The organism is Agarivorans sp. MS3-6, assembly GCF_054112545.1.
The window spans coordinates 2,318,015-2,375,685 of sequence record NZ_CM134202.1; the positions used below are offsets into that span (position 1 = coordinate 2,318,015).

The 57,671-nt window shown below is 42.4% G+C and carries 58 protein-coding genes (2 of these 58 running past the window's edge); 18 read left to right on the forward strand and 40 right to left on the reverse strand.

Going from position 1 to position 57,671, the window contains the following annotated elements; translation table 11 throughout:
• The 16 genes from ACVFI8_RS10640 to ACVFI8_RS10715 form a co-directional block, all read right to left on the reverse strand.
• Window positions 1–1,060: the 5' portion of an ATPase RavA domain-containing protein gene (locus tag ACVFI8_RS10640; RefSeq protein WP_248713567.1), read on the reverse strand. It extends 590 nt beyond the left edge of the window; the window shows 1,060 of its 1,650 coding nt (coding positions 1–1,060); it begins with the start codon at window positions 1,058–1,060; its stop codon lies beyond the left edge, outside the window.
• Between the two features lie 201 nt (window positions 1,061–1,261).
• The gene (locus tag ACVFI8_RS10645; RefSeq protein ID WP_248713568.1) at window positions 1,262–1,687 is read right to left on the reverse strand and encodes a F0F1 ATP synthase subunit epsilon; all 426 of its coding nucleotides are present in this window, start codon (window positions 1,685–1,687) and stop codon (window positions 1,262–1,264) included.
• Between the two features lie 31 nt (window positions 1,688–1,718).
• Complete coding sequence (gene atpD, locus ACVFI8_RS10650) at window positions 1,719–3,095, reverse strand: F0F1 ATP synthase subunit beta (protein WP_248713569.1); 1,377 nt, start codon at window positions 3,093–3,095, stop codon at window positions 1,719–1,721.
• Between the two features lie 36 nt (window positions 3,096–3,131).
• A complete protein-coding gene (atpG, locus tag ACVFI8_RS10655; RefSeq protein ID WP_248713570.1) occupies window positions 3,132–3,995 on the reverse strand; it encodes a F0F1 ATP synthase subunit gamma in 864 nt (287 codons plus the stop codon).
• 29 nt (window positions 3,996–4,024) lie between these two features.
• Window positions 4,025–5,566, reverse strand: a complete 1,542-nt coding sequence (gene atpA / locus ACVFI8_RS10660; RefSeq protein WP_248713571.1) for a F0F1 ATP synthase subunit alpha — start codon at window positions 5,564–5,566, stop codon at window positions 4,025–4,027.
• A 14-nt stretch (window positions 5,567–5,580) separates the two neighbouring features.
• Window positions 5,581–6,111, reverse strand: coding sequence for a F0F1 ATP synthase subunit delta (atpH, locus tag ACVFI8_RS10665; RefSeq protein WP_248713572.1), 531 nt, complete (start codon window positions 6,109–6,111; stop codon window positions 5,581–5,583).
• A gap of 19 nt (window positions 6,112–6,130) precedes the next feature.
• Window positions 6,131–6,604, reverse strand: a complete 474-nt coding sequence (gene atpF / locus ACVFI8_RS10670) for a F0F1 ATP synthase subunit B (protein WP_137673529.1) — start codon at window positions 6,602–6,604, stop codon at window positions 6,131–6,133.
• A 34-nt stretch (window positions 6,605–6,638) separates the two neighbouring features.
• Complete coding sequence (gene atpE / locus ACVFI8_RS10675) at window positions 6,639–6,893, reverse strand: F0F1 ATP synthase subunit C (RefSeq protein ID WP_137673530.1); 255 nt, start codon at window positions 6,891–6,893, stop codon at window positions 6,639–6,641.
• 52 nt (window positions 6,894–6,945) lie between these two features.
• A complete protein-coding gene (gene atpB / locus ACVFI8_RS10680) occupies window positions 6,946–7,761 on the reverse strand; it encodes a F0F1 ATP synthase subunit A (RefSeq protein ID WP_457873789.1) in 816 nt (271 codons plus the stop codon).
• Window positions 7,751–8,155: an ATP synthase subunit I gene (locus ACVFI8_RS10685; protein ID WP_248713574.1), complete on the reverse strand. Its 405-nt coding sequence runs from the start codon at window positions 8,153–8,155 to the stop codon at window positions 7,751–7,753. The genes atpB and ACVFI8_RS10685 overlap by 11 nt, the downstream gene beginning before the upstream one ends.
• A 261-nt stretch (window positions 8,156–8,416) precedes the next feature.
• On the reverse strand, window positions 8,417–9,337 hold the full coding sequence (locus tag ACVFI8_RS10690) for a ParB/RepB/Spo0J family partition protein (protein ID WP_248713575.1): 921 nt from the start codon (window positions 9,335–9,337) through the stop codon (window positions 8,417–8,419).
• Window positions 9,338–9,354: 17 nt separating this feature from the next.
• Complete coding sequence (locus tag ACVFI8_RS10695; protein WP_248713576.1) at window positions 9,355–10,146, reverse strand: ParA family protein; 792 nt, start codon at window positions 10,144–10,146, stop codon at window positions 9,355–9,357.
• Window positions 10,147–10,157: 11 nt separating this feature from the next.
• Window positions 10,158–10,784 carry a 16S rRNA (guanine(527)-N(7))-methyltransferase RsmG gene (gene rsmG / locus ACVFI8_RS10700; protein ID WP_248713577.1) on the reverse strand — a complete coding sequence of 209 codons (627 nt, stop codon included), beginning with the start codon at window positions 10,782–10,784 and terminating at the stop codon, window positions 10,158–10,160.
• A 9-nt stretch (window positions 10,785–10,793) separates the two neighbouring features.
• Window positions 10,794–12,683 (reverse strand): tRNA uridine-5-carboxymethylaminomethyl(34) synthesis enzyme MnmG, encoded by a 1,890-nt coding sequence (gene mnmG, locus ACVFI8_RS10705; protein ID WP_248713578.1) that lies wholly within the window; start codon window positions 12,681–12,683, stop codon window positions 10,794–10,796.
• Window positions 12,684–13,054: 371 nt separating this feature from the next.
• On the reverse strand, window positions 13,055–13,492 hold the full coding sequence (gene mioC / locus ACVFI8_RS10710; RefSeq protein WP_248713579.1) for an FMN-binding protein MioC: 438 nt from the start codon (window positions 13,490–13,492) through the stop codon (window positions 13,055–13,057).
• Between the two features lie 237 nt (window positions 13,493–13,729).
• The gene (locus ACVFI8_RS10715) at window positions 13,730–14,602 is read right to left on the reverse strand and encodes a LysR family transcriptional regulator (protein ID WP_457873790.1); all 873 of its coding nucleotides are present in this window, start codon (window positions 14,600–14,602) and stop codon (window positions 13,730–13,732) included.
• Window positions 14,603–14,757: 155 nt separating this feature from the next.
• Between ACVFI8_RS10715 and ACVFI8_RS10720 the strand changes: the two genes are divergently transcribed.
• The 3 genes from ACVFI8_RS10720 (at window position 14,758) to ACVFI8_RS10730 (ending at window position 17,579) form a co-directional block, all read left to right on the forward strand.
• Window positions 14,758–15,483, forward strand: a complete 726-nt coding sequence (locus tag ACVFI8_RS10720) for an oligogalacturonate-specific porin KdgM family protein (protein WP_457873791.1) — start codon at window positions 14,758–14,760, stop codon at window positions 15,481–15,483.
• A 294-nt stretch (window positions 15,484–15,777) separates the two neighbouring features.
• Complete coding sequence (locus tag ACVFI8_RS10725) at window positions 15,778–16,107, forward strand: DUF6172 family protein (protein ID WP_248713582.1); 330 nt, start codon at window positions 15,778–15,780, stop codon at window positions 16,105–16,107.
• A 200-nt stretch (window positions 16,108–16,307) separates the two neighbouring features.
• On the forward strand, window positions 16,308–17,579 hold the full coding sequence (locus ACVFI8_RS10730; protein ID WP_457873792.1) for a GGDEF domain-containing protein: 1,272 nt from the start codon (window positions 16,308–16,310) through the stop codon (window positions 17,577–17,579).
• Window positions 17,580–17,629: 50 nt separating this feature from the next.
• On the opposite strand, the gene ACVFI8_RS10735 is transcribed toward ACVFI8_RS10730, so the two are convergent.
• From ACVFI8_RS10735 to ACVFI8_RS10745, 3 genes are all read right to left on the reverse strand, one after another.
• Window positions 17,630–18,787, reverse strand: coding sequence for an endonuclease/exonuclease/phosphatase family protein (locus ACVFI8_RS10735; RefSeq protein ID WP_457873793.1), 1,158 nt, complete (start codon window positions 18,785–18,787; stop codon window positions 17,630–17,632).
• Between the two features lie 88 nt (window positions 18,788–18,875).
• On the reverse strand, window positions 18,876–20,438 hold the full coding sequence (locus tag ACVFI8_RS10740) for a M14 family zinc carboxypeptidase (RefSeq protein WP_457873794.1): 1,563 nt from the start codon (window positions 20,436–20,438) through the stop codon (window positions 18,876–18,878).
• 146 nt (window positions 20,439–20,584) lie between these two features.
• Window positions 20,585–21,415 (reverse strand): mechanosensitive ion channel family protein, encoded by an 831-nt coding sequence (locus tag ACVFI8_RS10745; RefSeq protein WP_457873795.1) that lies wholly within the window; start codon window positions 21,413–21,415, stop codon window positions 20,585–20,587.
• 243 nt (window positions 21,416–21,658) lie between these two features.
• Between ACVFI8_RS10745 and ACVFI8_RS10750 the strand changes: the two genes are divergently transcribed.
• The 4 genes from ACVFI8_RS10750 (at window position 21,659) to ACVFI8_RS10765 (ending at window position 24,926) form a co-directional block, all read left to right on the forward strand.
• Window positions 21,659–22,360, forward strand: a complete 702-nt coding sequence (locus ACVFI8_RS10750) for a PEP-CTERM sorting domain-containing protein (protein WP_457873796.1) — start codon at window positions 21,659–21,661, stop codon at window positions 22,358–22,360.
• A gap of 113 nt (window positions 22,361–22,473) precedes the next feature.
• Window positions 22,474–23,019: a phage tail protein gene (locus tag ACVFI8_RS10755; protein WP_248713588.1), complete on the forward strand. Its 546-nt coding sequence runs from the start codon at window positions 22,474–22,476 to the stop codon at window positions 23,017–23,019.
• Between the two features lie 376 nt (window positions 23,020–23,395).
• On the forward strand, window positions 23,396–23,683 hold the full coding sequence (locus ACVFI8_RS10760) for a putative quinol monooxygenase (protein ID WP_457873797.1): 288 nt from the start codon (window positions 23,396–23,398) through the stop codon (window positions 23,681–23,683).
• A 34-nt stretch (window positions 23,684–23,717) separates the two neighbouring features.
• The gene (locus ACVFI8_RS10765) at window positions 23,718–24,926 is read left to right on the forward strand and encodes a winged helix-turn-helix domain-containing protein (RefSeq protein WP_457873798.1); all 1,209 of its coding nucleotides are present in this window, start codon (window positions 23,718–23,720) and stop codon (window positions 24,924–24,926) included.
• Window positions 24,927–24,966: 40 nt separating this feature from the next.
• Here ACVFI8_RS10765 and ACVFI8_RS10770 read toward each other — a convergent pair whose 3' ends face one another.
• On the reverse strand, window positions 24,967–25,605 hold the full coding sequence (locus ACVFI8_RS10770; RefSeq protein ID WP_457873799.1) for an HAD family hydrolase: 639 nt from the start codon (window positions 25,603–25,605) through the stop codon (window positions 24,967–24,969).
• A gap of 483 nt (window positions 25,606–26,088) precedes the next feature.
• Between ACVFI8_RS10770 and ACVFI8_RS10775 the strand changes: the two genes are divergently transcribed.
• From ACVFI8_RS10775 to ACVFI8_RS10785, 3 genes are all read left to right on the forward strand, one after another.
• Window positions 26,089–27,981 (forward strand): PTS mannitol transporter subunit IICBA, encoded by a 1,893-nt coding sequence (locus tag ACVFI8_RS10775; protein ID WP_248713592.1) that lies wholly within the window; start codon window positions 26,089–26,091, stop codon window positions 27,979–27,981.
• Window positions 27,982–28,068: 87 nt separating this feature from the next.
• On the forward strand, window positions 28,069–29,217 hold the full coding sequence (locus ACVFI8_RS10780; RefSeq protein WP_248713593.1) for a mannitol-1-phosphate 5-dehydrogenase: 1,149 nt from the start codon (window positions 28,069–28,071) through the stop codon (window positions 29,215–29,217).
• Window positions 29,217–29,816 carry an MltR family transcriptional regulator gene (locus ACVFI8_RS10785; RefSeq protein ID WP_248713594.1) on the forward strand — a complete coding sequence of 200 codons (600 nt, stop codon included), beginning with the start codon at window positions 29,217–29,219 and terminating at the stop codon, window positions 29,814–29,816. Before ACVFI8_RS10780 ends, ACVFI8_RS10785 begins: the two co-directional genes overlap by 1 nt.
• A gap of 165 nt (window positions 29,817–29,981) precedes the next feature.
• Here ACVFI8_RS10785 and ACVFI8_RS10790 read toward each other — a convergent pair whose 3' ends face one another.
• The 9 genes from ACVFI8_RS10790 to ACVFI8_RS10830 form a co-directional block, all read right to left on the reverse strand.
• Complete coding sequence (locus tag ACVFI8_RS10790) at window positions 29,982–30,419, reverse strand: DUF411 domain-containing protein (protein ID WP_248713595.1); 438 nt, start codon at window positions 30,417–30,419, stop codon at window positions 29,982–29,984.
• Complete coding sequence (locus tag ACVFI8_RS10795) at window positions 30,416–30,976, reverse strand: c-type cytochrome (protein ID WP_457873800.1); 561 nt, start codon at window positions 30,974–30,976, stop codon at window positions 30,416–30,418. The genes ACVFI8_RS10790 and ACVFI8_RS10795 overlap by 4 nt, the downstream gene beginning before the upstream one ends.
• Window positions 30,977–31,103: 127 nt before the next feature.
• Window positions 31,104–31,490: a hypothetical protein gene (locus ACVFI8_RS10800; protein ID WP_457873801.1), complete on the reverse strand. Its 387-nt coding sequence runs from the start codon at window positions 31,488–31,490 to the stop codon at window positions 31,104–31,106.
• A gap of 91 nt (window positions 31,491–31,581) precedes the next feature.
• Entirely contained in the window at window positions 31,582–33,066 is a 1,485-nt protein-coding gene (locus ACVFI8_RS10805; protein WP_248713598.1) for a lipid-binding SYLF domain-containing protein, read from the reverse strand.
• Window positions 33,067–33,181: 115 nt separating this feature from the next.
• Window positions 33,182–33,601 (reverse strand): DUF2141 domain-containing protein, encoded by a 420-nt coding sequence (locus ACVFI8_RS10810; protein WP_457871313.1) that lies wholly within the window; start codon window positions 33,599–33,601, stop codon window positions 33,182–33,184.
• A gap of 189 nt (window positions 33,602–33,790) precedes the next feature.
• The gene (gene glmS / locus ACVFI8_RS10815; protein WP_248713600.1) at window positions 33,791–35,626 is read right to left on the reverse strand and encodes a glutamine--fructose-6-phosphate transaminase (isomerizing); all 1,836 of its coding nucleotides are present in this window, start codon (window positions 35,624–35,626) and stop codon (window positions 33,791–33,793) included.
• 22 nt (window positions 35,627–35,648) lie between these two features.
• On the reverse strand, window positions 35,649–36,413 hold the full coding sequence (locus ACVFI8_RS10820) for a DeoR/GlpR family DNA-binding transcription regulator (RefSeq protein ID WP_248713601.1): 765 nt from the start codon (window positions 36,411–36,413) through the stop codon (window positions 35,649–35,651).
• 79 nt (window positions 36,414–36,492) lie between these two features.
• Window positions 36,493–37,353, reverse strand: coding sequence for a sterol desaturase family protein (locus tag ACVFI8_RS10825; protein ID WP_457871315.1), 861 nt, complete (start codon window positions 37,351–37,353; stop codon window positions 36,493–36,495).
• 14 nt (window positions 37,354–37,367) lie between these two features.
• Window positions 37,368–38,444, reverse strand: coding sequence for a DUF2804 domain-containing protein (locus ACVFI8_RS10830; RefSeq protein ID WP_457871316.1), 1,077 nt, complete (start codon window positions 38,442–38,444; stop codon window positions 37,368–37,370).
• Between the two features lie 331 nt (window positions 38,445–38,775).
• On the opposite strand from ACVFI8_RS10830, the gene ACVFI8_RS10835 reads away from it, so the two are divergent.
• A complete protein-coding gene (locus ACVFI8_RS10835; RefSeq protein WP_248713604.1) occupies window positions 38,776–40,128 on the forward strand; it encodes an MFS transporter in 1,353 nt (450 codons plus the stop codon).
• A 129-nt stretch (window positions 40,129–40,257) separates the two neighbouring features.
• Entirely contained in the window at window positions 40,258–40,452 is a 195-nt protein-coding gene (locus ACVFI8_RS10840; protein WP_248713605.1) for a hypothetical protein, read from the forward strand.
• Window positions 40,453–40,526: 74 nt separating this feature from the next.
• On the opposite strand, the gene ACVFI8_RS10845 is transcribed toward ACVFI8_RS10840, so the two are convergent.
• From ACVFI8_RS10845 to ACVFI8_RS10865, 5 genes are all read right to left on the reverse strand, one after another.
• Complete coding sequence (locus ACVFI8_RS10845; protein ID WP_248713606.1) at window positions 40,527–41,024, reverse strand: YehS family protein; 498 nt, start codon at window positions 41,022–41,024, stop codon at window positions 40,527–40,529.
• A gap of 290 nt (window positions 41,025–41,314) precedes the next feature.
• Window positions 41,315–42,319 (reverse strand): cytochrome d ubiquinol oxidase subunit II, encoded by a 1,005-nt coding sequence (cydB, locus tag ACVFI8_RS10850; protein WP_248713607.1) that lies wholly within the window; start codon window positions 42,317–42,319, stop codon window positions 41,315–41,317.
• On the reverse strand, window positions 42,316–43,707 hold the full coding sequence (locus ACVFI8_RS10855; protein ID WP_248713608.1) for a cytochrome ubiquinol oxidase subunit I: 1,392 nt from the start codon (window positions 43,705–43,707) through the stop codon (window positions 42,316–42,318). Before ACVFI8_RS10855 ends, cydB begins: the two co-directional genes overlap by 4 nt.
• A 30-nt stretch (window positions 43,708–43,737) precedes the next feature.
• A complete protein-coding gene (locus ACVFI8_RS10860; RefSeq protein ID WP_248713609.1) occupies window positions 43,738–44,298 on the reverse strand; it encodes a GbsR/MarR family transcriptional regulator in 561 nt (186 codons plus the stop codon).
• A gap of 574 nt (window positions 44,299–44,872) precedes the next feature.
• Window positions 44,873–47,665, reverse strand: coding sequence for an AAA family ATPase (locus ACVFI8_RS10865; RefSeq protein ID WP_457871319.1), 2,793 nt, complete (start codon window positions 47,663–47,665; stop codon window positions 44,873–44,875).
• A 187-nt stretch (window positions 47,666–47,852) separates the two neighbouring features.
• Between ACVFI8_RS10865 and ACVFI8_RS10870 the strand changes: the two genes are divergently transcribed.
• The 3 genes from ACVFI8_RS10870 (at window position 47,853) to ACVFI8_RS10880 (ending at window position 52,709) form a co-directional block, all read left to right on the forward strand.
• Window positions 47,853–48,950 (forward strand): hypothetical protein, encoded by a 1,098-nt coding sequence (locus ACVFI8_RS10870; protein ID WP_248713611.1) that lies wholly within the window; start codon window positions 47,853–47,855, stop codon window positions 48,948–48,950.
• Entirely contained in the window at window positions 48,950–50,308 is a 1,359-nt protein-coding gene (locus ACVFI8_RS10875) for a hypothetical protein (RefSeq protein WP_248713612.1), read from the forward strand. The genes ACVFI8_RS10870 and ACVFI8_RS10875 overlap by 1 nt, the downstream gene beginning before the upstream one ends.
• 430 nt (window positions 50,309–50,738) lie before the next feature.
• A complete protein-coding gene (locus ACVFI8_RS10880; protein ID WP_457871322.1) occupies window positions 50,739–52,709 on the forward strand; it encodes an RNA-binding domain-containing protein in 1,971 nt (656 codons plus the stop codon).
• Between the two features lie 81 nt (window positions 52,710–52,790).
• Here the strand turns inward: ACVFI8_RS10880 and ACVFI8_RS10885 are convergent, their stop codons facing one another.
• Genes ACVFI8_RS10885 through ACVFI8_RS10905 form a run of 5 tightly spaced genes read right to left on the reverse strand, consistent with a single transcriptional unit; the run spans window position 52,791 to window position 55,040 of the window.
• Window positions 52,791–52,925 (reverse strand): hypothetical protein, encoded by a 135-nt coding sequence (locus tag ACVFI8_RS10885; protein ID WP_457871324.1) that lies wholly within the window; start codon window positions 52,923–52,925, stop codon window positions 52,791–52,793.
• Window position 52,926: 1 nt separating this feature from the next.
• A complete protein-coding gene (locus ACVFI8_RS10890; RefSeq protein WP_457871326.1) occupies window positions 52,927–53,367 on the reverse strand; it encodes a ParE family toxin-like protein in 441 nt (146 codons plus the stop codon).
• A 59-nt stretch (window positions 53,368–53,426) separates the two neighbouring features.
• A complete protein-coding gene (locus tag ACVFI8_RS10895) occupies window positions 53,427–54,104 on the reverse strand; it encodes a hypothetical protein (protein WP_457871328.1) in 678 nt (225 codons plus the stop codon).
• A complete protein-coding gene (locus tag ACVFI8_RS10900) occupies window positions 54,094–54,426 on the reverse strand; it encodes a hypothetical protein (protein ID WP_457871330.1) in 333 nt (110 codons plus the stop codon). The genes ACVFI8_RS10895 and ACVFI8_RS10900 overlap by 11 nt, the downstream gene beginning before the upstream one ends.
• A complete protein-coding gene (locus tag ACVFI8_RS10905) occupies window positions 54,423–55,040 on the reverse strand; it encodes a hypothetical protein (protein ID WP_457871332.1) in 618 nt (205 codons plus the stop codon). Before ACVFI8_RS10905 ends, ACVFI8_RS10900 begins: the two co-directional genes overlap by 4 nt.
• Window positions 55,041–55,352: 312 nt before the next feature.
• Between ACVFI8_RS10905 and ACVFI8_RS10910 the strand changes: the two genes are divergently transcribed.
• The 3 genes from ACVFI8_RS10910 (at window position 55,353) to ACVFI8_RS10920 (ending at window position 57,084) form a co-directional block, all read left to right on the forward strand.
• The gene (locus ACVFI8_RS10910) at window positions 55,353–55,904 is read left to right on the forward strand and encodes a recombinase family protein (RefSeq protein WP_457871334.1); all 552 of its coding nucleotides are present in this window, start codon (window positions 55,353–55,355) and stop codon (window positions 55,902–55,904) included.
• Between the two features lie 218 nt (window positions 55,905–56,122).
• Window positions 56,123–56,353, forward strand: coding sequence for a hypothetical protein (locus ACVFI8_RS10915; protein WP_457871336.1), 231 nt, complete (start codon window positions 56,123–56,125; stop codon window positions 56,351–56,353).
• Window positions 56,354–56,838: 485 nt separating this feature from the next.
• Window positions 56,839–57,084, forward strand: a complete 246-nt coding sequence (locus ACVFI8_RS10920) for a hypothetical protein (protein WP_457871338.1) — start codon at window positions 56,839–56,841, stop codon at window positions 57,082–57,084.
• A gap of 238 nt (window positions 57,085–57,322) precedes the next feature.
• On the opposite strand, the gene ACVFI8_RS10925 is transcribed toward ACVFI8_RS10920, so the two are convergent.
• Window positions 57,323–57,671: the 3' end of an HNH endonuclease gene (locus ACVFI8_RS10925; RefSeq protein ID WP_457871340.1), read on the reverse strand. 545 nt of this gene lie beyond the right edge of the window; 349 of the gene's 894 nt are visible here — the last part of the coding sequence; the start codon falls outside the window, past its right edge; it ends in the stop codon at window positions 57,323–57,325.

The window sequence follows — 57,671 nt, forward strand, 5'->3', positions numbered from 1 at the left end:
TAAATTGCACCTTGAGCTGTTGGCAAATATCGTCAACCGTTGCCGCATAATGGCGCTCAGCACCCTCAGCTAACTCTTTCAATTTCAGTTGGTCGAAAGCATGATTAATTGCATAATCGCGAATACAGGTTTGCACAAACTGTCGGTCGTCCAGGTTATGCCACAAGCAGTCTTGCAGTAACAATAAATCTAGCGGGTTTATCTCGGAGCGACCATTAAAAAATGCACTGGTTTGCAGCAGGTGTACCGATTTTTTCCAGCGCCTATCAGACACATATAAGTCTGCAATATTGCCATCTACATCGGCTAAGGGTGAGCCTTGTTCAATCAGACCTTTTATTAGGTACATTTTCTCAAATACACTATCGCTCATGCTGACTTGGCTAATTTGACTTTGCCATGTTTGGTATTCGATATCTTTAATCACTAGGTGTTCTGGAATATCTTGTAAGCTTTGGTTGTCTAACAGCAAGGCTCTAAAATTATCTTTATGTTGAATACGGTTAACAAATACCCGCAGTAACATACGGTCGTATAGTGCTTCTAATCCGCTATCTTCTTCAGGCAATTCGTTAGATGCCGAAATCAACAGGCGCATCGGTACCGATAGGTTCTCATTGCCATTTCGAAAAGTGCGTTCATTCACCACTGTCAGTAGCGTATTTAGAATAGCGGGGCCAGCTTTCCAAATCTCATCAAGAAATACGATATGCGCGGTTGGCAAATAACCTTCAGTTAAGCGCACGTATTTACCATTATCTTTTAGTTCTTGAATAGACAGCGGGCCAAACACTTCTTCTGGGGTAGAGAAGCGGGTCATTAAATAATCAAAAAAGCTTTGGCTTTCAAAGGCTTTCACTAAGCGTTTGGCAATCATACTTTTGGCAATGCCAGGCGGGCCGAGTAAAAAAACGCTTTCGCCCGCTAAGGCCGCTAATAAACATAACTTAAAGCTTTCTTCACGCTCGTAGATACCCGCAGACAAAGCTTTAACCAAGCCTTGAATACGCTCTGATAGTAGCGCTTTGTTTGCCTGATTTAATGGCGCAATAGTTGCCATATTCACCCTTTGCTTTGTGTGTCGTTAAATCAACGCTCAACGACTTAATAATTATCTCATTACACTAGTTAAGCATAATTAACTAACTGTATGTAGTAGACGAATGGTAGCGTTTTTAGTATTACTTTTTGTTGATAGCTCCATCACTTTTTAAAGACAAAAAAGGCGCTCTGGGAGCGCCTTTTTATTCTCAAACTAAACCTATCGGATGTTTTTTCCGAGAATTTCGATAACTTGAAGTTGCGCCATCGCTTTGGCTAATTCAACTTGAGCTTTCGCGAAATCAACATCGTTGCTCGGATTGCTAATGCTTTCCTCTGCAGCTTGTTTAGCTTGTTGGGCCTTGGCTTTATCGAGCTCGTTGCCTCGAATCGCGGTATCAGCCAGTACGGTTACATTTCCTGGTTGTACTTCCAAGAAACCACCCGAGATGTAAATCACCTCTTCGTGACCGTGCTGTTTTACCATGCGAACCATACCAGGCTTAATTGGGGTTAGCAGAGGGGCGTGACCATGTAACACCCCTAACTCACCCTCTTCACCGGTTACTCGTAAATGCTCAACGCGACCCGAGAATATTTTCTCTTCGGCGCTAACCACATCCAAGTGAACTGTCATCGCTGCCATTGTAGCCTCCTGTTACGCCTATTGGCGATACTTACATATTTTTGGCGCGCTCAAGCACGTCATCAATATCGCCTGCATACAAGAACGCTTGCTCTGGAATATCATCGTAATCGCCAGCCAATAGACCTTTAAAGCTACGAATAGTATCTTTAAGCGCAATAAGCTTACCTGGGTTACCAGTGAATACTTCGGCTACGTGATAATCTTGAGTTAAGAATTTCTCAATCTTACGCGCACGAGCTACGGTTTGTTTGTCTTCTTCAGACAATTCATCCATACCTAGAATCGCAATAATATCTTTCAATTCTTTATAGCGTTGCAATAAACCTTGTACGCCACGAGCTACTTCATAGTGCTCTTGACCAACAATCAATGGATCTAACTGACGAGAGTTTGAGTCCAATGGGTCAATCGCAGGGTATAAACCCATAGCCGCAATACTACGGTTTAGTGTCACCGTTGCATCCAAGTGAGCGAAGGTGGTTGCTGGAGATGGATCCGTCAAGTCATCCGCAGGTACATATACCGCTTGAATCGAAGTAATCGAGCCTAGCTTAGTAGATGTAATACGTTCTTGAAGAACACCCATTTCTTCAGCCAATGTTGGCTGGTAACCTACCGCTGAAGGCATACGGCCTAATAGTGCAGATACTTCAGTACCGGCCAAGGTGTAACGGTAAATGTTGTCAATAAACAACAGTACGTCTTTACCTTCGTCACGGAACTTCTCAGCCATAGTCAAACCGGTTAACGCTACGCGTAAACGGTTTCCTGGTGGCTCGTTCATCTGACCATAAACCATGGCTACTTTATCAAGTACCCCAGCTTCTTCCATCTCGTAGTAGAAGTCATTACCTTCACGAGTACGCTCACCAACACCAGCAAACACAGATAAACCTGAGTGTGCTTTAGCGATGTTGTTGATCAACTCCATCATGTTTACGGTTTTACCTACACCGGCACCACCGAACAGACCAATTTTACCACCCTTAGCGAATGGACAAATTAAGTCGATAACTTTTACGCCTGTTTCTAACAATTCGTTAGAGGTGGCTTGCTCTTCATAGGTAGGAGCAGGGCGGTGAATTTTATAGCGATCTTCAGTCGCAATATCACCTTTGTGATCAATACTATGACCTAGTACGTTCATAATGCGACCAAGGGTGGCTTCACCCACTGGTACTTTAATCGCGTCGCCAGTATCAACCACTTCTAGACCTCGACGTATGCCTTCCGATGCACCCATACAGATACAACGAACTACACCACCACCGATTTGCTGTTGAACTTCAAGAACTAAGTCTTCGCCTTGAACTTCTAGAGCATTGTATACCTTAGGTACACTGTCATGTGGAAATTCAACGTCCACAACAGCGCCAATTACTTGGACGATGTTACCGTTACTCATGTTGATTCCTCTAAATATTTTGCTTAATGCCTTGCCTTAAACGGCTGCAGCTCCCGCAGAAATTTCGCTCAATTCTTGAGTAATTGCTGCTTGACGCTCTTTGTTGTATATCAACTGAAGTTCGTCAATCAAATTACCCGCATTGTCGGTTGCCGCTTTCATTGCAACCATTCGTGCAGCTTGTTCACAAGCTAGGTTTTCTACCACACCTTGATAAACTTGAGATTCGATATAACGAACCAGTAAACCGTCGAGTATTTCTTCGGCACTTGGTTCGTATAAATAATCCCAACTGCGAGACGCAATTTCTGGGTCATCTGCTTTAGGCAGCGGCAATAACTGGTCCATTGTTGGTTCTTGTACCATGGTGTTAACAAAATGGTTATACACCACATAAATGCGATCCAATTTGCCTTCATCGTAGGCTTCAAGCATCACTTTTACGGTACCGATAAGCTCTTCAACGGTTGGGTCATCACCCAAACCCGAATTTTGAGCTACCACATTACCACCGTGGCTATTAAAAAAGGCTGTCGCTTTTCCGCCAATAACGGCTAAGTCGGCGTCTACACCTTTTTCTTTCCACTGCTGCATGTCTGTAACAACTTTTTTGAACAAATTAATGTTCAAGCCGCCACATAACCCGCGGTCAGTAGATACCACGATATAACCAACACGCTTGGTTTCTCTTTCTATAGCATACGGATGCTTATATTCGAGTTTACCAAGCGCGATATGACCAATTACTTTGCGCATAGCTACTGCGTAGGGGCGGCTGCTTTCCATGCTGTCCTGAGAACGACGCATTTTACTCGCTGCAACCATCTCCATCGCTTTGGTAATTTTTTGAGTGTTTTTAACACTACCCATTTTACCTTTAATTTCTTTAGCGCCGGCCATATCTATTCGCTCCTATTAGTCAGGTTTGATTACCAAGATTGCGTTGATTTAAAGCTTTCAATTAAGCCTTTAATCGAAGCATCAATCTCGTCGTTGTAATCGCCTTTCTCGTTTATAGACGCCAATAGATCGGCATACTCGTTGTTAGCGTAAGCTAGCAACGCGGTTTCAAAATCAACAATTTTGTTAATTTCTACGTCCGCTAAGAAACCTTTTTCCGCTGCGTATAAACCCAAGGCCTGTTCAGCAACTGATAATGGGCTGAATTGCTTCTGCTTCATTAACTCGGTTACTTTTTGGCCGTGGTCTAACTGCTTACGGGTTACATCGTCTAAGTCAGAGGCAAACTGAGCAAAGGCCGCTAATTCACGGTATTGCGCCAGTGCGGTACGAATACCACCAGACAGTTTCTTAATAATCTTAGTTTGCGCAGCACCACCAACACGCGATACCGAAATACCTGGGTCAACCGCCGGACGAGTACCAGAGTTAAACAACTGGCCTGTTAGGAAGATTTGACCATCGGTAATCGAAATTACGTTGGTAGGTACGAACGCTGATACGTCACCGGCTTGAGTTTCAATAATCGGCAATGCCGTTAATGAACCTGATTGGCCTTTAACTTCACCTTTAGTGAACTCTTCTACGTACTTTTCGTTAACTTGAGACGCGCGCTCTAGTAGACGAGAGTGAAGGTAGAAAACATCACCAGGGTAAGCTTCACGACCAGGTGGTCGACGTAGCAACAACGAAATTTGACGGTAAGCTACAGCTTGCTTAGATAAATCATCATAGATGATTAACGCATCTTCACCGCGGTCACGGTAGTATTCACCCATCGTACAACCCGCATAAGGCGCTAGGTATTGTAGTGCGGCTGAATCTGAAGCAGATGCTGCAACAATCGTGGTGTATTCCATTGCGCCATATTCTTCTAACTTACGAACTACGTTCGAAATAGTTGAAGCTTTTTGGCCAATAGCAACATACACACACTTAATGCCAGAACTTTTTTGGTTAATGATAGTATCAACAGCGATAGCTGTTTTACCGATCTGACGGTCACCAATAATCAACTCACGTTGACCACGGCCGATTGGAATCATAGAGTCAATCGCTTTAATCCCTGTTTGCACAGGTTTGTCTACCGATTTACGTTCCATTACGCCGGGTGCAATCACTTCGATTGGCGAGAAGCCATCGTTGTCAACCGCGCCTTTACCGTCAATAGGTTCGCCTAGTGTATTTAGTACACGTCCAAGTAGGCCACGACCTACAGGAACTTCCAAAATACGACCAGAACTTTTAACTTTGTCGCCCTCAGCCAAATCGGTGTAAGGGCCCATTACTACCGCACCTACAGAATCACGCTCTAGGTTTAATGCGATAGCATAACGACTACCAGGAAGCTCAATCATCTCGCCTTGCATTACATCAGCAAGACCATTAATTCGAATAATACCATCACTTACAGAAACGATAGTACCTTCGTTACGAGCTTCACTGACAACTTCAAACTGTTCAATTCTTTGCTTGATCAGTTCGCTTATTTCAGTGGAATTCAGTTGCATACTCTATTCCCCAATTACGCTTGCAGTGCGTCGGATAGTTTTGCCAATTGCCCTTTAACAGAGCCATCAATCACCAAATCACCAGCGTGAATAATCACACCAGCCATTAGTGAGGCATCAACACTACAGTTAAGCTTCACTTTGCGTGATAAACGCTGTTCCAAGGAAGCACTAATTTGCGCTTGCTGCGCCGCATCTAATTCTGTAGCAGAAACAACATCAGCTGTTATTTCTTTAGCCAATTCGGCCTTATACTCCAGAAACATTGCTAACACAGCAGGCAACGCATCTAAACGTGCATTCTCAGCCATTAACTTTATGAGGTTAAGGCCATGCTCGTTAAGCTGTTCAGCACATACTTTGGTAAATAAATCTACCAATGTACTCGCCGATTCCTTTTTCAGTTGCACAGAAATATGTTCGTTCGCAGCCACTTCGGCAACAAATGCTAACATTTCAGTCCACTCATCTAAGGCTTTATGCTCAACGGCAAAATCAAACGCAGCTTTAGCGTAGGGACGAGCAATGGTGGTTAAATCAGCCATAAGCTCTACCTTTTATCCCTTATTTCAGCTCAGCGACTAGCTTATCAACAATATGCTTGTTGGCTTCTTTGTCGATTGAACGCTCAAGAATTTTCTCAGCGCCAGCGATGGCTAAAGCAGCGACTTGTGCACGTAACTCTTCACGAGCACGATTACGTTCTGCTTCAACTTCAGCATTACCTTGAGCAAGAATTTTCTCACGCTCTAGATTAGCCAACTCTTTTGCTTCGTCGATGATTTGAATTTTGCGCTTATTAGCTTGCTCAACAATCACAGCAGCTTCCGATTTAGCATCTTTCATTTGCTCTGAAGCTTTAGCTTGAGCTAATTGAAGATCTTTACCGGCACGTTCAGCGTCAGCTAAACCATCCGCAATTTTCTTTTGACGAGCTTCAATCGCGTCGATTAATGGTGGCCATACGTATTTAACGCAGAACCAACAAAAAATCGCGAACGATATCGCTTGTCCAAACATGGTTGCATTGATATTCACAACGACACCTCCCTATTTGTTAGGTATCGAAGGATTAACCTAACAAGGCAACAAACGGGTTAGCGAATACGAAGAATAACGCGATACCCACAGCAATCATTGAGATCGCATCTAGTAGACCAGCAATAATAAACATTTTAGTTTGTAGTGCAGGGGCTAGCTCTGGTTGGCGGGCTGATGCTTCTAACAATTTACCACCTAACAGTGCAAAACCGATAGCAGTACCAAGAGCGGCCATGCTCAGCATGATTGCAACAGCGATAATAGTAAAACCAACAACAGTTTCCATGAAATTCTCCAAATAGTATTTATTAGGTTAAAACAGTTTTTATTAAACTTAATTAGTGATCTTCATGGGCTAAAGCTAGATAAACTATCGTTAGCATCATGAAAATAAACGCCTGAAGCACAATGACCAGAATATGGAAAATTGCCCATGGAACAGATAAGGTCCATTGAGCCCATAAAGGAACAAGTGCAGCAATAAGAATAAAGATCAATTCACCTGCATACAGGTTACCGAACAAACGCAAAGCGAGCGAAAATGGCTTGGCCAATAAAGTGACCGATTCCAATAAGAAGTTAAAAGGAATAAAAGCCCAATGGTTAAAAGGTTGAAGCGTAAGCTCTTTAGTAAACCCTTTAACACCTTTCACTTTAATACTGTAGAAAATGATAAGTCCAAACACCGCAATGGCCATGCCAAAGGTGATATTCAAATCAGTAGTCGGTACAATTTTAAAGTACTCAGCGCCCATAAGTCCGGCGACGTGGGGTATAAAGTCAACAGGGATTAAATCCATCAAGTTCATGAGGAAGATCCACACGAAGATGGTTAAACCAATAGGCGCAATAACACGGTCAGTGCGATGGAAGGCATCACGTACCGCCCCATCAACAAACTCAACCATCATTTCAACAAAACATTGAAATTTGCCAGGTACGCCAGTTGTTGCCTTTTGCCCTGCTCTATAAAATAAAAATAAGAACAAAGCTCCCAAGCCAACTGAAAACAGGAGTGAATCAATGTGCCAAGTCCAGAACCCTGCATCATGACAAGCGTGATTAAATGCAAAACCGCCATCGTCGGCCACACACATTTGCGCGTTTGTCAGGTGGTGCTGGATATAGCCTGAAACGTTACCTTCAGCAGCCATTTATCATCCTATTTTTGTTACTAAGAAAAATAGAGGCAGTCCATTGCGTCAATGTACTGAGTATAAAACCAAGCAATAGTGCCAGAGGCTCTATATCAAGCAAGGCAAATACCAGTATGAACAAAATGGCTGTAAGAGATAGTTTTACGACCTCTCCGAGATAAAAACTTAATACTACGTATTTTTGATGTCTAGCGCCGACAAACATAAATGCCATCAACGTGAACAACGCATTAGGTAGCAAAAAGATCAAACCCCCGATTAACACCGATACAGCCACCTCTTTATCAAAAAAGAAACCACTCTTAAGTGTTAATAGTGCGACAAACCCTGTCTGAAAAATAACAAAATACAACGCTTTGATACGTACTTCTGTTGTTAAAGACCCAGACATTCTCGACCTCTACTAGTTTTTACATTTAACCTTTTACCTAGTTATAGGTAAAAAGGCTTGCGAAAAAGCCTAATGATTATACGTTGAAAGTGCGGTTTTGCAATCAGTTGCGGTGCCCAAGTCACCAATTTGTAACAGCTTATATAAACAAATAGCGGTTATTGTTAATTTTTATGTTACAAACCAATGTTTTTGGTCATTTTAAAGTGAAATGTAGGTAATCAAGATCAAAGAAATATGATTATAAATAGTTTACAAAAACTATAGAGTTTCATCAGAATCGATGAAGAGCGCCAAAATAGCATCTAATTCATCGAGATTTGTATAATCAATGACTAACTTTCCCTGCCCTTTTTTATTTTGTTGAATTTTAACACCGGCGCCTAAGCGCTCGCTAATGCGTTGTTCTAAACGACTAATATCAGGGTCAACTTCAGCCGCTTGTTTTGGCGCTTTGGGGTTGAGAACGGCTTTTACTAATTTCTCAGTATCGCGAACCGTTAAGCCCTTGGCTGCTACATTACGGGCGGTTTCAGCTTGGGTTTCACCGCTTAATGCTAACAAGGCACGGGCATGGCCCATTTCTATATCACCGTGTTCAAGCAATATTTTTACATCTTCATCAAGGCCGTTTAAGCGCAGCAAATTAGTCACAGTGGTACGAGATTTACCTACTGCTTCAGCCACTTGCTGATGAGTGAGTTCAAATTCACTCATTAAACGATCAAGCGCGACAGCTTCTTCCATCGCATTAAGGTCTTCGCGCTGAATATTTTCAATTAAGGCGATGGCAACCGCATTCTCGTCGCTAACGTTTTTTACAAGACAAGGAATTTCATGTAAGTGGATTTGTTGAGAAGCACGCCAACGACGCTCACCGGCAATAATTTCAAACTGGTTTTCACCCACTTCGCGCACCACAATAGGTTGTATAACCCCTTGCGCCTCAATGGAGTGAGCCAACTCCTCTAAGGCTTCGGCAGACATATCTTTTCGGGGTTGGTACTTACCGGGGCGTAACCATTCAATCGGTAATTTACGCAATTCACCCCGATTATCGTCTACTGTTTGTTGGTTATGATCAGCTTTAGTATCTTCTTCGACTTGGCGTTGACGAGCATTATTACTCGTACTCAATAATAAATCTAAGCCTTTACCTAAACCGCGTTTTCTCGCTGTCATATCTTTATCCGTATTCATTAATCCACGACCACAGCTTGCGTTTCTTCTTCATGGCGACGAATTATCTCGCCGGCCAAGGCAAGATAAGCCTTAGAACCGTTTGATGTTTTATCATAATACATCGCTGGCTTACCAAAGCTAGGGGCTTCGGCCAAACGTACGTTTCTCGGGATCACCGTACGATATACTTTTTTGCCAAAATGCTGCTTTAACTGATCGCTAACGTCTGAAGATAAACGATTACGCGGATCAAACATAGTACGCAAAATTCCTTCAACTTGCAGATCAGGGTTAACCACTGACGCTAGCTTGCTGATGGTATCAACCAAGGCGGTTAACCCTTCTAAGGCATAATACTCACATTGCATAGGTACTAACACGCTATCGGCGGCAGCCATTGCATTTACAGTCAGCATATTTAATGAAGGGGGGCAGTCGATAAAAATGTAATCGTAATAATCTCGCACCGGCGCTAAAGCGGTACGTAAGCGAACTTCTCGAGCAAAAAACTCCATTAACTTTATTTCAGCAGCCGTTACATCTGAGTTAGCCGCAATTAAATCAAAAAATCCGCTGGTGTCTTTGGTTACAACCTGCTCAATAGGCTCTTCATCAATCAACAATTCATAGGCTGTTTTGGGCACACTGTATTTATCTACACCACTACCCATGGTGGCATTACCTTGTGGGTCTAGGTCAATTAACAACACTTTTCTTTTAGTCGCCGCCATAGACGCCGCTAAATTTACACTGGTTGTTGTTTTACCAACGCCACCTTTCTGGTTGGCTACCGCAATTACTCTACCCACAATATTTTCGCCTAAGGGTTATTTTTATCAATAATAACTAGATGACGCTGACCTTCAAGTTCGGGAACGGTTAAACTCTCGATACTGTGCAATTTTAAGCCTTCAGGTAGGTTTTCTAGCTCTTGTTCTGGCACTAGGCCTTTTAAAGCATAGAATTTACCATTATTTGCTGGCAAGTGAGAACACCAGCTAAGCATATCTTGTAAAGAAGCGAACGCTCTGCTTATTACACCATCAAATTCGAGGTTTTGTTGGTAGTTTTCTACTCTACTTTGCACCGCGGTAACATTTTTAAGCTTTAAGTGATGACATACCTGACGAATAAAGGTGATTCGCTTGCCTAAACTGTCTAACAATACAAATTGTTTATCTGGGTTGATAATAGCCAATGGTAAGCCTGGTAACCCTGGGCCTGTACCTACATCAATAAAGCGTTCACCCTGTAAGTGAGGGCTTACCACTAAACTATCGAGGATATGTTTTACCATCATCTCCATAGGATCTCTTACTGAAGTAAGATTGTAAGCTTTATTCCACTTGTCGAGTTGTTCTACCAACATGACCAGTTGAGATATTTGTAGCTCAGTGAGCTGCAAAGACGTTTGGGCTAATAAGCCCTGTAAGCGAGATTTTAACACCCGATCATCCTAAGCCGACTTACGTGCTAAGTCGTGTTTTTTCAAATAAACCAATAACAACGATACCGCTGCAGGAGTGATACCAGAGATACGAGCAGCTTTACCAATAGTTTCTGGTCGTGCACTGGTTAATTTAGCAACAACTTCGTTCGATAGCCCACTAATCTTTGAGAAATCTAAATCGATAGGCAATAAGGTATTTTCGTGTTTTTGGGTTTTCTTGATTTCTTCTAATTGGCGCTTAATGTAGCCGTCATACTTAATTTGTATTTCAACTTGCTCAGCAGCATCTTGCTGATCTAAGCCGGGTCCAAAGCCATCAATCACCATTAATTTTTCATAAGTTAACTCGGGACGACGGATCAATTCTTCTAAAGAATGCTCGCGAGTAATTGGGTTTTTAAGCAAGGGATTAAGTTGATCCAATTGACTAGAATTAGTATGCACCCAAGTATCTTTGAGGCGCTGACGCTCTAACTCTACTGATTCTTGTTTATCACTGAATAACTTCCAACGGTGATCGTTCACCAAACCAAGCTCTCGGCCTTGCTCGGTTAAGCGCACATCGGCGTTATCTTCACGTAACAATAAACGATATTCAGCACGACTAGTAAACATGCGGTAGGGTTCTTTGGTACCTAAGGTAGCCAAGTCATCAATCATTACCCCCATGTAAGCTTGATCGCGGCGAGGAGCCCAAGATTCTTTACCTTGAGCATACAATGCCGCATTGGCACCTGCAATTAGGCCCTGTGCGCCGGCTTCTTCATAGCCAGTAGTACCGTTAATTTGCCCTGCAAAGAACAAACCTTTCAAATATTTATTCTCTAGGCTTTGTTTTAAATCTCTAGGGTCAAAAAAGTCATATTCAATGGCATAACCAGGCCGAGTAATATGGGCATTCTCTAAACCTTTCATTGAATGAACTAAAGCAACTTGAACATCAAATGGCAAACTGGTTGAGATACCATTTGGATAAACCTCATGGGTCGTTAAGCCTTCAGGTTCGATAAAGATTTGATGCGAGTTTTTGTCAGCAAAACGCGTAACTTTATCTTCAATAGACGGGCAGTAACGTGGCCCTATACCTTCAATAACGCCAGTAAACATAGGGCTACGATCTAAACCGTTGCGAATAATGTCATGGGTCGATTCATTGGTATGAGTGATGTAACAAGGGATCTGCTGAGGGTGATCGCTTTGTTTGCCAATGAACGAAAATACCGGGGTAGGGTTATCGCCTGGTTGAGGCTGCATTAGGTTAAAATCAATACTGCGCGCGTCAATACGAGGGGGGGTACCCGTTTTTAAACGGTCTACACGTAATGGTAACTCACGTAAACGTTGGGCTAAAGCAATTGACGGTGGATCACCTGCGCGACCACCAGCATGGTTATTTAAACCAATGTGGATTATTCCGCCAAGAAAAGTACCTACGGTTAATACAACACTGCGTGCACGTAATTCCATTCCCATTTGGGTAACAACACCAACTACCTGATCATTTTCAACAATCAGGTCATCACAGGCTTGCTGAAAGATCGTGAGATTAGGCTGGTTTTCTAAACGTTCTCTGATTGCTGCTCGGTAAAGTACTCGATCAGCTTGTGCACGAGTAGCTCGAACAGCGGGTCCTTTTGATGAATTAAGCGTTCTAAATTGGATCCCAGCTAAATCGGTTGCTTGGGCCATTAAGCCACCAAGGGCGTCAATTTCTTTAACTAAATGCCCCTTGCCAATACCACCAATCGCTGGATTACAAGACATTTGACCTAAGGTCTCAATATTGTGAGTAAGCAATAAGGTATTTTGTCCCATACGGGCAGCTGCAGCAGCGGCTTCGGTGCCCGCATGACCACCACCGATAACGATGACATCGTATTGTTGTTTATAAAACATTGTTATTACCTCAAACCAGCTTAATCCCAAAAGGGTGCGACATTTTACTGGTTACGAAGCAAGAAGGGAATGCTTAGATCAGAATTAGATCTAGGGTAGATCTCTTAAATATATATATAAGATCTTTTTTTAAAGATCTTTTATTAGATCTACTATTAGTAAAGGCCTGATCTGTAGATAAGTCATTTTTTATTCTTTGGATCATAGACTTAGATAAGATCAGATCTTGTTAACAGAGCACGATCTAAACGGGGGACAAGCTGGGATCTAAATCGCTACTTATCCACAAGTAAAATAAAGAATAACTTATACATAGGAATAACTATGCTGAATTAACAGTGGATCACTATGGTTATCCACAAGATTAATTTCTAAATCAGCTCGTTTTTCCAGCTATCTAACCACTTTATTGCTGGTTCTTCTGGTACAGGTTCGAGATCAACGTCGATTTCTAAGCGTTCTTTTAAGCGTTTAGCACCCAATTTATGAAGTTGTTGGTCGAGATCTTTACCGCCACCACAAAATGTATCGTAACTACTACTGCCTATTGCTACTACTACATAAGATAGCTGCGAAAGATCGGGTTGTTGATCGAGTAAGTACTGAAAAAATGGCTGTAAGTTATCGGGGACATCACCAGCACCGTGAGTAGAACTGCATACTAGCCATAATGCTTGTTGATTTAGCTCTTCAAACTCTGCATTTAGGTGTACTTTTACCTGATGTTGTTCATTTAATGCGGCTTCTAACTCATCAGCTACGTATTCTGCAGAACCTAAAGTAGATCCCACTATTATTTCTATTTCCATTTAAGATCCCGTGTCAATTTGAGTGCTTTTACATTGTAACGTGATCTTAAGCTGATTAACTAGTTGCGTATTAGCTGTGATCTAGTTGTTGATAGTTTCACGTGAAACTATCAACAATTTACTGTAAATCGAGTAATAACAGTGATGATCCTCATTGTTAGTTGTGAACAATAGTTACTAACATTGATGTGTGTAGAGCTCAGCATGAAGACGGAAGCGTCTATTAAGTCATTGTATTTAGCTAAGTACTACCTCGGTTTTACAAATATCAATGAGTGCTTGAACGGTAGAATTGGGCATGGGAAGTTTTGGATAAATAAGGCCTAATGATTCATTAGCTATGGCTTCATGATGGTCAATGATTTTCAATTCTCCAGATTGGATGTGAGAATCTAACTGAATTTGCTGACCTACAAATATGCCTACACCTTGTAAACATAAGTCAATCGCGAGTGAATGGTGTTCCACTTCTATTCTTTTTTGAATGTTCTCTAGATCCCATACTTTTGTATTTGCGGTGGTCAATAAGGTAATCCAAGTATGTTTCATCACTTGGTTGATGGTCACTTTTTGTTGTTGAGCAAGCGGGTGGTTTGTTGCACAAACGGCAATCACTGGCATTTTACCTAGGTCTTCTACAGTGTAATGACTAGGGTAGGCATCTCGATAGAAACACATCGCTAAATCTAACTGAGGCTGTTGTTGCCAGTTGAGTAGTTGTTCATCGCGTCGTTGATAGATCTGCAAATTAACATCAGGATAGCGGTGATTAAATTTGCTAATTATTTTCGCTATTAGCTCGTCTTGTAAAAATGCACTGACTCCCAGGTTTATCCGAAAACAAGTTTGATTAGCAATTTGCTCAACTTGCTTTTTTAAGTGACTTTTAGACGCCAAAAGTTGCTCGCATAGCGGCAACATTTTTAGACCTTGTTCGCTTAATACCGGTTTATGGCCATCTCTTGTAAATAATTCAACATTCCAATCAATTTCTAAATTGGTAATCCACTGGCTTAGCTGAGCTCGGTTTTTCTGCATGTGTTTTGCGGCAGCAGAAATACTGCCTAATTGATGGCTAAGTACAAATGCTTCGATAGCTTGTAAGTTCATAGCGTTTCTTGCTCTCTGTTAAGAAAAGCTAACAGACACTGATTTGTTAACTTTTAACGACCACTTCATTATTTGCGCAACGGAAATAATGAAGAGTGAAATGACACTCTGTGATGCATGGATGTTTTAGTAAAAATATACTGAAAGGTTCCAAAATGAAAAAAAAATTTGTAGTTCCAGCTGTTTCTTTAGCTTTAATGAGTCAATTTGCTTTAGCTGATGCAATTCGTGGCGAAGTGGCAGTTGAAAGCAATCGTACTGGTCCACATCTAGGCATTTTGAAAGGTGGTTATGAGTTCGCTACTGATTATGGCCAGTTTGGTTTTGATGTTGAAGCAAAAAGCCGTTTAGGTGGACGTCCCTATGGTGAAAACCAGCATGAATCCGGTTTGCATGAAGCGACTTTTGCTGCCGATTACACCTATACATATGGTAACGCATACGTACAACCTCGTATTGAATATACCCGTAATGTAGCTAATGATGCCAACACGGGTAAGCTTGCATTAAAAGGTGGCTACAACTTCGATAATGGGGTTTTTCTAGCAGCACGCTATCGTTATGAAGGTACTCAAAATAACAACAGTTTGAACCAATCTGAGCTTGGAGATGTGAAAACCAACCGTAGTGATTTAACCGCGGGTTGGGCTGGTGACATTGTAGGCATTTCTTTTAACTATGTTAATAAAGACGCAAATGCTGAACGCAAAGCTAATAATTTAAAGCTGAATGAGCTAGAAACTAAGGTTTTTCTTACTAATCTAGGAAGTTACCAGCCTTATATACAATACACACAGAAGAACTTTGATAGTACCAATTACAATGGCACACCGCTTAAAGATGATAGCCAAATTAAACTTGGTGTAAGCATGAAATTCTAGTCTTTATAGAAACTAACTAATTGGTATTTATAATAATTATCAATTTGGATGGTTTTGCTATCAATCAATAAAGCGCTACTAGCAATAGTAGCGTTTGTGAACCATGCCTTTAAAAAAGACGTATTATCAGATACTCCTAGTTAAATGTTAATTTCACTTAACCTGACGGCCACAGCACTCATCCAGCTTAATCTTCCAATAAATTGCCCCTAAAAAACGATAGTTGTTGCTGTATGGCCTAAAATCATTACAGTGTCTGCCCCTGAGTCTTCAGCTCTACTTCTAGGATTAATCATGAAAAAAACCTATGTGTTAACTCACCCTAAACGTAATCTTGCGCGAATAATTGAAGCCGCTAAACACGATGCTAAAAAATACATTAAGCGCGAAAAAGGAAAAACCTTGCCTACAGGCACTGATTTTTGGGATTTTGATTGTAAGTACGGTGCCAATGAAGCCGAAGCTGAAGTTATTCATGTATCGCAAATAAATGCTTGTATGGACAAAGCTGAAAAGCTTGAACTACCGTCGTTTTATCTTGAGATTTTAGCCAGAGCAGAACAACGCCCTGCCAAGTCATTTGACGCTGATGAAAACAGTGAAGATGAAAGCTCTATAGAGTGAAGGTGTCACTAGGCAGTGGAGGCTTGATGGCTTCCATTGCGTGCGAAACAATCTTGTTAGACATATTTTTTAGTGAACTGTCGCGCTTAGTGTCCCCGCTAAATGACTAATTTTCCAGCTTTTGACGCTCAACACTTTCTCCATTACGACTTTAGTAGATAATAAAACTTGTCAAGCCAGCTACCAAAATCGTCTTTTATATGAAGTTGTTATCCCGAGAAAGCTATTATCCTTTGTTAACCCTTATCACTTTGGGTCTGATACTTTGGCAGTATTTAGGGATGAATCACTATTTGAGTTATTCAATAAACAAGTATTCAAATATTGAGATTGTTAATCGTCATTTAGCCAATAAAGAATCTAAGGCTTTGATGATAAAACAAGAAGAAAAAGTTTCTTTGTTTTGTCGTACGGTTGAAGAACAAAAAGCGGCATTTTGTGGGCTAAATTTATTGCTTGGAGCAAAAGCAAATAGCCTTATAAATTTACAACATTACGACACCGTCATTTTAAACCTTTCTTATCATAGTAATGTGCACGACACGGTGTTTGTACAGTTGCTCAATCAGCCATCTAACACAACTACCCCCTCACAGTTGCATCAACAGGTGATCAGCCCGGTTGATGGCCGTGCTAGTTATCGTTTGTCTTTAGCTCAGTTTTACCCGCCTTCTTGGTGGATTTTTGAGAATGCGGATAAACACAAAACTAACCCTTCTCTTAAGCAAGCTAGTCATTTACGCGTTTCTACAGGGGATAACTCTGCCAACAAAAATATAGAATTATCCCTTCATTCGCTAAGCTTTAGCGGAAAGTGGTTACCTGCCAGTTATCTGTATTTTGGCTTACTTACCCTATGGGCACTTAGCCTGAGTTTAGATTTAATCACAGCATCTAATAGAGCCAAAAAGCAGAGTAAAGAATCAAGCAATCACACATTACAACTCAACAGAGTGAATAGCTTTTTAAGTATCGAACGTGATAACTATGAATTTATGGCTAAAACCGATCCTTTGACTAGCTGTTTGAATCGAGCCGGATTGCGGGGTATTTTCAGCGAAATCATCATTGAATATATCGACATTGGTATGCCTGCTAGCATCGTACTGTTTGATATAGACCATTTTAAATTGGTGAACGATCAGTTTGGACATGATGAAGGCGATAAAGTGTTGGTAAATATTGCCAGTTTAGTTAAACAGCAAATTAGAGAAGATGATTATCTAGCCAGATGGGGGGGAGAAGAATTTTTAGTTGTTTGCCCTCATACTCGTGTCGCTGGAGCGCGTTCATTGGCCGAACATCTTAGAAGTAGCATTGAGTCAACCATGCTTAGCGACCAGCGTAAAATTACCAGTTCCTTTGGGGTGGCTGAAATCAACTCTGGTTTTTTAGAGCAGTGGATTAAACGTACCGATGAAGCGCTGTATAAAGCGAAAGAAAATGGTCGAAATCGGGTAGAAAGTGCTTAGTCACTTTGCTTGTTAAAGCCAATGTTAGCTTAAGCTAAGATGGCACACCCTTATTCAAGCTTACTCAAGTAACTAAGGTAGTCATCGGAAAAATCAATTTCTAGTTCTACCCAAAGGGGCAAGTGATCACTCATTTGAAAGGTTCGCCATTCTTCATAATATTGGTTTAGTGATTCATCGGATTGGCTTGCTGCTTGTAGGCTAGCGATTTGCTTTTCAGCCTTTTTAATCTTCGTTTTGGAGGTCGCCGCAGCAAGTTCGGCTTTGGCTTGGTCGAGCTTTAATAGGAGATGCTTTTTGATGACCGGTTGGTAAAGTGTAAAGTCACTTGAACGATAGACACTATCAAAAAATTGGAAAACCCGATCATTACGTTCTGGCTGCATAAGCTGTAATTCATCACGCCGTGAGATAAACGATATTTGATCATAAAACTTGGTTTGGTCTCGGTTACTGCCTTTTCTATTTTCTACGGTGGTAAAGCCATTTTTTTCTAAAGCATTAAAACCGGCACTACCGCGTGCTTTGATGTTGAAATCACCGACGAGGATCTGGTTTAAGTCGCTGACTTTTGCATCTTTTGCTAAATATTTTGCTACAGCTTCAATTTCTTTGACGCGACGAGCGTATTGGCTGCTGTTGGTGGCGTTACTACCAAAATAAATATGTACCGTTGAAAATAGGAATTTGAACCATCCTGATTGAAATTGTGCGCCAAAAGGCGTGCGAGAAAACTGCCGCTTTTTGCTATCTACTTCGCTAATGAGTAGTTTTTCTGGCAATACTAATTCACCCGCTACTCCCTTAAAATTCACCTTATTTTTATCATAAATAAAGCCTAATCGTTCTTTATTACCACCTAAGCCACTGTGGGTGACATCCGTTAAAATGTAACGATACTGTTGTCCTAATAAGCTCATCAGTTGGTCAAGTGGTGTTAAGTTTTGACAGATCTCTTGGACTGCTATCACATCAAAACGAGAGATTATTTCTGCGAGATAATAGAAGGACTCTGGCTGGCGTGGGCCATAGTTAAAGCGATCATCATCAAAGTTGCGTATATTCCAAGAGCCAAGTATTAGTGATTCTGAGGTTTTTTTACTTGGAAAATTCACCTTGTTGAACTGTGCGCGCAAGCGCTGGATACCCGCTATTATTCGGTCTCTATCTGTTTTTGATTCATCTTTTAACGGTTTATAGAAAGGCATATCTAATTATCCCATTATGGTTTTCAAATTAAGCAAAAAAACCGTGAGTTGTGCTTCTGTGCTTTTGCTTTCAACGTGGAGCCTATTTTTACAGTGGGTTGTCGGGGCAATTTCCACTGATATATAGGGGAACTCCGATACTCGGTTCAATTGGGATCAGTACCTCATTAGACGTGGCGTTTATGCCCCAGTACTCTTCAGGCAAATTAGCGCGTAATCCCTGAGCCAGTGGGTAATTACAAAAGTCACCTGTATCTGTGGGGGGCGTTACCTCAAAGCTAGCGAGGGTATCTAAAGCGTGGTAGAGAGCGATCCTGTTAATCCAAATCTGTCGGTTTAATAAACGAGGCTCTGGCAAGCCAGGGTTAACCCCTATTTGTGGTTGGCCTGCGACTATCGCAACGACATCTGCACGTAAATCGGTACTGAAATTTACCGTTTCCCAACCACCTGCCGCCGCGCCAATTAATTGATAAGAGCCGGTCGCCCCGCTACCGATATTACCCGCACCTAGCTGAACTTGTGAAAAACGACCAACACTACCAATGAATAAGCGGTCAATTTTTTTCATCACTTTGGCGGCTAAGCTTTGCGCGACCCGTTCTTGCTGGGTTCCCGTTTGAGCGTCGGCGAAGGGGCTGAGCAAACGAAAGTCTTTTTGTCGTTTATCGGTGGAGCATTCAACGGTAGGTAGGCTCCCTAAAATTTGCCCAGGGTTGATACTTGATAGATCGAGTTGGCAATCAGTTTTTTGTAAATCACCATGAAGATCGAGTATCACTTCGGGCATAAATGCTAACGCAGTGGCAACCATCGCTTGGCTCTCTACCGGACGGATAGGTTTATCTAAGGCTACATGATGGTAACGATTAAGGTCGTAACCGCGACCCACAATACCGTGAAAATCAGCCTCTGAATTACCTGTAAAACCACCTCCTGCTTGGGGGTCTACGTTTTGCCTTATTAGTGCGCAATCTTGACTGATGACTGTTCCTGGTTGCGGATTAAAACTGCAGTGCTGGGCATCGGGTTCGCCACCATCAGGATTTGCTCGCAGTAATATAACTATATCTAAACGCTGTAATATACGCTGAACGCTGCTGCCAAAGCCGTTACTTAGCCAGCGAGCAATGCTTAAGGCAGCCTCTGTACCTGCTGGTTCATTACCATGTTGCTGAGTGATGACTAATATCCGTCTGCCATTTGGATTACCCAAGCGAATGGCTAATAATTCTCTTCCTTGAGTAGACCAACCGATATTGTGAGGATCAAGGTTACCTCTTCCCCCGTCATTAATACTGCATACTACAGCTTGACGAATGGTGGGGGTTAAGTTGGTTTCACCACATACTTGGTAATTAATGGCTAAATCAGCGGGTAAGGCTACATCTATATCAATTAAGCCTTTGTTACCATTGTTGGAGATTAGCGGCCCTGTTTGAATTGGCCGAAATGAATAGCGTTGTATTTTGGCTAACTGGTTCTGTAATTGTTGGTGACTAGATAAGCGTTTAAAAGCACGCTGTTCATCGTTGCCTGAGTAGTGATCTTTGTGGTTTATATGGGCATTGCTACTGGCTGATATCAGCAAACTAAGTAGTAAACTTAAACCAAAGAGTAAGAGGCGAAACTTAGTGCCAGATATAGTCATAAATCATCCTTGATGTATTTTAGCTTGAGCGATAAAGCTAAAATTATGGTCAAGAATAAATCATAGGACTAACTGGATTTAACGCTAATTATTAACAACAATAACTATAGATAAAGCTGTAGCTATTAGTTTGCAGCTGCTTATTGCTAATCTTTTGCGTCTAGAATACGTACTTCTCTTTGTGGGAAAGGTATCTGCACGCCTGCTTGCAATAACGCTTTGTAGATCGCCAAATTTGCTGTGAATTTTGTTTGGTGGAATAAAGGCGTTGGCACCCAAAAACGATAGCTAATGTTGATCCCGCTGTCTGCAAAAGCATCAATACCTATTTTTACCGAGGGGTGTTGCTGAACATCTTCTATGGATTCTAAGGTGGCTGCTATTACTGAGATTACCTGATCTGGGTCACTGCTATAAGCCACACCAACCAAGCCTTCAACCAAACTATTTTGCTCAGTGTTTTTTAGTATTTCGCCGACAATGTGTCGATTGGGAATGGTTACACGCTCATTGTCTTCGTTGATTAATACCGTAGTCGCTAAATTGATTTCTTCTACAAGGCCGGTGTAACCCTTAACGGTAATGGTATTTTTTAGCACGAAGGGACGGGTAAGAATAATCGCCAAGCCGGCGCCATAGTTAGATAAAGTGCCTTGTATCGCTAAGCCAGCTCCTAGAGAAATGGCACCCAAGGCCGCTACAAAGGGGGTAATGCTAATACCCAACTTACCTAAGGCAATCATCACCGTGATGGCAATTAGCAGTACTTTCACCACGTTAGCAATGAAATTAGCCAGGGTAATGTCTAAACCTTTGTTGTCGAGGGTTTTAAATAGCCACTTGGCAACTTTAGAAGCAAACCATAAACCCAATAATATGATGATGACCGCGCCCACCAGCTGAAAGCTATAGCGCACTAAAAAATCAACAATGGTTTGATATACCGATTCGAGTTGGGCGAGTTCTTGGTCAATCATTCGGCATTCCTTGCGGTTGATATATTGCTGGTTAAGCTGTGAGTTACAGTTCTTTCACTTAAGTTTACTCACTAAATCGCAATTTCTCTCGTCTTTTTCGTCTATTAAATTTGTCAGCAATTTTTACATTTTACCGCATCCCACCATTGTATGTTTTCTATACAGCGCGCTATTACTGACACGGAACGCTTTATGCTTATAAATAATGTTGCTGATAATGGTGATATTAATAAGGATTGTTACATGAGCGCATTAAATGATCACAAGCTGCTTACATTGGCGGCTTTTTCTCTGTCGATGTTTAGCCCTATAGCCAATGCAGGGGTAATCGATATTACTTTAGGCAATGGCTCCTCTGGTCTGGTAGATGACGGAATATATAGTTTTGCTCCAACCATCTTTCCAATTCAAAGTGGCCAGCCCGCCCCATTCAACGAAATCTTCGGACATGAAATATTAACTAACCCCGCCAATACTAGTTGGTCATTTAATTATTCAGCTATCGTCGACACCATTGTTAGCGCAACATTTAGTTTTGGTATCTGGGATATTGACTCTGCATCTTCTGGTAGCCAACTTGATGCATTCTCTTTAGATGGCAATAACTTAACATCAGAATTAGACACACTTTTTGAAGCCGGTGGAGGGTCGGTAGATCTACAATATGATGTATACAGCTTTAGTTTAGACAATAGCTTTTTTGCCGATTTAAGCGATGGGGTATTCACTGCTAATTTGGATATCGGTGGTAGTGGTTTGTTAACCAATGGCATAACTGGAGCAATCTCTGAGTCTGCCAATAATAACTATGGTTTAATCTACTCAAACTTAATCATTAATACTGAAGAAGCATCTCCTCCGCCTCCTAATCAAGTGCCTGAACCCAGCAGCATATTTTTGTTTATTGCGGCTATGCTGGGCCTTAAGCGTCATATATCCAAATAGCGATGAGTTTGTTTAGTAATACTGATTACTGGGTGAACTTAACCTTTAACCACTAAACGCGCGACCATTTTTAATGGTTGTGCTCTATGTTAACAAAAATTAAAGGATTTATTATGGACGGGTACTTAGGTCAAATTATGATGTTTGGGGCACCATTTGCTCCACTACATTGGGCGTTTTGTGATGGGCAATTGTTACCCATTTCGTCAAATTCATCGCTGTTCGCTCTTTTGGGCAACACTTATGGCGGAGATGGCCGTACCACATTTGCCTTGCCAGACTTACGGGGTCGCGTCCCCATTCACTCAGGAACTGGCCCTGGTTTGCCAACTATGCAGATCGGCCAACGTGGCGGTAGCGAAGCAAACATTTTAACTGAAGCTCAAATGCCTAGCCATAATCACCAAGTTAGCGCTAAAGCTAAATGCGTTGGTAGCAATGGTAACGCTGCAACACCTGCTGGAAATATTTGGGCGATCGACGCAAGTGGTACCACTATTGCTTATTCAAATAAAGCTGCAGATGCTGAGATGAACGCTAATGCAATAGAAGTTCAGCAGCATAACAAGGGAAGTAACTTGGCAGTGAATAATATGCAGCCTTATTTGGCCGTTAATTATATCATTTGTGTTTCAGGCTTGTTCCCATTACGGCAATAACTGCAATGTCACTCTCGCGGTGCCTATAAGTACACAGGCGATGTACCGCAAGCTTCATTTTGAGCCATACCTGCCACCGCTTATTTGAAGCGCCAATGCGCTGGTTTAATGGCTACGATATCGGTTTGCACTTTAGTGATACAACCATCCCAGTAAATCCCATCACCTGAAAAAGCCATATATGCCATGGAAGAATTAGAAGAACGCAGCAAGCTACAATTATTACTACACCAGTATTCTACCCAGCACTAAATCAACATCAGGTGGCCCACTTACAATCGGCCTATCAGGGCAAGCTGTAAAGCCGCGATCATAGGGAACGCTATGTATATCGTTACCGTGCTGTTTACTGTAAAACATTTACTTGCAGCAATTTATGCCAAAAATGTTAGAAAATGCTCAAGCGTCCTTAGTGCAGGAAGAAGGCTGCCTGCAATTTGATGTTTGCCAATCTACAGAACAAGACAACATCGTCTATTTATACGAGGTATACCACCAGCAAGATTTTAACCTGCATTTAAAAAACTGCCATTGTACTGAATTTGCAGATGTTACCGCCCCTTGGGTAGAAGACAAAACAGTCAGCCGCTATCAGCGAATTAACTCATCCACCAGTACAACAAATAGAATAAGGAATATGGTAAGCCACGAGTACACACGGTAAGCTGCTGGTTACCCTTGGTTAAATCGTTTATTGCATGACTGAATCATTGTCTGTTCAACACGCTAGAAAGCTAGTGTTACATTCGCAGCTACTGCCATCCCCCAAAAAAAATGGCAGCGCTATTAGTGCTAGCTTGCTTGCCATCGAACAATTGGGTTATGTGCAAATTGATACCATTTCAGTGATCCAACGAGCACATCACCACACCTTATGGAACCGCAACCCACGTTATCAACTTGAACATCTCGATAGCTTAATGCGAGATAAAAAAGTGTTTGAGTATTGGTCTCATGCTGCGGCCTATTTACCGATGCGAGATTATCGTTTTAGCCTACCGCGTAAACATGCTTTTGCTAGTGGCCAACAAAAGCACTGGTATAACAAAGACCAAGTGCTGATGGATTCGATATTAAAGCGAATTGCCGATGAAGGCCCACTAATGGCCAAAGACTTTGAGCATAAAGGTAAAAAAACTGCCGACTGGTCCAGCAAACCGGCCAAACAAGCCTTAGAGTGTTTGTTTATGCAAGGCGATTTAATGGTGCCTTATCGGCATAACTTTCATAAAGTGTATCAACTCACCGAGCGGGTATTACCCTCCGATATCGATACCACAATGCCCAGCGCTGAAGAACATGCTCGTTTTCTCATTCGTCGTTATTTGCAGGCCAATGGCCTAGGGCAAGCGACAGACATGGTCTATCTGCTTAAAAATACTAAAAAGATGGTGGAGAGTTGCTTAAGTGAAATGGTAAATAGTAACGAGCTACAAAAGCTTGAAGTTAACGGCCATTGCTACTTTGCCTTACCAGAGTCACTCACTTTACTGAATAAACCTCTGGCGCGTAGCAAGCTAAAAATTCTATCACCTTTCGACAACCTACTTATTCAGCGTAAACGCATGCAAAAGCTATTTAATTTTGACTATTTGATAGAGTGTTACTTGCCCAAAGCCAAGCGCCGGTATGGCTATTTCTGTTTACCCATCTTATGGGATGGTCAACTAGTCGCGCGCGTTGATTGCAAAGCTGAACGCACCAGCAGCACTCTGCATATTTTCAACTTAGTGTTAGAGCCTTCGCTAAGTAAGGTAGCAGAGTTTGCTACTGCATTAGCAAAAGAAATCGCCGTATTCATGCAGTTTAATCAATCTGAAAAATTACAACTTCATAAATCGTCACCCGCAAAATATACAGCCCAACTGCATGCAGCGTTAAGCCACTTAGCGCTAATCACTGAATAAACTGGCCATGTTCTAAGCGTAATCAGCAGCATTTAAGCAATCAGAGAACCGCAATAACCTGTTCCAATTGTTCAAAAATGTAACTCGCTCGGCGTTTTACCTCAGTGGAGGGCATCAATAAATCAGGAATCATTACCGCTTGGCAGCCTGCGTCTAATGCGGCTTGCATACCATTATTAGAGTCTTCCAGCACTAAACAGTATTCAGGACTTAGTAATAAACGCTGACAAGCTAATAAATAACACTCGGGATCAGGTTTACCCTTATCGACATCCTCGGCGGTGACTATCCGTTCAAATTGTTTTAAATAGTCAGACCCTTCGAAGTTATGTTTTACCTCGGCTAAAGCAGAAGAGGTGACCAAAGCGCAGCGCATTTGCTTTTGGCGTAAATGGTTAAACAACTCAGCAAAACCGCTTTTATACGCAATGCCTTGTTGCCTTAAGTGATGAAAATGACGGTCTCGATGCTGTTGAAAGCGGCTTAAATCAGCATCGCTTCCAAAGTGTTGTAGCAGCATCTGCTCGCAAGCGGCATCTGGAACGCCTATAAAATGTTGATACAAAGCATCCGTTAAATCCAAACCTTGTTCATTTGCCGCAAACTGCCAACTGGTTTTATATAGGTGCTCTGTATCAAAAATCAGCCCATCCATATCAAATAATACTGCTTTTATCATCTCTAGCTCTTAATCAATTCTTTGCTTAAATATTAGCGAGTAAAGTGGTTAATTCCTTCAATTTACCTTAAGAAATTTAGAAACAATTATGTAATTTAATTACAGTTGTAGGGTTTTTAGCTTATTTGGTGAGCCTATAACGATTAACAAGTGAGCGATAATGGCTGTATATTATAGGTTAATAATCAACTATGTGATGTGTGTCACTTTGTGTTGTGGTGAATGTGGGGCTCTATTGGTGATTTAGATCTCTTTTTTAATGTGTTTATTGTTATTTGTGAACGGTTGAAAGTTATCAACACCGAAATGTTGTGATGTTAATCACTGTTTATGTTGGGTGTATGTTATTCATTAGTGATTTGTGTCACAAGTTATTGAGTGATGTTGGCAAAAAAGTATCTTGTGCTAGATTTATCTCAACCAGTACGACACACAAAGGTTCTTCAGGGACCGATAAACAAATTCAAAAAAAGGGACAATCCTATGCTTTCTCCTACAGCTAAGATTAAAGTACAAAATTTTGGACGATTCCTCTCGAACATGGTGATGCCAAATATTGGCGCTTTCATCGCTTGGGGTTTCATCACTGCGCTATTCATTCCAACCGGTTGGCTACCCAATGAAACCCTAGCCTCTATGGTTGGCCCCATGATTACTTACCTACTGCCATTATTGATCGGTTATACCGGTGGTAAAATGGTGGCTGGTGAACGTGGTGCTGTAGTGGGCGCAATCACGACCATGGGGGTTATTGTTGGTACCGATATTCCTATGTTTATGGGCGCTATGATTGTAGGTCCGCTAGGCGGCATCGCGATTAAGAAATTTGATGCAGCGGTTCACGGTAAAGTGAAAAGTGGTTTTGAGATGTTGGTTAACAACTTCTCTGCCGGCATCATCGGTATGATTTGTGCCATTCTGGCTTACCTTATCATCGGCCCTGCAGTTAAATTACTGTCAACAGGCTTAGCTGCTGGGGTGAACGCTATGGTTGAAGCAGGTGCCTTGCCACTTGCATCTATCTTTGTCGAACCGGCTAAAATCCTATTCTTAAATAACGCGATTAACCACGGTATTTTCTCTCCGTTAGGTATTCAGCAATCTGAAGAGTTTGGTCGTTCGATTTTCTTCTTGATTGAAGCTAACCCTGGTCCAGGTCTTGGTTTATTAATTGCTTACATGGTATTTGGTAAAGGTAATGCTAAACAGTCTGCAGCTGGCGCCTCTATTATTCATTTCTTTGGCGGTATTCACGAGATTTACTTCCCGTATGTATTGATGAATCCACGCCTTATTTTAGCGGTAATTGCTGGTGGTATGACAGGCGTATTCACCCTGACAGTTTTTGATGCTGGCCTTATTTCTCCTGCATCTCCTGGGTCTATTTTTGCGGTATTGTTGATGACACCGAAAACAGGCTTTGTGGGTGTAATTCTATCGGTTATTGCTTCTGCAACCGTATCGTTTGTTGTTGCATCGCTGCTACTTAAAACTCAAGCCGATACCGGCGAGGATGATTCACTAGAGCAAGCCGCTAGCCAAATGGCAGATATGAAGTCTTCTTCTAAAGGCCAAGCAACGGCTAACGTTAGCGCTGACATGGCACTGGTTAATAAAATTATCGTAGCCTGTGATGCGGGTATGGGTTCAAGTGCAATGGGTGCAAGCTTACTGCGCAAGAAGGTAGAAGCGGCCAACTTGAATATTGAAGTGACTAACCTCGCTATCAATAACCTACCCAATGACGCTGACATTGTGATCACTCACAAAGACTTAACTGACCGAGCACGCACTCACGCTGCCGGAGCTCAACATATTTCGTTGAATAACTTCTTAGATAGTGCGCTGTATGACAACTTAGTTAGTGAGTTAACAACCGCACAGGCGGCTCCAGTAAAAAAGGCTGAAACGCCAGTAGACACTAGCTCTAGCGAACAAGGAACGCTAAAGCTATCTAATCAAAACATCTTCTTGGGAATGGAAGCTAAAACCAAAGAAGAAGTGATTAAGTTTGCTGGTGAACAACTCGTAACACTGGGTTATGTAGAAGCTGATTATGTTCCTGGCATGCTTGCTCGCGAACAATTGGTATCGACTTATCTGGGTGAATCTATCGCTGTTCCACATGGAACAATTGAGGCAAAACAGTTTGTGAAAGCTACAGGTATCGTGTTTTGCCAATTCCCAGAAGGAGTTCGCTGGGGTGAAGATGAAGACGATATCGCCAAAATGGTAATTGGTATTGCTGCCCAAGGCGATGAGCATATTCATGTCATCACTGCTATTACCAATGCACTAGACGACGAAGAAGCAATTGAGTGCTTAAAAACCACATCAAACCCGGAAGATGTGCTTCGAATCCTAAACGGTAAATAGGCTCTAGCCATCACCTAAGATCAACGGAGGCCAAATAGTATTTGGTCTCCTATTTCAGTTTTAACGCTATTTTTCGGGATATTTATTATGAAAGCATTACATTTTGGCGCGGGTAATATTGGTCGCGGTTTTATAGGAAAATTACTATCGGATGCGGGTATCGCGGTTACCTTTGCTGACGTAAATGAAACGGTTATTAATGCTATACAACAACGCGGTGAGTACCAAGTTAAAGTTGTTGGCGAACAATGTACCCTTGAGCCAGTGACGAATGTTACCGCGGTTAATTCTACTAGCCCTGAAGTAGTCGATTGCGTAGCAGAAGCGGATTTAGTGACCACCGCAGTGGGGCCAACGGTATTAAATATTATTGCTAAAACTTTAGCTCAAGGCATCGAAAAACGATTACTGGCAGGCAATGACACCGTCATGAATGTGATTGCTTGTGAAAATATGGTTCGGGGTACCAGCCAGCTTAAGGCTGAGGTGTTTAAATATTTACCGGAAGCCTTACATGCCCGCGTTGAGCAAGGTGTGGGGTTTGTTGATTCAGCGGTAGACCGAATTGTACCACCCGCCGAAGCGGGGGAAACCGACCCATTAGCGGTAACTGTAGAAACCTTTAGCGAGTGGATTGTTGACCAAACGCAGTTTAAAGGAGACATTCCGACGATTGCTGGCATGGAATGTACCGACAACCTAATGGCCTTTGTAGAGCGCAAATTATTTACCCTGAATACTGGGCACCTAATTACGGCGTACCTTGGGGTTATGGCTGGTCACGAAACGATTAAAGAATCAATCGAAGACCCAGCTATTAGAGCCGATGTAAAAGCGGCCATGCAAGAAAGTGGTGAAGTATTGATACGACGTTATCAATTTGAGCCAGCAGCTCACGCTGCATATATAGAGAAAATACTAGGGCGCTTTGCTAACCCGTATTTGCGTGATGAAGTTGACCGTGTAGGCCGTCAGCCTATTCGCAAACTTAGCCCGCAAGACCGCTTAATTAAACCGCTAAACGGTACCTTGGAATATCAGCTACCCAATAGCCACTTAATTAAGGGTATAGCTGCAGCTTTCCATTATCAAAATGATGATGATCCTCAAGCTGTCGAGTTACAGGCAATGTTTAAAGAAAAGGGCTTCGCCGATACATTAGCTTACTATTCAGAGCTGAATAGTAACGACGAAGTTGTTAGACTAGCCGAAGAAGCGTATTTAGCGTTGAAATAATGAGTCAGTCAAGTGCCACACAAGTGGCACTTTGTTATTACCGAGACCCTATGCCAATACATACCGCAAACGAAGCTGAGCTATTAGAAGCTATTGCTGATGCTACTAGCGCCAGCGAGTGTTTAATGGCGGCTTATGATGCCCTAGACGATACCATTGATACCTTACTGAAAAGCATTTTTAATAAAGATGACTACGCGGTAAAGTTTGCTGTGGATCCATTGCTGAAAAGCGATGGCCCGTTAGGTGACATAATGTTGCGATCAAAGCTAATGTTAGGTTTAGGGGTTATTTCTCAGCAAATTTACCAAGATATCGAGATTTTTGTCACCTTAAGAGAGTGGACTAAAATTCAAGATGAAAAAGTAAGTTTCACCGAAATAGACATACTCTTCGAACTTAACAAAGTGCATGCTATCCAACGAATTATGCCGGTTGACGAAGACATGGAATCGTTAAATAAGTTAACGGGGCCTATGTATGATATGTATCTTGCTCGTCACAATCAAAAAGTGAGGTCGACAATTGTTTTGGCCATTACCGATATTGTCAGCGCGCTATGCAAAGATAATGTATTGATGCAAACAATGATGCGTTAGTCCTATCTTTAACTGCATCTGAATAACCAAGGCAAGGAGGCCTTAATCTTCCCTTCTCTGAGGTCACAAATATTAACTTCTTTGTTTTTTATTTACTTAGCCAACAATCCCAGTAAAAAGTAAGGCAGCTGCGAAGACACAACTACCGTTACTTATCTTGATTGGTTAGTACTGGTTAAACACTGCCATGCCATCTTCCGAAAAAGAAATCACCTTAAAGTTTTTGTAAGGCTGACCAGGCTGAGCCATTCCTGGAGAATGTTGAGGCATACCCGGTGCAGCTAAACCTTTTATGTTGTCTGGTCGTTCAGCCAGTAAACGGGCAATGTCTAGCTCAGGTACATGCCCTTCAATTAAATAACCGTTTATCACTGCGCTGTGACAAGACTGTAATTGCACCGGCATACCAAAAGATTTTTTGACGTCGTTCCATTCTCTTTGGTGATGAACATTAACCTGATAACCCTTGTCTTCCATAATGTTGGCCCACTCTTTACAACAGCCACAAGTAGGCGATTTATATAGCTCTATGTTTGGCTTTGCCCAGATAGAGCCTGTGAACATAAGAAGTAATAAGGCGAATACGTTTACAAGATGTTTCATTGTGCTTCCTCTTGTTTAATAAGGTTTAATGTATTTTTTTGGTTTGCTGTCGCCAATGTGGTGGTGCTTGACTCACTAGCAGGAGTAAAAGTAAATGCTTCGGTATCTAGGGGAGCAACCTGTAATGTTGTTGCTGCGCCTAGCGGCGACAAATCGATGCTAATGGAAGAAAAAGTATCATTTTTCACCACCAATTGGCTGGGTTCTCCAATGTGAATGTTTAGGTTGCTGTGGGCAAAAGAGTCACTAATTGTCCATTCAACTAAGTGCATCTTCCCTAGCGATTCTAGGTAAGCGCTTAATGATCTACGTTGTTGTTTAGTGAGTACTGAGGCCAATAACAACATGCTAGGTTCATTGTTTAGGGCGCTATTTAGTTGAGCTAAACTTGCCCCTCTTATATTGCCACCTACATTTCCAGCACCGTTTGCATATTTGCCATGACAGGCTGAACAACCATATCCCCCTGCATTTCGATATAGCACTTGGTCTGCCCAACTCTTAGCGGGCAAACTTAGGCAAATGGATAGCAGCGTATAGCTAAATAATCTGTACATAAAAAACTCAATATAGAGACTCATTTTGAGTCTAAGATATCTTTCTTTAAGGCGATGTTATCACCGATGGAAACCTCGTCATTAAGTCGAACTAGCACTTAACGCGAAGTGAATAACAAAGAAGGACTTAAACGATTGGAGGGCGATAAAGCAGACTTATTCGTCGCACTAGCCGAATGCTTGGATCGAGTGAAATAACCGAACGTTGCGCTGGTTGCGCCTGCGGCTCGGCAGCATGGTTGATAAGGCCAGTAGCAACGTAACAAGAGGCGATACAACAACTTGCCATTAGTTCAGCGGCAACGGCACATTCTGAAGTGGGTTTAGTGTGAAACATGTTTGATGAGGCTGTTTGGCTATTATTCTGCATGGCGCAAGGCGCAGCTGTCATTGAATGATTGTCACCTAACATTTCAAGTTTGCTTGGCGGCGCGCTAAAGGCAAAGCTAGAGAATAGCATCGCCAAGATATTAAACGCTGAGATCCAGATGTTGCCTAACCGTGACAGACGCATAACAAGCCTACTAACTAACCACTGCCATCATTAAAGCGCTACTGAGTAAATAGGTCAAGCAGCATGGCTCTTGTTTCTATCGCTTGGTGGACTAAAAACGGCGATTTAAGCCAGCGATTACTTGGCGACGGTCGCCACCAAAACCTACATATTCAAACATTACCGACCAATAAGCATTCACGTTAAAATTTCCTCCCACTAAACCTTGCCATTTATCTTTGTTTTCTTGGCGAACTTTGTAGTCTATCGATAGCTCGGTACCAGGAATGGGCTGATTGCCGTCAATGCGTAGTTCACTATCAAGATAACTGACACCGGCATAGAGCGCTAAGCTGCGATCGTCTTCAAATTGAAACAGCTTACCGGCGCGAGGAACCGCACTAAACACAATCCCGTCGCTGTTGGTTCTATCCATATCTGCGTAGGTAAAGGTCAGTGGTACAGCTAAAAAGTAACTGCGCCAACCACCCGCCAATACTGTTCCCACGCTATAGCTGTAACCACTTATGTCCACGTTAACGTTAAATGGAACCGTTTCTTTGCCTTCTAATACGCCACAGGCTGGATGATTAATAATGCCGGAGCAATCAATTTCTAACTGATTCAGTAAGTCATCACCGTTTAGCGCAAAGTTTACATTGGCATCACCGCTGATTCTGCCAAATGATGTAAACACATTCATGAAAGGAAACAGCCACGCATCCAGCTTGATTTGCGGGGTAGACGAGCTGTTATCGTTATCACTAAACGCCACAAAATCGATAGGTACGTTCGCACCTTTGCCGCCAGCACCTACATGCAATTCGTCTATATCCATATGCTGATAGGTATCAACATAAATTAAACTAATACCAATTGGCAGTGGTAAGTCATAACCTAAATCAATCACCCTTTGGCCATAAAATGGCAATATACGGTCCCATTTTCTAGGTGCATGTTGCTGTTGAGTGCCTCGCGCTTTAGTGTCTTTCATTGGCAAGGTGACTTTGTTTAGGCCACTATCGGTAAGCTCTTCATTACGCGATATATTCACTAATACCGCCGAGCTAGATACGTTGGCGCCACTTTCACTGACAATGTATGCGGGTACGTCATATTGGTTTACAGTTACCGTGCTAGCGAGGGTTTGTCCGCTTTCGCCTAAGCGCCATTCTGCAACCACGCCCGAGCTCCAACCTCCGCGACTAAAAGCATCAATACTTTGCTGGCTTTCAAGTAAACCTACTAGATAATAAGAGCTTTTGCCTAAACCAAACCCTACGTCGTAACGCTCAACATCCATATAAGTAATACTATCGTTATACTTGTTATATAACGCACCTAAGCCATTTGATTTACCTAAAACGGGCACTTTAAAGCTCGAAAGTTCAATGGCAAAGTACCCAGCAGCTTGCTCTACCTCTTCTTTTAGTTCTGGGTTCAGTTCAACCAATCGCTCTATGCCCTTGCTAGCTTGCTGCTCAACCTGCTGGCGCACGGCTTCGCGCTCGCTGGTGGGAATGAGTGTTTTAGTAGAGCAAGCACTTAAAGCTAAAACGACAAACAAACTAAGGGTAAAACGTAGCGATGTTTTCATTACAATCCTTGTTATGTTTAAGCTGGATCCTACAGCTATTTGTTCTGAAAGGGGGTTAGCTAAATGCTTGAGTAAAACGCCCGACAGTCGAAAATGATGATGGCTAAGTCTTAGCTTAGATTTCTTTTATTTTAATCGTAAATACTTGTTCTTGCCCAGATAGGCTTATTTTTGCTTCTTGGTAGCTTGGTGGACCCAAACGGCCTTTTGCATTATTGCTCATTCCGGTGGGTTCATTGGGTATTCCAAGCCAATTAGTATCTAATTGGCCATTGCTATTTTTGTCATGAAAAACATTGATGGCACACTCAGAGGGTAATGAGTGGCTAACAGTGAATCTTAACACAGCGTTGTTCGCATTTTTTGCGGGTATCATTTTGATTAATAGGGGCTGTTTTAAATAGCTTTCATCCGAATCCCACACCCTAAGCACTACTTGCCCATCGGTAGAGTTGATACCAACAATATCAATGTGTACATCTGCTGCAAATACACTCCATGGCACTAGGTAAATGAGGTAAAACAAGTTTTTCATACAATACTTACCGTTGTTGTGTCAGCAGTAAAGCTGATTGAGTGCTGTTGGTTGAATTACACTTATTTCGTATATTAACAAGGCTTATCAAAAAAAAACGACCTACCAAGCGGCAGATCGTTTTTATTGTTTGTTAGCTAAGTTGAGCTTTACTTCCAGTGACTACTCTGCTCGTACACCACGTGTCAATTATTCAACCGTAACCGCTTTGGCAAGGTTACGCGGTTGGTCTACGTCGGTGCCTTTAATCAGTGCAACATGATAAGACAATAACTGAAGTGGTACGGTGTAAAGTACAGGCGCTACCAGCTCATCAACATGCGGTAGTTCTATCACTCGCATAGTTTCATCGCTGCTAAAGCGGGCATTTTGGTCGGCAAATACATACATTTGGCCGCCACGAGCGCGAACTTCTTCAACGTTAGATTTTAGCTTCTCTAGTAATTCGTTATTTGGCGCCACTACAACTACAGGCATATCTGCGTCAATTAACGCTAATGGACCGTGTTTTAGTTCGCCTGCAGCGTAAGCTTCTGCGTGAATGTAAGAGATTTCTTTAAGCTTCAGTGCACCTTCCATTGCGATGGGATATTGGTCACCGCGGCCTAAGAACAAGGTGTGTTCTTTATCGGCAAAATCTTCGGCTAATTTTTCAATCGTTTCTGACGTGGCTAACACTTGCTCAACCTTGGCTGGCAATAATTTTAGCTCGGCAATCACTTCTGCTTCACGCTCGGCTGTTACTCGGCCTTGTAAGCGGCCAATGCCTAAGGTCAGTAGCAATAAAGCCACCAATTGAGTGGTAAAGGCTTTTGATGATGCTACGCCAATTTCAACGCCAGCTTTGGTCATAAAAGATAGGTCTGATTCGCGCACTAACGACGAGCCCGGCACGTTACAAATGGCTAAGCTAGACATGTAGCCCAACTCTTTAGCAATGCGTAAGGCTGCTAGGGTATCAGCAGTTTCACCAGATTGAGACAAAGTAACAAACAAGCTGTTTGGGCGCACTACCGATTGGCGGTAACGAAACTCTGATGCAATTTCTACGTTACAGGTTACGCCTGCAACGGCTTCTAGCCAGTAGCGCGCTACCATGCCCGAGTTATAAGAGGTACCACAGGCAATAATTTGTACGTGTTCAACTTTAGATAATAGCTCGGCACCGTTTGGACCAAACTCATCAATGTTTACACCGGCAGCCGATACACGTTGCTCAAGGGTTTGACGCAAGGCACTGGGTTGCTCAAAAATTTCTTTTTCCATGAAGTGACGGAAGCCAGCTTTACCACCCGCGTCATGTTCAACGGTAGATTCGGTAATTTCACGCTCTACCGGCTGACCATTAAGATCAAAAATCTCAGCGCCAGCGCGAGTGACTTCGGCTACGTCGCCTTCTTCTAAGTAACTAAAACGGCGAGTTACGGGCAACAATGCCAGTTGGTCTGATGCGATAAAGGTTTCGCCCATACCGTGGCCAATAACTAACGGACTACCTGAGCGAGCAACAACAATACGCTCTGGGTCATTTTGGTCGAGTACTACCGTACCGTAAGCGCCGTCTAATTGAGGAACTGCACGTTGCACAGCTTCACGCAATGAACTCGCTGTTTTTAACTCGTGGTGTACAAGGTGAACAATGACTTCGGTGTCGGTTTGAGAGGTAAAGGTGTAGCCTAGACCTCGTAACTTCTCACGTAGTTCATCGTGGTTTTCAATAATGCCGTTGTGCACGACGGCAAGAGTACTGGTAGAAATATGTGGGTGAGCATTAATCTCACTTGGTTCGCCGTGGGTTGCCCAGCGGGTATGCGCAATACCAATAGCGCCATTTACTTTAGACTCAGCCACCGCATCTGAGAGTTCTTTCACTTTTCCTAAGCGACGAACCCGTTGTAGCTGACCCGCGGCATTAATGACCGCTACACCGGCAGAGTCGTAGCCGCGGTATTCTAAGCGGCGTAAGCCTTCTACTAAAATTTCAGCAATGTCACGTTGAGCTACTGCTCCTACAATTCCACACATAGTTCTTTCCTTGTCGATAAATTTATTGCGCTATCACCAGATTAACGCCTTGAGCACGAATTTGCTCGGCGACAGTAGGGTCTAGCTGTTTGTCTGTGACTAGAGTTGATATTTTTGACCATGCCAACTCTAAATTATGAATTCGTCTACCGATCTTATTTGATTCGGCTAATACCACCACTTCTCGGGCGACTTCTGCCATTACTTGGCTTAAGCCCACCAGCTCGTTAAAGGTGGTAGAGCCGCGCGCTACGTCAATGCCGTCGGCACCTATAAACAGCTGGTCAAAGTCGTAAGCACGTAATACTTGCTCGGCGACTTGGCCTTGAAACGCCTCTGAGTGGGTGTCCCATGTGCCACCGGTCATCAAAAGGGTGGGCTCGTTTTCTAATTCGCGTAACGCTCCAGCGATGCTTAGCGAATTCGTCATCACCACCAAGCCTTCTTTTCCTGAAAGCTCTGGTAATAAGGCGGCGGTAGTGCTGCCGCTGTCGATGATGATGCGATTGTGATCGCGAATTAAGCCAGCTGCTGATTGAGCAATTGACTGTTTTTGTTCAGAAATATGTTCTTCATCGGGCTCTTGGATCAACTCTTTGGGAATCGGTACCGCCCCACCGTAACGCCTTAACAATAAGCCATTAGCTTCAAGACTAGCTAAGTCCTTTCGAACCGTAACTTCTGATGTTTCAAAAGCGTGAGCTAGGTCGTCAACCTTTACCTCACCATGTTCGGCAAGCTTTTCTAAGATTAAGCGACGACGCTGCTGGGTGTTTCGTTTGATCATATTCTCAAGTGTTAAGTTTCGATTCGAAACTTATTATAGTGAAGCGAAACTTAAGATCAAGTTTGAATCATTATTATTACTACTTATTAGGGGGGGTTTTGGGGGGCGCAAACAATAAGCCACAGCGCTGGCGAAAAGATAGCCCTGGGGCTAAGGTTTCGCGGTACATGGCCCGCCACTCATTAAAGGTAACCACCAAGGGATTAAAGCTGTTAATTGGCTGGGTAATTCCATATTCAACGGGTTGCTGCTCTTGTTCAAAACTACCGAATAGTTTGTCCCAAATGATAAGCACGCCGGCGTAGTTTTTATCTATATATTGCGGGTTTCGCCCATGGTGTACGCGGTGGTGAGATGGCGTGTTAAATATCCATTCTAAGGGGCCTAAGCGTTTAATGGCTTGTGTATGTACAAAAAATTGTAAACCCAAATTAAGCAGCACCACAAAAACTACCCAGTGAGGGTCGAAACCAATTATCACCAAGGGCAACCAAAACACCCACATGCCGGCTAAGGGGTACATAACACTTTGTCGAAAGGCGGTACTAAAGTTCATATTCTCAGAACTATGATGCACTACGTGTGCAGCCCACATCCAACGAACCCGGTGGCTGGCGCGATGAAACCAGTAATAACAAAAATCTTGCGCAATCACTAAGGCAATAAAGCTAAGCACATTCATTTCTATCTCGAACACTCGCCATGCAAACAGTGAAAGATAGAGCTGGCTAATCAGTAAACCAGTGAGTAAATCACTCAGCTGATGCATCCCTGCTAATGCAAAATTACACAGCACCTCTTTACTTTCATAACGAGCAGATGAAGGTAACCGCTGGCGTTGATTGCCCCAGTACCATTCCAGCCCCATGCATATTACAAAGAGTGGCGCTAATGCCAACAGTAAATATTCGGGGTGACTAATGAGTAAACTCACATCCATGTTGGGTTCCTTAACTACCAGCGGGCAAAGTGGTCTTCGCTTAGGCCTAACACCTTATCTAAGTGATGCTGTTTACCAGATTGATCGGTAAGCACGCCGGAGAAATGGCCAATGTATTGCCTAAAATTACTTTTAAGTAACCAAAGGTTCAGGCGCTCTTGGCGGCCATTAAGTGGAGTAAAGTGCAAATTTACTTGGCCATCGGCAGAGTATATATGCCAGTTATTGCTGGGCTGATTGCCTCGTGCAGCTGGTAGGCGCGAGAATTCAAAATGTACTGGACCTAATAGCTGCTTTTGTCCTTGTAACCACAGTACGTTTTCATTAAAACCGGTTTCGTTAACCCCTGCAGCCAAATTAAGGCCAAGCGTTAACTCTCCAAGTTGGGCTGAAATACTGGCCCATCGCCAGCTGGTTTCGCGGCGCATATATCCAGCAGAGAAATCATAGCCTGCCAAAGCTCCCGCTAAGTTTTGGCTAACACCGTTCACCGTCAGCGCGCCATTTAGCGCTAAAGCATTGTGTTTTTGGGTATAGGTCCAGCCGTTATATGCGGTAGGGCTACACATCGCCATTACCTGCTCTGGGTTTACACTTAGCAAGCTCAATTCAGCCTTTATAAATGGCGTATTTACCGTTAGTTGCCACTGACCATTTTCAATCGTCATACTGAGGGTGGCTTTACCATTGATATAGGCGCGGCTATTTACGCTGCTAGGCTCGGTGCCGTAAGCCACACCACAGGGTTTTAGCCAATTAGTCTCCTGCAGCTCTTGGCTGGCAATGTTATACACATAACAAAAGCCGCTGGCTAAATAACGAATATCGGCAATGGCTACTCCTATTATGTAGTGTTTGGTTTTTATGCTGATGAACTGAAATTGCTTGTAATGAAAATGCTTGGCCCAGGCCGATGCGGGTCTGTCCATCACGGTGTTATAGATGAAATGGTGTAAACCTAAATTGCCAACGGCTTGATTGAAGTGACCAAACTGCACTTTGCCGCTGGCATCGATTAAGCTTGCTGGGGCTGCAATGGATTGAATCTCTGCGTGCTTGGCCTCAATCATTTTCTCTCCGTCTGGTAACATTTTATTAACATCCACCTAGCTAAACAGATATTGAGTAATTATTCTAAAACTTGCATTCAGATCTGTGAGCACGCTTACTGATTTACGTTTATTTCCGTCAGTAAGCGTGGTTGAGGACCATGTCTATGTTAGTTGCAGAGTATTAACGGGTAAATGATATATTTTTAGTCAAAAATATCGCTAAATGTGACCATGAAAGCATTTTCATGTTTTAATGTGATCTAGATCGCTTAATTTTTGTGGATTAAATCACCTTTTGTCTTCACAATCTCGCCAAATTCCTCACCAGCTGGCTTGACCAGTTGTTCACTCTCAGCAGTAAGTAAAGATTATGAACACAAACAAACCAAAATTACGTTTTTGGCAAATCTGGAATATGAGTTTCGGATTTCTGGGTATTCAGTTTGGCTTTGGTCTACAAAACGCTAACGTCAGCCGAATTTTTGAAACCCTAGGTGCCAGTATCGATCAAATCCCTATTTTATGGCTGGCTGCTCCGGTAACTGGCTTGTTGATTCAACCTATTATTGGTTATATGAGTGACCGCACTTGGAATGGTTTAGGTCGCCGTCGCCCTTACTTCTTAGTTGGCGCGATCTTGTCTTCATTGGCTTTATTGATCATGCCTAACTCGCCTTACTTATGGGTAGCGGCTGGTATGTTGTGGATCTTAGATGCCTCAATTAACATCTCCATGGAACCCTTCCGAGCGCTAGTTGCTGATAACCTACCGTCAGAACAGCGTACTCAAGGCTTTGCTGTTCAAACCTTCTTTATTGGTGTTGGCTCGGTTATCGCGTCGGCGATGCCTTATATGCTGGCAAATTGGTTTGGTGTGGCTAATACCGCCCCAGAAGGAGTCATACCACCGTCGGTTAAAATCTCTTTCTATGCTGGAGCAGCAGTATTTTTTGGTGCGGTATTATGGACAGTGCTTAAAACTAAAGAATATAGCCCTGAAGAAATGGATCGCTTTGAAAGCGCAGAGCCAGAACAAGAAAGCGGTGATGGTTTTGCAGCGGTGTGGGCTGACGTGAAGAAAATGCCAACCACGATGCGTCAACTGGCGGTGGTACAGTTTTTCTCATGGTTTGCTTTGTTTGCTATGTGGATTTACACCACCTCTGCAGTGACTAGCAGCATTTATGGTGCAACTGATACCTCGTCAAGTTTATACAATGAAGGAGCTGACTGGGTAGGCCTTTGTTTTGCTATGTATAACGGCGTAAGCGCTATAGCCGCCTTCGCCTTGCCTTGGCTAGCTAACCGTACCAGCCGTAAAGCGGTACATGCTTTATGTTTAACGATGGGCGGTATTAGCCTGGCCGGCATGTACTTCATTGAAGATCCGAAAATGCTTATGCTTAACATGGTAGGTATTGGTTTTGCTTGGGCCAGCATTTTATGTATGCCTTATGCTATTTTAGCGGGTTCGTTACCGAGTAAAAAAATGGGCTTCTTTATGGGCGTATTTAACTTCTTCATTGTTATTCCTCAGATTTTAGCGGCGGGTATCTTAGGCTACTTTACACGCGAATTTTTTGGTGGAGATTCAATGATGGCCTTGGTATTAGGTGGTGCTTCTATGGTGATAGCGGCCTTAGTGACGCTAACCGTAACCGACCAAGATGACCCTCAATTAGTTAATCAAGACACTCACTTAAACCAAACGCAAACCGCTTAGTTTAAGACAACGGGCGAGTCATCTCGCCCGTTCATTTCTTCATTCTCTCGTCGTTTTCCCGCATACAAGGATCTAAGTCTCAACGACAAACGTAACTATTGTTGAACCTTAGTAATGTGGAGTCAGCTTATGAGCCATCATATATTCAAAATAGGTATTCGTTGTGTTTACGATAATGGTGAAGCCATTGTCGACAAAATTGATGAAGTAAACAGTGTTGCCTTGATCCGCGATCAACAAACGGGATTACTGCATGCTCGTCATATGCATGAGCTGTACCCCGACGATGCGCAATTTCATAGTGAGCAGGATACTTACTATTAGTTGAGGCTAAAATCTTGTAAGGGGCTATATAGCAAAATGCCGAGCAAGAGCTCGGCATTTTTTATTGATTAGGCTTATTCAGCATCCCACTCAAAATCAGGCGCTTCTTCAGGATTCGCGCGATATTTTAATTGCATACCATGTAGGAAGTTGCGCATGATTTGGTCTTTACATACGCGGTAATGCTTGTGATCAGGTTTTCTGAAAAAGGCACTTAATTCATGTTTGCTCAGTTGAAAACCCGTTAGCCCTAGCACTTCTAAGACTTCTTCTGCTTTTAGGTTCAAGGCAATTTTCAGTTTCATAAAGATAATATTGTTGTTTATCTTTTTCTCTGGTGCCGGCTGTGGGCCTTCGCGTTTTCCGCGTTTTTCATTGATAAGACCGTTTAAAAAAGCCGCTAAGGTTTTGTCGCTACAATTTTTATAGGCAGGATCTTCTTCTTTCTTTAGCCAATCACTTACTTCACTGCGGGTAACGGTTTGGTCAGCCAGAGCAAAAATGGCGATCATTTTGTTGTCGTTAAAGTTAAAGCAGTAGCGAATACGGCGAAGAATATCGTTGTTAGTCATGCAAAGTTCCTGATCAAAATTAAGTGTGCTAGGAAAAATAAATCTACCAAGCGCAGAGCCAGCAGGATTCTACTTGAATGCGAAACAAGTAGATAGGCTAATCCCTGTTTATTTATTGAGCGTAGTCAAAGCTCAGCGGAGCAGCTAAGTTTTTAATTAGAAAATTGAACGAAGCCGTTTGTCTCGCCGCTGTAGGGGGCACACTACGCGCCTCTCAAAAATAATGCCGCTCAGTTAACCGAGCGGCATTATTTGACTAACAACTATATTTAAGGAGGCTAATATGACCCTTAATGGTAATTAAGAGAGGTTGCTTTACCTCTAAATACCCAATAAGAGAAGGCGGTATAAGCCAAAATAACCGGCACTACGATTAGTGCGCCAATTAAAATTACCGACAGCGACTCAGGGGCTGATGCTGCTTCCCATACGGTGATTTGTCCGGGTACCACATAGGGAAAGAAGCTAAAGCCAAGTGCACTAAAGCACAATACAAAAATCAACATCACTAAGCAGAAGGGAACCCAACAGTGACGATCGTTTTCTTTGGGTAAACGTCTCAGCAAAACATCATTAAAGATGAAGGCTGCAAAACACAACGCCGGGATCAGTAATACAAACATTACTAAGGGGAAATCGAACCAGCGGTCAAATACTCCTGGGTTTACCAGCGGGTTGACAATGGATACCGCTATCACGCCGATTAGGCAGAAACGACCGGTTGTTTTTGCCCAGTTTACAGAGCGCTGTTGTAGTTCACCTTCGGTTTTCATGACTAGCCAAGCCGCACCAATATAGCTGTATGCGGCAGTAACACCTACACCACTTAATAAGCCAAACAAGTGGGCACTTAGGCCTTCTTCAAAGCCCATTACATATAAACCTAACATGTAGCCTTGGGCTAAGGTGGTGAGAATAGAGCCTGCTTTAAAGGTTCGATCCCAAGCGAGCTTGTGGTCAATGGCCGCTTTGGCTCTAAAGTCGAAGGCCACGCCACGCATAATAAGCCCGATCAGCAAAATCGCTACCGGAATGTATAGATGATACAACACCACACTATGCGCAGCAGGAAAGGCAATCAGCATGATGCCAACCGCGAGCACTAACCAGGTTTCGTTAGCATCCCAAAATGGCCCGATTGAGGCAATCATGGTATCGCGCTGTGCTTCGTCGGCTTCCCCCATTGGCAGTAGAATTCCTACACCAAGGTCATAGCCATCTAAGATGGCGTAAATAAGAACCGAAAGGCCCATTAAACCGATGAAAATGACCGGTAACCAGTAGGCGTCCATCATACGTTGGTACTCCCTTCAGTAGTGTTTTCCAGTTGGTTTAGGTTGGTTAAGTTTCCATCTGGTTTGGGTTCGTTGGTTTCAAATTCTTCTTCTTTCACCGCTTTACGCGCCATGAGAAATACCGTTCGAATGTAGGCAACTAGCAAGAAGGCGTATACGATCAAGTATAGGGCCAGTGAAAAGGCAACGTTTGAAGCGGGTAAGCTGGTTACCGCATCTTCGGTACGCAATACGCCGGTGACCAACCAAGGTTGACGCCCAATTTCTGTGACATACCACCCCGCTAATGTTGCCACCCAACCCGAGAATGTGGTGGCGACTAATATTTTAAGCATCCAGTTAGGCATTTTGCCGCGGCGTACCATTTGGTAGCTACCAAACCAGCTTAGCGCTAGCATCAGTAAACCCAAACCGACCATTACGCGGAAGCTCCAAAATACTGGGGCTACTGGTGGATGTTCATTTTCAAATTCGTTCAAGCCTTTAAGCTCACCATTAAGGTCGTGAGTCAAAATTAAACTGGCAAGTTTAGGGATACCAATAGCAAATTTGTTGGTTTTTGTTTCTTCGTCTGGCAAGGCAAATAGCAGTAGAGGCGCGCCTTTTTCGGTATGCCATATCCCTTCAATAGCGGCGATTTTTGCGGGTTGATGTTCTAGGGTGTTTAAGCCGTGGTAGTCGCCAACTAAAGCTTGAGTGGGCGCTAACACTGCAGCAACTATCATGCTTACTTTTAAGGTAAGGCGTGGTGCTTTTTTCACATCCCCTTTCAGTATTCTATAGGCTGAGATACCCGCAATGAAGAATGAGGCAGTTAAACCCGATGCGATTAACATGTGGGTTAAGCGATAGGGGAATGAGGGGTTAAATACAATCGCAAACCAGTCGGTGGGGAAGGCAACGCCATCGCGCATTTCAAAGCCGGTGGGTGTTTGCATCCAAGAGTCGAGCGCTAAAATCCAAAAGGCCGATAAACTGGTGCCTACCGCGACCAATATGGTGGCCAAGGTATGGACTTTGTTTGGTACGCGTTTAATGCCAAACAACATAATGCCTAAGAAGGTAGCCTCGAGGAAGAACGCGGTAAGTACTTCGTAACCAAGTAAGGGGCCAGCAATATTACCTACGGTTTCCATGAAACCTGGCCAATTGGTGCCAAACTGGAATGACATGGTGATGCCACTCACTACACCTATCGCAAAAGATAGTGCGAATACTTTCACCCAAAAGCGATAAGCACGCATCCAAATGGGATTGCCGGTCATATCGTGGCGAACTTTAAAAAATACTAAAAACCAACACATCGCAATGGTGATGGTGGGGAACAGGATGTGAAAGCTGATATTTGCAGCAAACTGTATCCTCGATAGCATTAGGGCATCAAGCATGGTTAAGCCTCATTAAGATTGATAATGTGATTAGCTGGTGGCAGATCCCTTGTTACCAACAATTTTGTCTTTTAGTTCTAAAATTTTGCCAATACCTGAGCCCATTTTCATTAAACTCTGCAGTTTATCGGGGTTCATAGTATTGAGTGCGTAAGACCACTGAGTAATTAGCTCCAACAAATCATGGATTTCTTCCATTTTTTGCTGGGTATATTTGTCTGCTTCGTTCTCTGGTTCTTCTAATAAATTAGAGCGTAGCAATGAAAGGGTTGGATCTACTTCGCGTTTGCTGCGTTCTTCAAACACCGTTCTAGCCATGTCCCAAATAGAACCGGCAGCGGTGAAAAACTCTCGGCGTTCGCCAGCTTGATGACTGAGCTTAACTAAACGCCATGATTGCAGCTCTTTTAATCCCATACTCACGTTGCCGCGACTAATGCCAAGTTGTTGCATAATTTGTTCTGCGTGCAGAGGATGCTGGTTGATCACCAGTAAAGCCAGTATTTGACCAACGGTTCGATTAAAGCCCCAACGGCTGCCCATTTCTCCGAAATGCAGCACAAAGGCTTGGCTTTTCTCCGATAATTGCACGCGACAAATCCTTTTTATTGAACTTTCAGAAAACAGTGAAACTTTAATTGAAAATTGATTTAAGTCAATATTTTTAAGGTTAAATTTGATGGGATTATTAAATTGTGAGCCCTGTTGAGCTTAACTTTAGAACTCGCAGACTTAAAAATCGCAATGATGACGCCAATTAGACGTTTTCTTGATAATACGCATTTTGTTATGCTTTTTTTGTTATTTTATAGGTTTATTTGTGGTTGTGAGCGCTTACTAACTTGGGGTGGTTTTGATAGAAAAAGAGGTGTTTTCCATACAACACGGGTTTGGCCGTATACTTGAAGAAGCGCGTAGAGTTGGGCATTGCCAAATAAAGCATCAACGAACAGCATCGCTGCAACAAGCACAAGCGATGAATGGGATTGTAGGTATCTATCGTTGATAAATGGCTATGAAAATCTGGTTACTCGATGCGGTAAAAAGCCTGATGAGAAGCGTGTTGGTCATCAGGCTTCCGTTTATTAAGCATCATGAATAAACGTTTAAGTGACCGTTTTACGCCTCTATAGCAGCAATACGGGTATTGGTTATTTTCAGCGTGTTATTTAATCGATGCTTGCATCAATTCAATTAGCTCTGCTTCTGATAAGACTTCTCGTTCTAGTAATGCTGTGGCTACCGCTTCTATTTGTGGCCAATGATCACGGGTGAGCTTATCCGTTTCTGCTGAGGCATCGTCTATCCAAGATTTAATTAGGTTTTCAGTCTGTTGCTTAAAATAACTCTCACCTGCTAATTCTTGAATAGCATTGATGTCGAGGTTGTAGCTGTCTGGGTGCATGCCATAACGTGCAATGGCCATCCACGCGCAATGCATTGCTTGTCTTAAATCACTCGATGCACCGGTATCTAAACCATCATCTGCAAACTGTTTAACCTGCGCAGCTCTTCCTGCTAAGGCAATACAAGTGAGAGAAAACCAGAATGACTTGGTGTAGTCGATTTTTTGATCGTTGTTATACGCCACCATGCCTAGCGTTTTTTCCCGAGGAACAATACTAACTTGTTCGATGTCTCTTTCTGGCACCAGTATCTTAGAAAGTACCGCGTGTCCTGCCTCGTGGTAAGCGGTTTCGGCTAACGATTTTTCACAACTATCCTGAGATCGTTTTACCCCGTATTTAAGTATATTTACTTGCTCAATAAGGGCAGTTTGGTCAATTTTTCTATTGCCTTCAGTGAGTGAGCGAAGCACTGACTCTCGATGGATTTTCTCCAGATCGGCGCCGCTGCAACCCGCTGTTAGGCTAACGATTAGCTCTGGATTTATGTCTTTTTCATAACAGTCATTGGCAAGAAATCGATGAATAAACCATAACCGAGCGCCTTTATCTAAATAGGGAACTTCTAGTTGCAGATCTAAGCGCCCTGAACGTAATAAGGCGTCATCTAACTTATCAACTAAGTTTGTGGCTGCCACAATAAACACCGGTTCTGATGCTTGGTTAAAACCATCTATCTCTACCAACAAGCGGTTAGTTAATGCATCCGCCATAGGGCCGGCTTGGCCGCGCTTAGGAAGCGCGTCAATTTCATCAATAAACACGATGCAAGGCGCATATTTTCGGGCGCGTTCAAATAGTTTTTCGATAAACGACGTTGATAATAAGTCGTTCCCTGAGCAACTAATCATCGGCAAACCAGCTTCACTAGCAAGCGCACGAGCCAAGGTTGTTTTACCCGTTCCTGGCGGGCCATACAGCACCATACCTTTGGGAGCTATAATGCCTTGCTCTGCAAGAGTATCTTGGTTTTTGATGATGCTGATGATTTCAGTTAAGCGCCGTTTTACTACGTCGTGCCCCGCAATATCGGAAAACGAAATGTTGGGCAAATCAATGACAATGCCTCCAGTTACCTCAACATCTTCAGCCCTCAATAACACATCAAGACTCGGTGAGCTCAACTGCACATTTAGTTTCGTGCCGTCTAACTGACAGTGAGCGCTAAAACTAAATACTTCATGGCGTGTTCGTAAGGACTTAAACTGGGCTTCTTTATCGTCGACGGTCAAAAAATTAACGAGGTCGGTAGCCAGCGAAATACGGATAGACTTTATCTCTGAGCGTGTATTGCGTCGTAAAAAGTCAGTAATGGGGTCAATTAATTTACTGCTGATATTCGCTTTTATATCTCGAATATCGAACAAAGGAGAAAAGCTCATGACGAGTAAATGGCTTAACTCATCTGCTAGTACATCGAACTTTATTTGGCTCAGTTGGCTAAACGCCTGAAGGTCGTTCTCAAGTTGCCTAATGGCTACACGCATTAGCTCTGCCCATCCCAGCGTTTTAAATAATAGAACGCTTCCCTGAGATAAACGCGACAATAACTCTGGTGGTACAGCTTGCACCTCTCGTCCGCGCTCAATTTTTGTTTCTTTTCTCAGTTGTTCTATTAGTGCAGCACGCGCTTTAGCAGGGCTGGTCTCTATGGCTTGAAGGTATTCTTTTTTCCCATACACTGCCCGCCCAAGATTGGAAGTGAAAATAATAATAGTGTCTCGGAAATCGACAGCTTGTTCGGTGTATTCATCGGTCATCCAGCCGCTCGACAATAAGCTCAGAAAGCCCATCAATACTTGAGTGTGTGCTTTCTCAAGTTCGTCAAACACAAGTACCGACTTAGGGTTCTGTTTAACAAATTCGGTTAATTGCCCCGGCGCCGAATCGTCATAGGTTTTCTTAGCACCCACTAAACCAAACACTTCGTTTGAGTTGGTATAGTGGGTCATATCAAAGAGCTTATATTGGTATTCGTCACCTAATTGTTTGGCAAAACGCTCTGCTAAATAGGTTTTTCCTGAGGCGGGGGGGCCAGCAAATAAAAAGACACCCTTTGGCTTATCTCGGCGGCCATGCCATAAAGATGATGCGACATTGTCAATGAGGTGCTCAACAGCATGATCTTGCCCGTAAACCTCCTCTAACAATCCGGTTTTCACTTGTTCTAATTTAGCCAGTTTATCTCGATAAGCTGCGCCACCTGTAGGCAATTCAAACAGTTTCATCTGCTCGATCCATGAAGAAGGCTCAAGTGGCGGATTTATTTTTTCTAAGATTTCACTGACCTGTTTTGAAAAAGGCAAAACGGTGGCACTCTTAGCTTGTTCTAAAGCAGAATAACTAAGTGTTGCTGCATACTCCTCTGCCAGTTTAAAACAATCAAACGGAGGCAATTTAAAACACTCTGAAAGCTTCTTAAAAACATCCATTTCTCGGTCTACCGCATACCCAGCCAAACATAAGTAAGCTGCCCCAAGGTGTTCCTCGTAAATGGCTGAGGCCTTTTCCTGTAAGGCGATATATTTGGTGAACAGAAGTAATGTTTTCAAGCGTTTATATCCCTTTAAAATGCCAGAGCGACTTTATCCCTCCATTCTGTAGAGCATATTGAAGTACCTACCTTTAGCAAGCTAAATAATGAGTTAACCTCAAAAAAAGTAAATTTATTAATACCTTAGTTATAAAATAAGGTATTTTAAACGAAGTTTAACAAATTCTACTTGAATGGAGTCATTAATGAGTTTAATCCAGCGCTACACCAAGCTATTTGAAGAGTTTTCTAGTCATCGCGATAATTGGGAGATTAGCTCCAAGGAACCTTTTATTGTTAGTAGGGTAGAGTCGGATAGCCAGTTACCTTTGTCTATCACTTTGTTTGGTGACGATAAAACCGTTCATGTTTGCTTTAACCTTTATAGCAACAAACAATCCGTTGAATTAGCTAGAGAATTACTAAAAGCACAAGGGAAAAAGCGGATTGACGTTAAAGATGAAGACTCGGGCTTAGACATCCTCATTGATAATGATGGCTTTGCAACCGTATTAAGTACGAGTGATTCAAGCCCTGAAGAAGTGGCGGAACGACTTGATGAATACCTTGAAGCATCAGAGTCGATACTCATTAAATTATTAAGAACCGCCCAAGACGCCATCTCAAAAAGCAAAGAGACTGAAGGCGACTCGGAGCCAGCAGCCGTTGAAACCAAGGCTGTTGATCACTTAAGTGCCGACCAAGTTGTGGCGCATTTCTTAGATAAAAATGATTATAAATACGAACATGACGAAGAAAAAAAGCGCTTTGTTTTTGGCTTTTCAACTCGCAAATACTTAAACGGCAAAGATAAACCTAGCCTGCGTATAGTGATTGAATATTCAGATAAAACTTTACTGCGCTTTGTGACTCCGTGGCTTTATCAGTTTGATCTGGACAAGACCGATTACAGTTTAATTGCCTCTGCCATTGCTTGGTTCCAGTTCGAATATAAATTTTTATCGATGTCTTTGGACCCATCAGATGGAGAGTTACGCATCTCTATCGACATTCCATTAGGCGATGGCGTCGTCAACCCCGGCCAGATAGAACGACTAGTGACTTTTATTCATCAGTTTAGTGAAGATACTTATGAAGAACTGTTTGGCTTAATGCTTGAAGACAGCCAAGCTGCTGAAGCTAAGCTGCACTCTCTGCTTAAGGCGCGTAAAGAAAAGGTATCAAACTTCCAATGGTTTGAGTCAATAAAAGACAAACTGGATGAATTAAGTGAGCAGCAGAAAAAAGACATTGAAGGCATCCTAAATCGAGAAAGTGGAGAACAACAAAGGGGCGGTATTTAATGGCTCAGCGCAAGCGACACAACGTAATGCGTTATTGGCTGCGTCAGGCTATTCAAAGCCCAGTCAATCATCTGGTTATTTCTACGCTACTTTTTGGCGCGTTAACCTTCATCATATTTTGGTTCACCATAAAGTGGAATTTATTGCCATTAGAGCTTTCAGCTAGTCAACTATCGCAAGAAAATACCGGCTTGTTTGATGCTCTTGGTGGCTGGGCCTTAGGCTTTGCCGGAGCACTGGTGGCGATTCGCATTGCTGGCTTAGCGGCTAGCATTCAGCAGAATGACTCGATCAGGGAGCAAGTAAACCTATGGGGCAGTGAGGTTGAACGTATTTCAGAGCTTAATTCTCGCTTAACGCGCGCAGCTTATGATGCCAAGCGAGCATGTGCTGCCGTGTTATTACATGCTGAAGAGCTTTATCGTACACAAGAGCTTCCTTCTAGGATTCCGGAGCACCTTAACAACCCTATTAACAAAGCTGCCGCTGTCCAGAACGAACCAAGCGAAGGAAAGCGCGAATTAGAACAAAGCCTGCAACACAAGTTAGAGCAAAAGCTTGAGGTGCTTGTTGAAGTAATCGAAGAAGCGTTTAAAGACTCACTCTTTCGTTCAGTGTTACTGCACGCAAATAGCGAAGGTAGCAGCTCAACGGTCAACAACAACTCAACGTTGATTAGTGACTTCTTTAGCGACAGAAGCGCCCGTGAACAAACCATCAGCATTATTAAAGAAAACCAGCACTTCTTTAATATTCTTGAAGGCTTACATCACGGTGCTCGAAATTTTGGTATTGGTTTAATGGAGCTTAGGGCCAAAGATCTATTTGTGCATTTTCGAAAAGACTTGATGCGCATTACCGAGTTTCAAAAACAAAAAAGCAACAATGATACGAGCAAAATCGAGATATCTGATGCTGCTTGGCTATTCCTTGGCTTACTGTTACTGAGAAGTAAGGGTGATGCGAATCTTCATAGCCAAAACCATGGGTTTATCTTTCTTTCATTGTTACTTGGGTCTCTCCCTACCGACGAAACGGTTAGCCGTTATCTCAATGACAAAGCTTCAGATGTAGCGAAGATTTACTCAAAAGACGGTATGGATGACTTAAAGCGGGAAATATCAGAGCTATCTAAGCGACTCTACTTTGTAAAAGGGGAAGAGTTAAGCGAGCTAGCTAAGTTGGTATCATTTTGCGACAGTCATCTTGAATACCTAGAGGTATTTGCAAAAAGTACTGGCATAAGCTCTACCAGCCACGAGGATGAAGCTTCAAGCTTTATCAAACAAGATAAAGCTGATATTGCAGATGATAAAGAAAAGAGCGATGAAGGTAGCGGTTCACGCCAGAAAGGCTAAGGTTTAACGTTGATTGCCGATGCCTTTTTATTGGCACTGCAGAGGTGTTTTACGTGGTCCCCAACAGGGGACCATGTTGACCCTTTTTACTTTCCGATACAGAAAGTAAAGACACCCATAAACACTGGCTTGACCGCGAACTTGGGGGACCGATTGGGGACCAAATTGATAAAAAGTGCCTAAACCCAAGTTCACTTACATATACGAATATAGTCGTTCATTTTACACTTCGGTTCTAAAAGATTGTGGCTTATTCCAAGATTACGTTATAGATATACAAGTATATATAAAGATTACAATAGGCTTAATTACTTGAAAGGCAACAAAATAGGAACATCGCTTCGGTAGGTAAAAACGTAGTATATTAAGCAAATAGTTTAGAGTTTCTTTATATAGTCTTACCAGCTTACCTAAATAAGTAGCAATGAAAATGTTTCATATTGAAGATCAAGTTGATTTACAAGTTTTGTCTGAGTCTGCGGAGTTAGAGTTTAAACTCGCGCAAGGAAAGGATGGTAAAGGAAAGCTCCCTGATGATTTTTGGCCAACTTATAGTGCGATGGCTAATGGTCGTGGCGGCTATGTGGTCTTAGGCGTACGTGAAAAAAAGGGTCAACTAACGCTTGCTGGTATTGAAGATATTGAAACTGTTCGTAAGCAACTTTTTGACATAGCTAGTAACAATGGCAAGGTCAATATTAACTTATTGACTAACGATCATGTGCAAGTGATAACGGTAGAAGGGAAACAGCTACTGGTTATCGAGATCCCCGCCGCACGCAGGGAGCAAAAGCCTGTTTATCTAAAAAATCAGCCAATGAAAGAGACTTTTGTGCGTTTGGATGAAGGGGATCATCGCTGTAGCGAAGAACAGGTTAAACGCATGATGGCTGAACAGGTTGAAAGTAGCCGAGACGATATAATCCTTAAAGGGTTTGATTTTGGCGACATTGATACTGATAGCCTTAGCGCCTACAAGAACTTATTTGCTGCGGCTAAACCTTTGCACCCATGGCTAGAGCTCGACCTATTTGAGATGTTTAAGAAAATCGGTGGATGGAGAAAAAACCGTCAATCTGGTGATGAGGGCATCACGTTAGCTGGTGTACTTATGTTTGGTACGTGGGACGCTATTCAAGAAGCAGCTCCTAACTACTTTGTTGATTATCGAGAAAGAGATGAAGCGAATACCCAGCGATGGATTGATCGTGTGTATCCTGATGGATCTTGGTCTGGAAATGTTTTCGATTTTTATAGACGCACATACCGAAAGCTTATCACAGATTTAAAGGTGCCATTCGAACTACAAGAAGGAGTTCGCTTGGATGAATCCAAAGCTCACGAAGCTATTCGTGAGGCTATGGTTAATACCCTTGTTCATGCTGATTACACTGGACGCAGTTCAATACTAATTGTTAAACGACCTGATCTATTTGGGTTTCGCAATCCAGGTTTAATGCGTGTTCCTCCCGATATTGCTGTCAAAGGTGGCGAAAGTGATTGTCGAAACCGACGTATGCATCAGATGTTTTTGTTAATCGGTGCAGGAGAACGAGCTGGGTCAGGTATACCAAAGATTTATAGTGGGTGGGCGGCCGCCAAATGGCGAACACCTAAACTTTATGAGAAGCAAATTCCTTCTGAGCAGACACTTTTAGAGCTATCGACAGCAAGTCTAATACCAAAAGAAGTAACAGATCTGCTCGGGTCTTTATTTGGGGAGAGTTTTTACACACTAGATGAGCTTGAACAAATGATTGTGACTACTGCTGCTATTGAGGGGTGGGTTAATCATGAGCGAGCCTGCCAATTAACGAGTAAACATTCCAGAGACGTCACTTTGACTTTGCCAAAGTTGGTAGATAAAGGATTTTTGGTTGCAAGTGGTGTGAAGAAGGATAAGTCTTATAGTTTACCGGGTATGGAACCACCTTCTCCGGAAGATGTTTTTTCAAATACGTTAACTTCATTAGATAACTTAACGCATAACGTCGAGAGCTTAACGCATTCCGACGTTAACTTAACGCATAGCAGCTCTTTTACTCATACCACTAAAGGTGATTATAGAGATTCTAAAGGTCGCTTTATTAGTGAAAAAATAGATAAACCCTTTGTTGATGAACTAAACGTATTGACTAATGAGTTCTGCTTAGAACTTAACACATTAGGTAGTCAAGCTAGAGAACAGCGTCGTTTGGATGTAGATACAATGAAACAGATAATTAGCAAGTTATGTAAAGGGCATTACATATCAGTCGCTGTACTTGAAATTCTGTTAGATCGAAAACCACAAAGTTTGCGTCAAAATTATCTCAAACCTATGGTATCTGAAGGGGTTTTAAAGATGGCTTTTCCTCATAAACCTAATTCACCAATGCAGGGATATACGACTTCAGAGTAGCTGTTATCTGCAGTAGCTTAGGCTCGTGCTCCTTCTAGTCTAGAGATATAAGAGCAAAGCCAGCTATGCTGGCTTTGTTGTCTACTCCTCTAAATAATCGTCATTATTGGGGTTATGGGCATCTGCCCAGTCATCCATATCGGCGTCATTATTTGGATTGTTAATATCAGACCAAAGATCTAATTCATCATCAGTTAAGTCACTAGAATCTACCATATTACTTCTTCTTTGATTGGTTTGGGTTTAACTGTTTGCCTCGGTTACCCTGGCCTTGATCGTATTGGCGATTAGTACCAGAGGTCCTATGGTTAGGGTTTTTGGCATTGCTAGCATTGTCTTGTGGTTGAATCTTCTTACTCATTTTAATGGCCTTATTCTGTTGATGGTTGCGATGTAAGCGTTTAATTTTATTGTCAAACTGCTGTCGCGTAGTAATCATTACGGGTTTAAGCCCATCATCAGCCACGAACCAAATAAACCGAAAGCGCCTTCCTAGCTTGAACCTTATTAAATTGGGCGTATTGCGGATTTTCTTCCCGCCTAATTCAATGTAAGAGTAACCAGCTAAAATTTTTTTCTCTAACGCATACGCCTTTGTCACTTGGCACTGAGGAATATGAGAACGGAATGACTCTATAAGTTGATTTGTTAATGTCATTCTTGCTCTCCCTGATGGACGAAAGTAAGAATGATCGAGTGCACTGCACTCGCAACAATTTATTTCAACAAATTTTCTAGAAATGTATCGAACTCATTAGCTTCGTTGTATTTTCGTTGAACAAGAGTTTGATATTTTATGAAAAGAGGGTTGGTTGATGTGATGGAGAGAGACGTATCATAAGCCTCTTTAAGTTGATCATTGATGAAGTACATCATCATGTTATCAACATTGGTGAGCGCGCCGCTTTGCGCGAGTAAGCTTTGCATTACACTTGTCGTGCCGTTAAGCGATAATTGAGGCAGTTCTGAAAAAGGGTTAGGTAAACCCTCTTGGTCTAGAGGCTTTGTTGATTTTAACCAGGCAATAAGCTGTGAAAACTTAAGGCTATTTATCGATACATCCAATAGTGCTTGTCGACCAGACAATACAGAATCTAATATCTCAGCGGCCTCAATTCTTTTATCAGGCTTAGAAAAAATATCTTTTACTTTTTTTGTTTTTGAAAAAAAAGCCTGAAGAATAATCGCATTATGCAGTTTTGCCAGCCCTTCTTGGGTAATGTAAATGTTGTCTTTAGTCGAGCTGTTAACCATTTTCTCTTTCTTTATATCTAAAAAACCTTTACTTCTTACCAGCGGATACACGAGATCTTTAAACGCTTTATGCTCAGCAAGTCGCACCTTAAAGAGTTTGTTTATGGCAGCTGGAATAGTGATTAAGTTTTTAGATATCACAGGATAACTCTAGTAATTTTCGTTCTTTTGGATGACTGGCTTTAGATGAGTAAGCCGCGATAAATTTAGCTCGCTTGAACCAATCCGAACCACATGAATAATGCGACTCTGCAAATTCGGTTAGTACACCCAAACAATAGCCAGCCCGAAGGCTCTCTGATAATGATGTTGTCTGCGCAGCGAAGAGTTGTTGTTTGTGTTTTGATTGGTAAATATTTACCAATTCAGTACAGCTTTCAGTTAAATCTACGGGTTTTGCAAGCACCGAGGTTGAAGTGCTAAGCACTAATGTTGCTAGCAATATCTTAGGGTTAATTATCATTGCTCGTTTCCGCGTGTTTTGTCGCATGTTGTATTGGAGCGTTTTATACCCCATTCGTCCGCGTTGTATGTTTCCGGATCTGGCGTTCGGAATTTCAAGCGTTTGCTAGGTACAGAAATATACAAGCTCAGAAGAATGCCAAGAAATTCCACCCATTGTTGATAGTTATGCGTTTGTAATAACAGCACTTGGGTGCGGGTCGCACCTTTACTGATATCATCAAACATCAGCAAGCTAAAAAGTAGCCAAATAAACAACGAAAACTTACCCAGCCAAATGAAAGGAGTAACAATATTTAAGCCCCAATGTTGTGAGGTTAGCTTGGTGTAGTTGTAATAGCGTTTCAGCATTAGTATAAAGCTCACGCTAAAAACGGCCTCTATGGTCGATATTTCACTTAAACTAGTTTCATATTCAAAAATTCCATTGAGTACTGAAACGAATGTTAATGCGCCAAAGAGTATAATGGTAATGAATGTAAAGGCCCCAAACATTCGAGCCAACGTTCGGCCTAAGCTCCAATCTAGTTCTACCAAAAGGTTTTTTAATGTAAGTCCAAAAGGTTTTGCTATTGATTTTGCTGAATCAACATCATTTTTAGATACTTCTTCCATAAAGATAACTGCTTAAATATCAATCATTAAAATTGTACATCAAGGATAATGGCGCTTTCCAGCTTTAGCGCTAAGTTTAGTGATCCAAGGAACCTTGGGGCTTTTTGTAAACCAAAGTAGCAACTTGCAAATGACTTGTGGAGCCCCTTCTCCTAAAGCTAGTCTCTCGCTTGTAATGTTAGGTAACCATATGGGTATACCCATACGACCACATTTGTCAGTTCTGCATATTCGTATTCAATAGGATCTTGTTCACTGAAATGACTACAGCGTTTCATGAAATTTAGAACCTAATGAATACGGAGCATTGATATGAGCGGTCAAAATGTGGGGTATATCCGAGTTAGTACAGTTGATCAAACGAGTGAACGGCAGCTGCATAGCATTTCGCTGGATACCATTTTTGAAGATAAGGTTAGTGGCAGCACCACTGACAGGCCAGGGTTAAATCAATTACTTTCCCACGTTCGCAGTGGCGATGTTGTTCACGTGCATGACATATCACGGCTGGCTCGTAACACCGGTCACCTGCTCGAACTAGTTGAGCGTCTTCTTGGCTCTGGTGTCGCCATTACTTTTCATAAAGAACAACTAACGTTCTCCGCAGATAAGGCCAACCCAATAAACCAGCTTATGCTCACCATGTTAGGGGCTATTTATCAGTTCGAACGGTCTTTAATCCTTGAAAGGCAGCGTGAGGGGATTGCGCTTGCAAAAATGCGTGGTGTCTACAAAGGTCGGAAGCGGTCTATCGACACACATCAAGTAAAAGTGCTGCGAGAAAGCGGAATGAGTTACAGAAAAATAGCTCAGGAGCTAAGTATCAGCCTATCTAGCGTACAGCGAGCCTTGAAAAGGCCATAGCATTATGGTGTTCCTATAACCCACCCTGAAGTTTGTGAGCCTAAGCGCAAAGGGCTGTAAATACTGAATCTCCCTTCAAAGAAAAATATTTTTGAGTAAACGTGACAATTGAACCAAAAAGTTAAACTACATAAGGTTGGTCTTGTTTTTCTCGGAGTAAATTTGTCAGACATTGTTCTCTTGGTTTAATGGCCAGGCACTAAATCAAAAGAGGAAATATGATGTTTTCAAACTTAGAGGTAGCTTTACTCGTTGCATGGCTTGAGGGTAACGACCTCGCAGCGCGAGATATAGCAGCAATGCTGGATCCTTACGTTATCTACAAATTACCTAAGAAGTATTTACAATCAATCACACCCTTTCCTGACATCGATGAGTTCAATTGTATCGTTGAAATTATTAGTGAAAAGGTAAAGTTAGAGCTGGCTCGCCATCCTAAATTGAATTGAAATATTTCTTCAAGTTAGTGAGAGTAACAATAAGGGCTGCTAGGCGGCCCTTGTCGGCGAACAATAAATTTTGATCAGTTTTCAACTCGTATTTGGACAATTTCGAGTTATGGTTAACCGTTTCTTAGAACCCGGAAAGTGTCGAGAGTCCTCAGTCCTTACCAAACATAGCCATGTATGGAATTGAGGACACAATTGGAGTTGATGCGGCAGCGGCTGTTCACAACATAATGTCAAGCCAGTTAATTGGTGAAAGCGAACGTTACTTCACTGATGAAACTTGCGCTGAGCACCCAAACAAGAAAGTAGCAGGGGTAATGTTCACTTATTTTCGAGCCGTTCACGAAAAACTTTAAACCATAAAAGAAAATACTATGGAAACTATTACGCAGCGCTATTTATTGCTGGCACAACAGTGACATACGGAGCGGCTAGCGACCAGTTTTTAAGATTAATAACGGTAACAACCAATAGAGAAAAAGACCATGTTTAAGAAAACAAAATCCAGCCCATTTGGCACACTAGCGAACGTTCGCATCGATGGTAGCGGTAACTTAGTGATCATCAACGTTGAAGGCCGAACGCTAGTGATGACAACGAAATACCCACAACTTGAAGGTGTAGCTCTTAAAGCCCTTCGTTTAGTTGGCCGAGAAACCACAATCACCACTTCACAGACAACAGCTGAATGGTCAACTATGCAATGGTTCTGTGACATTAGCGCTGCTTAACTCTAAACTTGTATGCGCAAACTATGAAAGTAGCCAACGTTATTCGCACTAGCGAAGTCATTATGTCGAGTTCGTGTAATGACCTAAATTCTTTTGCATTTACCAGCGTTTAGTGGCGATTTTAAAGTATGGCTCGTTTTGTTTTGAGAGCCATAGTTTTAAATATTACTTAACTAACTACAAAATAGCTCCGCTAGAACGCCTATGACTCTCTTTGAGCTAAAGTGTTAGTTTAGTGTCACTGCAAAGTCTTGAAATGGAATTCTTTGTTATGTGCTTCTAGATACTTTTCAAATCGATCACGGTCAACTTCGCTTAGCTCGTCAGAGCAAAGCTCTTCGCCGCCTTGAATGCCAAGACTTTTTAACAATGGAGCTTCGAGTTTGGGTGATAACTGCGAGATGTACTTCGAACCTTTTTTTGTAAAGGTTAGTAAGTGAGCGTCAAAAAGTTTATCAATATGAGCACAAAGCAGTAAACCGTTTGCGCCATCAAGCCTCTGCTCATCACTTTTACATTTGGACCAAGGCACTATATGAGATGCAATTAAAATCTCTCGTATATTCGTAAGGGTCAACGCACACCTT

Bases quoted from the DNA above. Each gene is read 5' to 3' on its own strand.
- ACVFI8_RS10885 (WP_457871324.1), bottom strand. From the start codon at position 52,925: ATGGTAGATTCTAGTGACTTAACTGATGATGAATTAGATCTTTGGTCT.
- ACVFI8_RS10685 (WP_248713574.1), bottom strand. From the start codon at position 8,155: ATGTCTGGGTCTTTAACAACAGAAGTACGTATCAAAGCGTTGTATTTT.
- ACVFI8_RS10750 (WP_457873796.1), top strand. From the start codon at position 21,659: ATGAGCGCATTAAATGATCACAAGCTGCTTACATTGGCGGCTTTTTCT.
- ACVFI8_RS10790 (WP_248713595.1), bottom strand. From the start codon at position 30,419: ATGAAACATCTTGTAAACGTATTCGCCTTATTACTTCTTATGTTCACA.
- ACVFI8_RS10900 (WP_457871330.1), bottom strand. From the start codon at position 54,426: ATGATAATTAACCCTAAGATATTGCTAGCAACATTAGTGCTTAGCACT.
- ACVFI8_RS10825 (WP_457871315.1), bottom strand. From the start codon at position 37,353: ATGGATGTGAGTTTACTCATTAGTCACCCCGAATATTTACTGTTGGCA.
- ACVFI8_RS10720 (WP_457873791.1), top strand. From the start codon at position 14,758: ATGAAAAAAAAATTTGTAGTTCCAGCTGTTTCTTTAGCTTTAATGAGT.
- ACVFI8_RS10830 (WP_457871316.1), bottom strand. From the start codon at position 38,444: ATGTTACCAGACGGAGAGAAAATGATTGAGGCCAAGCACGCAGAGATT.
- ACVFI8_RS10760 (WP_457873797.1), top strand. From the start codon at position 23,396: ATGCCAAAAATGTTAGAAAATGCTCAAGCGTCCTTAGTGCAGGAAGAA.
- ACVFI8_RS10875 (WP_248713612.1), top strand. From the start codon at position 48,950: ATGGCTCAGCGCAAGCGACACAACGTAATGCGTTATTGGCTGCGTCAG.
- ACVFI8_RS10880 (WP_457871322.1), top strand. From the start codon at position 50,739: ATGTTTCATATTGAAGATCAAGTTGATTTACAAGTTTTGTCTGAGTCT.
- atpA (WP_248713571.1), bottom strand. From the start codon at position 5,566: ATGCAACTGAATTCCACTGAAATAAGCGAACTGATCAAGCAAAGAATT.
- ACVFI8_RS10740 (WP_457873794.1), bottom strand. From the start codon at position 20,438: ATGACTATATCTGGCACTAAGTTTCGCCTCTTACTCTTTGGTTTAAGT.
- ACVFI8_RS10820 (WP_248713601.1), bottom strand. From the start codon at position 36,413: ATGATCAAACGAAACACCCAGCAGCGTCGTCGCTTAATCTTAGAAAAG.
- atpE (WP_137673530.1), bottom strand. From the start codon at position 6,893: ATGGAAACTGTTGTTGGTTTTACTATTATCGCTGTTGCAATCATGCTG.
- atpD (WP_248713569.1), bottom strand. From the start codon at position 3,095: ATGAGTAACGGTAACATCGTCCAAGTAATTGGCGCTGTTGTGGACGTT.
- ACVFI8_RS10915 (WP_457871336.1), top strand. From the start codon at position 56,123: ATGATGTTTTCAAACTTAGAGGTAGCTTTACTCGTTGCATGGCTTGAG.
- ACVFI8_RS10730 (WP_457873792.1), top strand. From the start codon at position 16,308: ATGAAGTTGTTATCCCGAGAAAGCTATTATCCTTTGTTAACCCTTATC.
- cydB (WP_248713607.1), bottom strand. From the start codon at position 42,319: ATGATGGACGCCTACTGGTTACCGGTCATTTTCATCGGTTTAATGGGC.
- ACVFI8_RS10715 (WP_457873790.1), bottom strand. From the start codon at position 14,602: ATGAACTTACAAGCTATCGAAGCATTTGTACTTAGCCATCAATTAGGC.
- ACVFI8_RS10770 (WP_457873799.1), bottom strand. From the start codon at position 25,605: ATGATAAAAGCAGTATTATTTGATATGGATGGGCTGATTTTTGATACA.
- ACVFI8_RS10755 (WP_248713588.1), top strand. From the start codon at position 22,474: ATGGACGGGTACTTAGGTCAAATTATGATGTTTGGGGCACCATTTGCT.
- glmS (WP_248713600.1), bottom strand. From the start codon at position 35,626: ATGTGTGGAATTGTAGGAGCAGTAGCTCAACGTGACATTGCTGAAATT.
- ACVFI8_RS10840 (WP_248713605.1), top strand. From the start codon at position 40,258: ATGAGCCATCATATATTCAAAATAGGTATTCGTTGTGTTTACGATAAT.
- ACVFI8_RS10920 (WP_457871338.1), top strand. From the start codon at position 56,839: ATGTTTAAGAAAACAAAATCCAGCCCATTTGGCACACTAGCGAACGTT.
- ACVFI8_RS10905 (WP_457871332.1), bottom strand. From the start codon at position 55,040: ATGGAAGAAGTATCTAAAAATGATGTTGATTCAGCAAAATCAATAGCA.
- ACVFI8_RS10845 (WP_248713606.1), bottom strand. From the start codon at position 41,024: ATGACTAACAACGATATTCTTCGCCGTATTCGCTACTGCTTTAACTTT.
- ACVFI8_RS10795 (WP_457873800.1), bottom strand. From the start codon at position 30,976: ATGTACAGATTATTTAGCTATACGCTGCTATCCATTTGCCTAAGTTTG.
- ACVFI8_RS10800 (WP_457873801.1), bottom strand. From the start codon at position 31,490: ATGCGTCTGTCACGGTTAGGCAACATCTGGATCTCAGCGTTTAATATC.
- ACVFI8_RS10765 (WP_457873798.1), top strand. From the start codon at position 23,718: ATGACTGAATCATTGTCTGTTCAACACGCTAGAAAGCTAGTGTTACAT.
- ACVFI8_RS10745 (WP_457873795.1), bottom strand. From the start codon at position 21,415: ATGATTGACCAAGAACTCGCCCAACTCGAATCGGTATATCAAACCATT.
- ACVFI8_RS10910 (WP_457871334.1), top strand. From the start codon at position 55,353: ATGAGCGGTCAAAATGTGGGGTATATCCGAGTTAGTACAGTTGATCAA.
- ACVFI8_RS10870 (WP_248713611.1), top strand. From the start codon at position 47,853: ATGAGTTTAATCCAGCGCTACACCAAGCTATTTGAAGAGTTTTCTAGT.
- ACVFI8_RS10810 (WP_457871313.1), bottom strand. From the start codon at position 33,601: ATGAAAAACTTGTTTTACCTCATTTACCTAGTGCCATGGAGTGTATTT.
- mioC (WP_248713579.1), bottom strand. From the start codon at position 13,492: ATGGAAATAGAAATAATAGTGGGATCTACTTTAGGTTCTGCAGAATAC.
- ACVFI8_RS10645 (WP_248713568.1), bottom strand. From the start codon at position 1,687: ATGGCAGCGATGACAGTTCACTTGGATGTGGTTAGCGCCGAAGAGAAA.
- ACVFI8_RS10725 (WP_248713582.1), top strand. From the start codon at position 15,778: ATGAAAAAAACCTATGTGTTAACTCACCCTAAACGTAATCTTGCGCGA.
- ACVFI8_RS10690 (WP_248713575.1), bottom strand. From the start codon at position 9,337: ATGACAGCGAGAAAACGCGGTTTAGGTAAAGGCTTAGATTTATTATTG.
- atpH (WP_248713572.1), bottom strand. From the start codon at position 6,111: ATGGCTGATTTAACCACCATTGCTCGTCCCTACGCTAAAGCTGCGTTT.
- ACVFI8_RS10855 (WP_248713608.1), bottom strand. From the start codon at position 43,707: ATGCTTGATGCCCTAATGCTATCGAGGATACAGTTTGCTGCAAATATC.
- ACVFI8_RS10835 (WP_248713604.1), top strand. From the start codon at position 38,776: ATGAACACAAACAAACCAAAATTACGTTTTTGGCAAATCTGGAATATG.
- mnmG (WP_248713578.1), bottom strand. From the start codon at position 12,683: ATGTTTTATAAACAACAATACGATGTCATCGTTATCGGTGGTGGTCAT.
- atpG (WP_248713570.1), bottom strand. From the start codon at position 3,995: ATGGCCGGCGCTAAAGAAATTAAAGGTAAAATGGGTAGTGTTAAAAAC.
- ACVFI8_RS10775 (WP_248713592.1), top strand. From the start codon at position 26,089: ATGCTTTCTCCTACAGCTAAGATTAAAGTACAAAATTTTGGACGATTC.
- ACVFI8_RS10785 (WP_248713594.1), top strand. From the start codon at position 29,217: ATGAGTCAGTCAAGTGCCACACAAGTGGCACTTTGTTATTACCGAGAC.
- atpB (WP_457873789.1), bottom strand. From the start codon at position 7,761: ATGGCTGCTGAAGGTAACGTTTCAGGCTATATCCAGCACCACCTGACA.
- ACVFI8_RS10780 (WP_248713593.1), top strand. From the start codon at position 28,069: ATGAAAGCATTACATTTTGGCGCGGGTAATATTGGTCGCGGTTTTATA.
- ACVFI8_RS10805 (WP_248713598.1), bottom strand. From the start codon at position 33,066: ATGAAAACATCGCTACGTTTTACCCTTAGTTTGTTTGTCGTTTTAGCT.
- ACVFI8_RS10735 (WP_457873793.1), bottom strand. From the start codon at position 18,787: ATGCCTTTCTATAAACCGTTAAAAGATGAATCAAAAACAGATAGAGAC.
- ACVFI8_RS10890 (WP_457871326.1), bottom strand. From the start codon at position 53,367: ATGACATTAACAAATCAACTTATAGAGTCATTCCGTTCTCATATTCCT.